The organism is Rhizobium sp. NZLR8 (assembly GCF_019685025.1).
GTDB lineage: Bacteria > Pseudomonadota > Alphaproteobacteria > Rhizobiales > Rhizobiaceae > Rhizobium.
Genome location: NZ_JABDVY010000001.1, coordinates 396,775 through 454,445, shown reverse-complemented (window position 1 = coordinate 454,445; position 57,671 = coordinate 396,775). Strand labels below are relative to the sequence as shown.

Genomic DNA, 57,671 nt, shown 5'->3' with positions numbered 1-57,671 from the left:
GCTGACTTCGTTCAAATCAGACCAATCGAGCGGCATCGAAACCGGAGGCCCCAGTCGTGCCCGCGTCGAATAGGCCGCGACCGCCGTGCTGCCGCGGCCGTTGCGGAGATAATCGATATAGATGTGCCCGCTGCGTTTGGCCTTCGTCGCGGTCGACAGATATTTTTCCGGCGCGTCAGCCGACATGCTTTCTGCAAGTGAATGGGCAAAATCCTTCACCTCGGCCCAGCCGGCCTTCGCCGCGAGCGGCGACACAACATGCAGCCCCTTGCCTCCTGATGTCTTGACGAAGGCAGCCAAACCATGGGCCTCCAGCCGTGCCTTCACGTCAAGCGCTGCCGAAATCACCGCGCTCCAGGCGATATCCTCGCCGGGATCGAGGTCCATGGTGATCATATCCGGCCTTTCCCAATGATCGGTCGTTACGCCCCAGGGGTGAATTTCGAGCACGGCCGATTGCACCAGCGCCACCAGGCCGTTGAAATCGACGATGCGCAGCAGCTTTTCACCGTCCATATCCTGCGGATCGGCGATCTCCTCGATATGTGGATTCATGCCCTTCCAGGCATGTTTCTGGAAAAACCGCTGGTGGCCCTTTATTCCGTCCGGCAAACGCAGCAGCGCCAGGGGCCGATTGACGAGATAAGGCGCCATGAATGGCCAGACCGCCGCATAATAGTCCGCGAGCGCCTGCTTGGTCACACCCTCGTCCGGCCAATAGAGCCGGTCGGGATGGGTCAGGACTACGTCCGATGCCGGCGAATTTCTGGGGCTCATTCCTCGATCTCGCGTGTGAGAAAATCAAGTAGCCTGTTTTCCTCGGCCCGCAAGCCCCGCAGCGGCGCGTTGCTGCTCTCGATCAGCGGATGATCATTGCCGGCGAGCGCGATGATCGCCGGATGGATATAGCTCGAGCGCGAGATCGCCGGCGTGTTGTGCAGTGCCTCTGCCGAGGCCTCCGACATCTGCTTTACCGTCGGCCTGGAACCACAGACAATCGCCTCGCGCGCCGCTCCGAAGGCCGCCAGCGACCCTGCCCAGGTGCGGAAGGTCTTCGCGGAAATCGGGATTCCCGATATCTCGGCCAGATAGGCGTTCAGCCGGCCGGAATCGATCGGCTTCAGCGCAGCGTTTTCATCCTTCCAGACGAAAAGCTGGCGGCCGGGCAGGTCCGCGATCTCCTCCAGGATCTTCTGCAGCCTGGGATGTTTGAGACTGCGCTGGACGCGCTTGCCGCCCTTGGCGCGGAATTTCAGCTCGATCTGCCCGTCGACGATCTTCAAGTGCCGCTTGAGCAGCGTCGTTGCGCCATAGGTGCCGTTTTCCCTGACATAGGCCTGGTTGCCGACGCGCAAGTGCGCCTCGTCGAGCAGCGTCGTCAGGGCCGCCAGCACGCCGTTGACATCCTCGGTGCCGGTGTCGAGATGGCGCAGCACAGTGCGGCGTATCTTCGGCAGCGCCCGGCCGAACTCGATCAGCTGATGGAATTTCCCGGCACTGCGGAAAGACTGCCATTCCTTGTGATAGCGATATTGCTTGCGCCCGCGCGCATCAATGCCCGTCGCCTGCAGATGGCCGTTTTCGTAGAGGCAGATCCAGACATTCTCATAGGCCGGCGGCAGACCAAGCGCGCCGATGCGCGCCCGCTGCAATTCATCGGCAAGCGTCGTGCCGTCGGGCATCACATAGCTGAAGCCCTTGCCCTTCCTTCGTCTGCGGATGCCTGGTTCGGTATCGCTGACATAGACGAGACCAAGTTCGGTGATGGCTTCGGCATTCATCTTCTCTGCGACCTGCTACTTGCTCCTGCGACCGAACTGGAACCAGCGGCGGCGCTGGGCCTTGGTCGCCCCCTCCGGCGGTTGGGTCTGGCCTGTCGGCGCAAAGACGGCGACGCTCTGGGCATAGACGATGACCGGATTGTCTTGCTCGTGCACCTCGAAGGCGTTGGTCTCTGTCCCGGTGTCGAGGATCCGCGACCAGTGTTCCAGCCCGTTCACCTCGGGCAGGTATATTTCGCAATCGCCGCCGGCATTGAAGACTAGGAAAAGGTCGTCCATCACCTCGGTTTCCGGTGCAAGTGCGCTCCTTGAGAGATAGACGCCGAGCACTTGCAACCCGTCGTCGTTCCAGGCGTCGCCATCCATGAAGTTGCCGTCCGGCTTGTACCATGCGATCTCGATGCGCCCGTCCTCGCTGGTCTCGCCGGTCAGGAACCGCTCCTGCCGCAGGACCGGATGCGCCTTGCGGAAGGCGACGGCCTGCCGGCAAAAATCGAGGAAGGGATCGTCGAGCCCATCCCAGCCCGTCCAGCCGATTTCATTGTCCTGGCAATAGGCATTGTTGTTGCCGCCCTGGCTATTGCCGAGCTCGTCGCCGGCGAGAATCATCGGCACGCCTTGGGAGAGCATCAGCGTCGCAATCATGTTGCGCCGGCGCCGCGCCCGCGCGGCATTGATTTCGGCATTGTCGGTTGCGCCTTCGGCGCCCATATTGTCGGAATGATTGTCCGAATGGCCGTCGCGGTTGTCCTCGCCATTCGCCTCATTGTGCTTGTCGTCGAAGGACACAGTATCCGTCAGCGTGAAGCCGTCATGGGCCGACAGGAGATTGATCGAAGAGGTGGCGCCCCGATCGGAATGATTGAACTGCGGCGCCGAGCCGGTGACGCGCGCCGCCACCTCCGACACCATGCCACCATCGCCCTTCCAGAAACGGCGCACGTCGTCGCGAAACTTGTCGTTCCACTCACGGAAGGGATGCGGGAAGCCCCCGACCTGGTAGCCGCCCTCGCCGATATCCCAGGGTTCGGCGATCAGCTTGACGCCTGAGAGAATCGGATCCTGCCGGATCGCGCCGAAGAAGCCACCCTGGCGGTCGAATTCCAGGTCCTGCCGTCCGAGCGTGCTGGCGAGATCGAAGCGGAAGCCGTCGATATGCATGACGCCCACCCAGTAGCGCAGGCTGTCGAGCACCATGCGCATCACCATCGGATGGGCGACATTCAGCGTATTGCCGGTGCCAGTCGTATCGAAAGTATGGCGGGGATCGTCGGGCGAGAGAATGTAGTAGCTGGCATTGTCGAGCCCGCGGAAGGACAATGTCGGTCCTTTCTCGCTGCCCTCGGCGGTGTGGTTGTAGACCACATCCATGATGACCTCGATGCCGGCGGCATGGAACTTCCGCACCATGGTCTTGATCTCGGTGATCTTGTCGCCGGACATGTAGCGCGATTGCGGCGCGAAGAAGCCGAGCGTCTGGTAGCCCCAATAGTTCTTGAGGTTGTTTTCGAGGAGATAACGATCATCGAGGAAATACTGGATCGGCAAAAGCTCGATCGCTGAGATGCCGAGCTTGACGAGATGGTCGATGATCGGATCGCTGCACATGCCGAGAAAGGTGCCGCGCAGTCGGTCCGGCACTTTCGGATGCGTCATCGTCAGGCCGCGCACATGCGCCTCATAGATGATGGTGTCGGGCCAGGGCCTGCGGATCGCCTCTTCACCCGCCCAATCGAAGTCCGGATCCTGCACCACGCCCTTGACCGTGAAGGGCGCGCTGTCGCGATCGTCGAAGGAAAGGTCGTCCTCGCCGATCTGATAGCCGAACAGCGCGTCGTCCCATTGCAAGTCGCCCGTTACCTGCTTGGCATAGGGGTCGAGCAGAAGCTTGTTGGCATTGAAACGATGGCCGGCGTTGGGGTCATAGGGGCCATGGGCGCGATAGCCGTAGACGGTGCCCGGCCCGACCCCGGCGACATACCCGGACCAGATGTCGCCCTCGCGTTTCGGTAGCGGCATCCGGGCGATTTCATTTTTTCCATCGGGGGAGAAGAGGCAGAGCTCTATCTGTTCCGCATGAGCCGAGAAAACGGCGAAATGGGTACCGGAACCCGTATACTCTGCCCCCAGCTCCGGCTTGAGGAAGTCGAGTTCCGAAAATGAAAAGCTCATGATGCCCCGCTCAATGAAAAGACCAAGCGGGAAACGTAATGGCGGTTCTAAAGTTCCCTCATGAATGGGAAAAGGCAACGGTGTTGCCGGCCGGAGGGTGCGCTTACGGCATCAACTGGCCGCCATTCACCTCGATGATCTGGCCGGTGATGTAGCCGGACAGCGTCGGCGAGGCGAGGAAGAGATAGGCGCCGACGCAATTCTCCGATGTGCCGACGAAACCCATCGGGATCGACTTGCGCTGCAGTTCCATCTGCTCGTCATTGGTATAACGCTCGTGGAACGGCGTGGCGATGACTCCAGGCGCCACGGCATTGACGCGGATCCTGTCGGCGACGAATTCCTTGGCGTGGCCGCGGGTGATCGTCGAGACGAAGCCCTTCGATGCCGCATAGAGGATCGCCCCGTTGCCGCCGCCATTGCGGGCGGCGATCGAGGTGGTGTTGATGATGAAGCCACCCTGTTTTTTCAGCCACGGATGGGCTGCCCGCGTTGCCGCCAGCACCGAGCGCGCGTTGAGATCCATCACCGCGGCATAATGCGCGTCGGTATATTCCGAGGTCGGCTTGCGCCCCAGCATGCCGCCGGCATTGTTGATAAGCCCGTCGAGATGGCCGAAGGTTTTTGCCGTCTCCTCGACGACACGTTCGGTCTCGCCTTCCCGCGACACGTCGCCCTGGATCAGATGCACGGTGCCGCCGGCACTCCTGATCTCCTCGGCAAGCGCCTCCGCGGGCTCGCGGCTGGCATTGTAGTGGATGCCGACCTTGGCGCCCTGCGCTGCAAAGGCGCGGGCGAGCGCCGCCCCGATGCCGGTCGAGGCGCCGGTGATCAGCACGGCCTTGCCGGAGAGATCCGGCAGTTTGATCGATGCGAGCGATTGCGCAAGTTCTACCATGGCTAAGACAGTCTCCCGAAAAACCAAGGACATAGGTGATGAAACAGATTGGGGAAGTCTATCAGCCGAAATCGGCGAAGGGCAATGCACGAAAGCGGGAGACTTGTATCGCCCGTAGGCGGGCAAAACGATCTTTCCGGCAGCCGTCGTTGCCGACGGCCGCCGGATTTCTCGTCACGAAGGCACACCGAAAGCCGGTTGCGGTTTTTGGCGGGCGAGTGGCGGGAATGCCAGCGCGATTGCCGCGGCCCCGAGCCCGACCATCGCCGAGCCGATGAACAGCCAGGAATAATTGGCGAACGTGTCGAATATCCAGCCGCCGATAAGGGGGCCGAAGGCCATGCCGAGGCTGGAGAGCATCGTCGCCGCGCCCAGGACGGTGCCGAGGATGCGCGGCCCGAAGTATTCCCGCGCCAGCACCGCATAGAGCGGCATTACACCGCCATAGGCGCTGCCAAAGACGATGGCGAGCGCATAGAATTGGGTCAACTCGCTGACGAAGAGATAGGTTGCGAGGGCTGCCGCCTGCACCAGCAGGCCGGCGACCAGCACCGGCTTCACCCCGATCCGGTCGGCAAGGCTGCCATAGAGCAGCCGGCCGCCGAGGCCCGCCAGGCCCTCGACGCTATAGATGCTGACCGCCGCCATCGGGGCGACGCCGCAGATCGTCGCATAATTCACCATGTGGAAGATCGGCCCGGAATGCGCCGCACAGCAGGCAAAGAAGGTCAGGCCGAGCACGATGAATTGCGGCGACCGGAAGACTTTCGACAGCCGTGGCTGGGCGCCGTCGACGGCGAACGCAGCGCCGGCTTCAGCGGTCTCGGCCGGTGGGCGCTTGACCAGCAGGGCGGCCGGCACGAGCAGCGCCCAGGCAGCAATGCCGATGATCAACATCGCCGGCCGCCACTCATAGGCCGAGATCAGCCAGCGCGCGAAGGGCGAGATGGTCATCGGCGCGACGCCCATGCCAGCGGAAACGAGCGACACCGCCAGCCCACGATTTTCGTCGAACCAGCCGATGGTCGCCGCGATCATCGGGGCGAAGAAGGTGCTGGCAGCCAATCCGACGAGGATGCCGTAGGTCAGCTGGAACTGCAGCAACGTCTCGGCGCGGCTGGCCAGCACAAGCGCCAGGCCGAGCAGCACAGAGCCGATCATCACGACGATACGCGGGCCGAAGCGGTCGCTGGCCGCGCCCCAGAGGAAACCGCCAAAACCCATGACGATGAAATTCAGTGTCATCGCGCTGGCGATCCCGACATGCGACCAGCCGGTGGCGGTGGCGATCGGTTCTTGAAAGATCGCTAGCGAGAACATCGCGCCGATGGCCACGCACGACATCAATGCGCCTAAGGCGACGATGACCCAACGATAGGAAACACCCATGGCTTCATAACCTCCCTGCCGACAGAGTGATCGCGACGCATACGGCTCACCCGCCGCACTCCTCGCGATCTAAAGACGTTCGGGCTGCGGCGATTTCGACAGCGCACTCAGATCTTTTTCGCCGTTACGGTTCTACAGAGTCCGAAACATCACCAATGCGTCGACATAACCCTCGGTCGGATGAAGGAAGACGCCGGGAAGGCGGCCGACGATTTCGAAGCCGAGGGATTGCCACAGCTGGACGGCGCGGCGGTTGCTGCTGACGACGAAATTGAACTGCATGGCGCGAAAGCCTCTGGCGCGCGCGTGCTCAAGGGAATGTTGATGCATCAAGCGCGCGACGCCACGGCCGCTGGCGGCTGCATCGGTCATGTAGCCGCAATTGCAGACATGGCGGCCGCCGCCGGCCTGATTGGCCTTGATGTAATAGGTGCCGAGGATGACCCCGTCCTCTTCGGCGACGAAGGTCTCGCGGTCCGGCCCCATCCAGTAGGCGAGCGCATCGGCTTCGGGGAGATCGCGGTCGAGCGCATAGGTTTCGCCGGCGCGGATCGTCGGAGAAATGATCCTCCAGATGGCGCCTCGATCGTCGTTGTCTGTGGGTCGGATCAGCATACCCGATTTTTACAGAAGGCTGATATGCCGCGCAACTGGCCGAGGGCTGCTGGCGAACCGACGCAAGCGCCTTCTTCGACCGGCCTCAAACCCTTTCGAGCGCGATCGCAATCCCCTGCCCGACGCCGATGCACATCGTCGACAGCGAATATCGCCCGCCGGTCTCCCGAAGCTCCAGCGCCGCCGTGCCGGTGATGCGGGCACCCGACATGCCGAGGGGATGGCCGAGCGCGATCGCGCCGCCATTGCGGTTCACCCGCTGATCGTCATCGGCAATGCCGAGCGTGCGCAGCACCGCCAGCCCCTGGCTGGCGAAGGCTTCGTTGAGTTCAATGACGTCGAACTGTTCCTGGGTCATGCCAAGCCGGGCCATCAGCTTGCGCGAGGCCGGGATCGGGCCGACACCCATTACCCGTGGCGGAACGGCGGCAGCCGCGCCGCCGAGGATGCGGGCGATCGGCGTCAGACCAGATTTTCGCGCCGCCGCTTCGGAAGCGACGATCAGCGCCGCCGCCCCGTCATTGACGCCGGAGGCATTGCCTGCAGTCACCGTGCCGCCTTCCTTTTTGAAAGGGGTGGCAAGTTTCGCCAGCGTCTCGATCGTCGTCGCCCGCGGATGTTCGTCCTTGTCGACGATGACGGGATCGCCCTTGCGCTGCGGGATGGTCACCGCAGTAATCTCCTTCGCCAGCCGGCCGCTTGCCTGGGCGGCGGCGGCCTTCGCCTGGCTGCGCACCGCAAAGGCATCCTGGTCCTCGCGGCTGACCTTGTAATCTTCGGCGACGTTCTCGCCGGTCTCCGGCATCGAATCGACGCCATATTGCTTCTTCATCAGCGGGTTGACGAAGCGCCAGCCGATGGTGGTGTCGTGGATTTCGGCGGCCCGCGAAAAGGCCGTCTCGGCCTTCGGCATGACGAAGGGTGCGCGCGACATGCTCTCGACGCCGCCTGCAATCATCAGCTCGGCCTCGCCGGCGCGGATGGCGCGCGCCGCCGTGATTACCGCATCCATGCCGGAGCCGCAGAGCCGATTGATCGTCGTGCCCGGGACAGCGATCGGCAGGCCGGCCAAGAGGGCCGACATGCGCGCGACATTGCGGTTATCCTCGCCCGCCTGGTTGGCGCAGCCGAAGATCACATCGTCGACGGTTTCCCAATCGACGGCGGTGTTGCGTTCCATCAGCGCCTTCAGCGGGATGGCGCCGAGATCGTCGGCGCGCACCTGGGATAGCGAGCCGGCGAAGCGGCCGATCGGCGTCCTGATATAGTCGCAGATAAAGGCTTCGGTCATGGCTTTTCCTCAGAGTTCCGGGACGACGAGATCGGCAACCGGCCCGTCGATATGGAGCGGCGCGCCGGTTATCGCCTGCAATTCCTCCGGCGACATCGCGGCCAACTTCTCGCGCAGGACGAAGTGTCCGTCGACGATGTCGATGACGGCATGGCTGGTATAGACGCGGGTGATGCAGGCCACACCGGTCAGCGGGAAGGTGCATTTCTCCACCAGTTTCGGCTCGCCCGTCTTGGTGACGTGCTCGGTGATGACGCAGACTTGCTTGGCGCCGTGCACGAGATCCATGGCGCCGCCGACGGCCGGCACGCCTTTGCTGCCCACCCGCCAGTTGGCGAGATCGCCGCTCTGGGCGACCTGGTAGGCGCCGAGGATGGCGACGTCGAGATGGCCGCCACGCACCATGGCGAAACTATCGGCATGATGGAAGAAGGCCGCCCCCGGCTTCAGCGTCACCGCCTTCTTGCCGGCGTTGATCAGGTCCCAATCCTCCTCACCTTCGGCCGGCGGCTCGCCGAAATTCAGGATGCCGTTTTCGGTGTGAAAGATTGCCTGGCGGCCGGGCGGCTGATAGCGGGCAACCATTTCGGGAAAGCCGATGCCGAGGTTGACATAGGCGCCGTCGGCAATATCCTGGGCGGCGCGCCATGCGATCTGCGCATTGGAAAGCTTGATGTCTTCCCGAGTGTTGATGGGACGGGTGTTGACGGTCATACGTAGGCCACTCCGGCTCGAATGAGTTCTTCTTCCTGCTGGGGACTGATAACAGCGACGACGCGGTCGACGAAGATGCCGGGTGTGACCACATGCTCGGGATCGATGCCGCCGGCCGGCACGATCGACGAGACCTGGACGATGGTCTTCGCCGCCGCCATGCACATCAGCGGATTGAAGTTGCGGCCGGCCTTGTTGTAGGTGAGATTGCCCTGGATATCGCCGATCTCAGCCTTGACGATGGCGAAGTCGGCCTTCAGCCAGCGCTCCTGCACGTAATGGCGGCCATCGAATTCGGCGATGACCTTGCCCTCGGCAAGTTCGGTGCCATAGCCCGTCGGCGTATAAAAAGCCGGAATGCCGGCCCCGCCGGCGCGGATACGTTCGGCCAGCGTTCCCTGCGGCACCAGCTCGAGCTCGATTTGACCGGCCAGATATCTGTCGGTGAAGGCGCGTGGGTCCGACGAACGCGGAAAAGAGCAGATCATCTTTCTGACCATGCCTGCGTCGATCATCGCAGCGATACCGATGCGCCCGTTGCCGGCATTGTTGTTGATCACGGTGAGGCCCTTGGCGCCCTTGTCGATCAGGGCATGAATGAGCTCGATCGGCGCGCCCGAACCACCAAAACCACCAATCATGACGGTCGCGCCATCACCGATCTCGGAGACGGCCTCCGCCGTGCTCCTGACTGTCTTGTCCATGCGGGATTTCTCCTTGGCTAGATCAGGTTCTCCAGCGTCAGCCATAAAGCCCGAGGCGACGGACGGCAAGAAATTTGTGCGTTATTTGACTTTTGTTCGTATATCGCACAGAATGGATGGATCGATTGGAGAACTCGCCCGATGCGCGAAACGGATTTTGTCAGCGGCTTTGCCCGCGGCCTGAAAGTCATCGAGGCCTTCGGCGAAACGCGCCAGCGGCTGTCGATCGCCGAGGCCGCCAAGCTGACGGAGCTCGACCGCGCCACCGTGCGCCGTTCGCTGCTGACGCTGGCCGAGCTCGGTTATGCAGATTATGACGGCAAGTTCTTCACCCTGACGCCGAAGATCCTACGGCTTGGCCATGCCTATCTCGCGGCGACGCCGCTGCCGGCGCTGCTGCAGCCGCATCTCGATCATCTCTCGGAAAAGGCCGGCCAGAGCGCCTCGGCCTCGGTGCTCGACGGCACCGAAATCGTCTATATCGCCCGCGCCTCGCAGCGCCGCGTCATGTCGATCAATCTCACCCCCGGCAGCCGCCTGCCGGCCTATTGCGCCTCGATGGGGCGCGTGCTGCTGGCGGCCCTTACCGAGAACGAGGCGCGCGCCATCCTTGCCCGCAGCGAGCTGAAGCAAAACACTGCGAATACCAAGACCGATCCGGACGAGCTGATCGCCGAATTCCGCCGGGTCCGCGCCCAGGGTTATGCCATCATCGATCAGGAGCTGGAGGTCGGCCTCTGCTCGATCGCCGTGCCTGTGGAAAGCGACCGCGGTGAAACGGTTGCGGCGATCAATATCGGGGCGCCGGCCGCCCTTGTCCCGGCGGCGGAGATGAAGGAGCGCTATCTGCCATTGCTGAAGGAAACCCAGGCGACATTGCGGCCGTTGCTGCGCCGGTGACGGCAACACGGAAAGGGACGGCCCCGGCCGGCGCCGGGGCCGCTGCCGATCGGTCAATGCGTCAGGTCGAGCGCGGCTGTGAGATCACCCATCGGCGGCCGGCCGTTATCACCGAGCGCCTTGTCGCGGGCGAGGATGCCCGGCAGCACCGGCAGATCGTAGCGCGCAGTGATCAGGCGGATGATCGAGGTCGTGTCGTACTGGGTATGATCGACGCTGCCGCCCTTGGCGAAGGGCGAGATGATGAAGGCCGGGATGCGGTTGCCCGGCCCCCAGCGATCGGCCTTCGGCGGCGCGACGTGATCCCAGAAGCCGCCATTCTCGTCATAGGTGACGACGACGAGCATATGGCCCCATTGCGGGCTTTTCTCGAGGTGAGAGACGATATCGGCAAGATGCTGGTCGCCGCTCGAGACATCGGCATAACCGCCATGTTCGTTGAGGTTGCCCTGCGGCTTGTAGAAGGAAACCGCCGGCAGTTTGCCGTCGTCGATATCTCCAAGGAAGGCCTCGCCGCCAAGGCCGCCGTCTTTCAGATGTTCGGCGCGTGCCGGCGTGCCGGGCGCGAAATTGGAGAAATAGTTGAAGGGCTGGTGGTGGAACTGGAAGTTCGGCACCGGCGTGGCATTCGTGCCGTCGAGGGCTGCCTGCCAGGCGCCGCCGTACCACGCCCAGCTGATGCCTTTCAGCGACATCAGGTCGCCGATGGTCACCGCATGCTGCGGCGGTAGCGTCGTTGCCGCCGTCGGATCGGCATAGGCTTGGTCGCCATCCTTGGCCGGCGGGTTGGCGCTCGGCTGGTAGGGTGGCTGCATGGTGTTGACGGCGTAGAAATCGGGCGTCAGCGCACCGTCGGAGACGAATTTCGGGGCGCCGTCCAGCGCCGACTTCGGGGCGTTGTCGGCCACCACAAGCGAAGTGCCGTCGGCATCGACCTTGGCGATCACAGGCTTGGCCGGGCTCTTGTCGGCATCCGGATAATAGGGCGCGCAGGCGCAGACCAGCGCGAAATGATTGAGGAACGAACCGCCGAAGGCGCCCTGGAAGAAATTGTCGGCAATGACGTATTTCTTCGCCACCTGCCACATCGGCAGGATGGAGCCGTCATAATGGCCCATGACCAGGCCGCCGGAATCGGCCCAGGCGACGAATTTGTCGTTCTTGCCGCCGTCGATCTGCATCTGCTCCTGGTAGAAACGGTGCCAGAGGTCGCGGGTGACGACCGAAGGCGTCTGCGCAAAGCCCTTGGGATCGTCGATCGCGAAGCTGGCATTGGCCAAATGGGCCGACTGTGCTTCTGTCACGGCCGGCGTCACGCCCTTGGCTGTCAGGCCGCCCCAGGCCGGCGGCAGTTCGGCGAGCGGCTGGCCGTTGCGGTCGAGCTGGCGGGCCTGCTCGGCACTGACATTGGCAAGGCCATCGGCGCCGGGAAAGCTGCCATAGAGATTATCGAAGCTGCGGTTTTCGGCATAGATGACGACGATGTTGTCGATCTTATCGTAACCGGCCGGCGCCGCATGGGCGGCCGTCGCCATGGCAAGCGGCAGCATCGCCGATCCGGCGAGACAGATGGAGTGAAGGAGTTTCAGTCTTTTCACGGGGGTACCTCATGGCTGGCGGCGTTGGCTAGAGGGAGCGGGGGCGCTCGGGGCGACCCGAAGCTATTCCCGCCATCTATCAACTTTGTGACAAGCGCCTGTCACAAGGCGGCGGGGAAACGACCGTCATCAATTTGTTGCAGCGAGGTTCGATCATGAAGGAAACGAATGCCAAGTCATTGGAATCCTTATCATGACGACGAATACCATCTGGCTTGCGCGGTCCGCCTTGGCGGTCGGAATCGTTACTGCAGCGCTCTCTCTGGCCATTCTGCCGCTGCGGCAAAGCAGCGCGGCGGCGGCTTTCCGCGTACATCCCGGCCCGATGTCCCGCGCCGAGGCCTTCGCCCGGGCCGAGACACTGACCGCGCTTGGCCGCAAGATGTTCTCAGACGCCTCGCTGTCGGCCTCCGGCCTGCAGGCCTGTGCCTCCTGCCATGATCCCGCTCACGCCTTCGGCCCGGCATCGGCCAAGCCGGTCGAGATGGGCGGCAAGGAAATGAACCAGCCAGGCCTGCGCGCCGTTCCGGCGCTGCGTTATCTGCAAGCGGTGCCGTCCTTCACCGAGCATTACTACGATTCCGAGGACGAGGGTGACGAGAGCGTCGACAACGGCCCGACCGGCGGCCTGACCTGGGATGGCCGGGTCGATCACGGCGCCGAGCAGGCGAAGATCCCGCTGCTCTCGCCCTTCGAGATGAGCAACAAGGATGCGGCTGAGGTCGCGGCCAAGCTGCGCAAGACAGCCTATGCCGGCGACATCAAGGCGGCGTTCGGCAAGACGGTCTTCGACAATCCCGAGGACACCTTCAGCGCCGCTGCCGAGGCGCTCGCCACCTTCGAGCAGAGCGGCCCGGATTTTTATCCCTATTCCAGCCGCTACGACGCCTTTCTCGCCGGCAAGGCGACGCTGACGACACAGGAATTGCACGGCCGCAAGCTGTTCGAGGATCCGCAAAAGGGCAACTGTTCGAGCTGCCATCTGAGCGAACCCGCCAATGACGGCGAGCCGCCGCAATTTTCCGATTTCGGCTTCCTCGGCCTCGCAGCACCCCGCAACATGGCGATCCCGGCCAATGCCGATCCCGACTATCACGATCTCGGCCTTTGCGGCCCGCAGCGGACCGACCTTGCCGGCCACGGCGAATATTGCGGCCTGTTCCGCACGCCGACGCTGCGCAATGTCGCGCTGAAAAAGAGCTTCTTCCACAACGGCTATTTCCACACGCTGCGCGACGTCGTCTCCTTCTACGCGAGCCGCGACAGCGATCCCGGCCGCTGGTATCCGAAAAATTCAGACGGCACGATCCGTAAGTATGACGACCTGCCGCAAGCCTACTGGGCCAATCTCAACCAGGACCGGCCTTTCGGCAGGAAGCCGGGCGATGCACCTGCCCTCACCGATCCGGAGATCGACGATATCGTTGCCTTCTTGGGGACACTGACGGATGCCGACTTGCAGCCGAAGGCGAGCGGGCACTGACGCAATCGCCGAACAGGCTGAAGATTACCACAATCTCAGGCCGCCTCTTTGCTAGTTCAATCCGGCCGCCAGATCGCATTATCTGATTTCTTCAACTCGTTTCGTATCCCACATGCCCGGATCCTGCGCTGCCGGTATCTCTTCTAACCGCTCCCGCTGATAAGCGAAGCTTTGCTCTCGTTGTGAAAAGCTCGAGCCAAGCATTCTCATCAGAACCCAACCACCAAGTATAATGCAGTGCCCGTTGTATATGCCGTGTCAGGCCGGGAGAGATCATTCGTAGAACAACAAGGGTTTGTGAGAGGCGCATTTTGGCGGATCGGAGATTATCTCGGCTCAACCCCGTTTCACTACGGCGCGTGACAACATTCAAAACTTATCTTAATGAATAGTTAAACTGCAAAAGTGCGGGAGGCTCCATGCACGAGCGCGAAATCAAGAAGGCATTTTACCCGAACTTCAATATGATCAGGCTCGTGGCAGCCTCCACGGTAATCTTCTCGCATGCCTTCCTTATCTCGGAAAAGACCTCGGCGAACGAGCCCTTTGAGCGTTTGCTCGGAGAGGGCAATATCCTTGGCCTATTCGGCGTCTATGTGTTTTTCATCAGCAGCGGCTTCCTCGTCACGCAGAGCGCGCAGTTCGGCAGCGCGGGTGGTTTTCTCTGGAGGCGGGCGCTGAGAATATACCCGGCCTTTATCGTCTGTACGCTGCTCAGCGTCTATGTCTTGGGCGCCTTGTACAGCCCGTTGGGCGTCAGTGGTTACTTGCTCAAGTCGCTTCATATGAAGACGACACTGCATTCGTTGCTCGACCCGAACTTTGGCATGACCCTGCCGCATGTGCAGTTTTATGACCCCGCCATCTCTTGGCTTGCCACCTCGGTCAACGGCTCTCTTTGGACGATCGGGCAGGAAATCTTCTGCTACCTCATCGTCGCCGGATTAATGGTAATCGGGCTTCTGCGAGCCCCGCTGATGGCACTTGCCCTCGCCGTAGGCGTGACCTGGCAGCTTTTCTTCGATCATCCGTGGCCAAAGATACGGTTCCTGACGGATTTTACTTTTATCGCTCCCTACTTCTTCTGCGGTTCGCTTCTGAGGTTCGTGATGGAAAAGCGGCAGCCCAATATAGTCCTGGCATTGATCTTCGTAGCGCTCGGTATGCTCTGCCTCGTCTTCTGGCCCGGCTATCTTTACGGCCGCATGTTGTTCGCCTATCCGCTTATCTACATCGCAACCTCGCCGGTGATACGCCTGCCGACTCTCGAACGCTTGGGCGACGCCTCCTACGGGACCTATCTCTATGGCTGGCCAGTGGAGCAGACGATGAACCATGCCCTCGGCGAGTACAGCACGTGGTGGGCGGTCTTAGCGCTTTCCCTGCCGACAGCGTGGTTGCTCGGCTGGCTTTCATGGCATCTGCTGGAAAAGCATGCGCTGCGGTTAAAACGAATCTCATTCCTCCAGCGACAGCCTGCATCCCCTGAGAAAGGCGACTTCGACCCACGTCGCAGTGACGTCTGGCGCTCTTGATCGTCACAGCCGGACTTTGACGCGTGACTGTTCTCGGATACCAACACCATTCGGCACTGCTCCCCTTGATGTATCACAATTTCCGATATACATCATTTCATCGGAAATAGTGGGGGAATGATGGAACGTTCGTTTTTGACGATTACCGCCGGTGAGAATCATGAGGCGGTTCGGGCGCTTTCGGCGCCGGCGCGGGTGGAGATGTTAAAGCTGCTTTGCGCCAAGGGGCCGCTGAATATCAACGACATCGCCCAGGCGCTTTCTCTCCCGCAATCCACCGTCGCCACCGGCATCCAGATTTTGGAAGAGGCCGGGCTGGTCGAGTCGCGGCTGGCCAAGGCCCGCAAGGGAAACCAGAAGATCTGCTCGGCGGTCTATAGCGAAATCCTGATCAGCTTCGAGGAAAGTGCCGCGCAACGGGCCAACAATATCATCGAAGTCGAGATGCCGGTGGGGTTGTACACCAGCTGCGACGTGCATGCGCCATGCGGTCTTTGCTCCACCGAGAGCGTCATCGGCCCTCTCGATGTGCCCGACTATTTCCTTGATCCGCAGCGCATGCAGGCCGGGCTCGTCTGGTTCGGGCGAGGCTATGTGGAGTATAAATTCCCCAACAATGCCAAGGTGTTGAACAAGGATATCCGCGCCATCGAATTTTCGATGGAACTGTCGTCGGAAGTGCCCGGCACCAATGCGGATTGGCCTTCCGACATCACCCTCTGGGTCAACGGCATGGCGATCGGCACCTGGACCTCGCCCGGCGACTATGGCGACAAACGCGGCGCCTTCACGCCGGCCTGGTGGAAGCTCGAAGGCTCGCAATACGGGATGATGAAGACCTGGCGCATCTCGACGCGCGGAACCTTCATCGACGGTGTCGCCGCGTCGAATGTCACGCTCGGTGACCTGGCGCTCGGCCAGCACTCCTCCATTCGCCTGCGTGTCGGCATCGCCGAGAATGCCGGTCATACCGGCGGCGTCAATATTTTCGGCCGCAGCTTTGGAAATCACGGCCGCGATATCATCATGCGACTGCATGTTTGAAAAAACGATATCACAAATCGTGATTTTGATTTTCACTTCTTTTTCGAATTAGCGATCTCTGAATAATAGGTATATTGTTGTAATATAATGGTTTTCTAGAAAAACTGCATTAGTATGATTAAAACGGCAACTCGGTTGACAGAACGACATTCCTGATATCAAGTTGGAGGCAAGAAAACAAAAATTCTGATACATAAACGGGAGGATCCGTTGAAAACCAATGTCGTTGCCCACCGCGATTTCCGCATCGCGACCATTGACGCAAGGCTCTACAGTTCATTTCTCGAGCATCTCGGCAGAGCGATCTACGGCGGCATTTACGAGCCCGGACATCCGACAGCCGACGAGGACGGCTTCCGCCGCGATGTCCTTGATCTGGTGCGTGATCTCGACACGCCCTACTGCCGTTATCCCGGCGGCAACTTCGTATCGGCCTATAATTGGGAAGACGGCGTCGGCCCCCGTTCGGAGCGCCCGGTTCGCCTCGACCTGGCCTGGCGTACCCGCGAAGCCAATCAGATCGGCGTCAACGAATTCGTCGATTGGTGCAAGAAGGCGAACACCAAGCCGATGCTCGCCGTCAATCTCGGCTCGCGCGGCCTGGATGCCGCCCGCAATTTCCTCGAATATTGCAATCATCCCGGCGGCACCTATTATTCCGATCTGCGCCGCAAGCACGGCTGGGCCGATCCGCACGACGTCAAATTGTGGTGTCTCGGCAATGAGATGGACGGCCCCTGGCAGGTTGGCCACAAGTCGGCCTATGAATATGGCCGATTGGCCGACGAGACGGCGAAAGCCATGCGCGGCTTCGACAAGTCGCTCGAACTGGTGGTCTGCGGCTCGTCCAATTCCGATATGCAGACCTATCCGGATTGGGAGGCTCAAGTTCTCGAGCAGTGCTACGACAGCGCCGACCATATCTCGCTGCACATGTATTTTGCCAACCGCGAGAAGAATACCCTCAACTATCTCGCCCGGGCGACGAAGCTCGACCGCTACATCACCACGATCGGCGGCGTCATCGACTACATCAAGGCGAAAAAACGCTCGAAGAAGACGATCGGCATTTCCTTCGACGAGTGGAATGTCTGGTATCATTCCAACCAGCAGGACAAGGAGATCCTGGCACGCGACGAGTGGCCGGATGCGCCGCATCTCCTGGAAGACATCTATAATTTCGAGGACGTGCTGCAGGTCGGCGGCATCCTGAATACCTTCATCCGCCGTTCCGACCGGGTGCGCATCGCCTGCATCGCCCAGCTCGTCAACGTTATTGCCCCGATCATGACCGATGACGGCGGGGCCGCCTGGCGCCAGACGATCTACTACCCCTTCTACTACGCCTCAAGATATGGCCGTGGATCGGCACTGCAGCTGGTCGTCGATGGCCCGACCTATGACAGCGACGAGGAGAACGACGTCCCCTATCTCGACGTCTCCGCCGTCCATTCCGAGGATGGCAAGACGCTGACCTTCTTTGCCGTCAACCGTCATCCGCAGACGGCACTGGATTTCGACGTGCGCCTGGAAGGTTTTGGGACCGCCAGCGTCATCGAGCAGGTGGAGATGACCCATAGCGATCTGCTAGCCGTCAACACGGCTGCGCGGCAGGATACGGTCGCGCCGGTCAATGTCCAGACTGCGAAGATCGAGGACGGCAGGTTGCGGGCGGCGCTGAAGCCGCTGTCCTACAACGTCATTCGGCTGTCGGTCTGACAGCCGCCGCCGGGTAAGGCCCATTGGCCCCCGGCTAAAGAGATTCGGCTCGACTGCGAGGAGGCAGGCGGGTTGGAGGGATGGTTGGCTAGAGCCTTGGACCTTGAGTGTTTCAAGTCCTGATGCTTTCGCGAACCGACAACCGCGACGTGCCCATGCGTGCCTTTGCGGCCGCCGTATCGTCGCTTTCTAGGGAGGAGTTCATGCAACAGTGGAAGAGGCTCGCATTTGGCGTCGCGCTGGCCGCACTCGGCCTGACAGCGGCGGCCAAGGCCGATGACTATACCTCCTTGCCCCGCAAGGAGACGCTCATCGTCGAAAATCCGGAAGGGACGATCAAGAATCCGGGCTGGTTCAATATCTGGGTCAATGGCGGCGGCGGTGTTTCCACCGGCCTGCAGCAGCTGACCATGGATACGCTCTGGTATATCGACCCCGAACAAGGGCTTGGCGGCTCGACCTGGGACAGTTCGCTGGCCGCCGACAAGCCGCAATATAATGCCGACTTCACCGAGATGACCGTGAAACTGCGCAAGGGGCTCTTCTGGAGCGACGGCGTCGAGTTCACGGCCGACGACGTGGTCTATACCGTCAAGACGCAGATGGATCATCCCGGCATGGTCTGGAGTGCTGCCTTCTCGGTTCAGGTGGCAAGCGTCGAGGCGACTGATCCCCAGACGGTGGTGTTCAAGCTGAAGAAGCCCAATTCGCGCTTCCATGCCCTGTTCACCGTGCGCTGGAACGGCGCCTGGATCATGCCCAAGCATGTGTTCGAGAAAGTCGCCGATCCGATCCGCTACGATTTCGCCAACCCCGTCTCGCTCGGCGCCTACAAGCTCAAGGCTTACGATCCCCAGGGCAAATGGTACACCTGGGAAAAGCGTGAGGACTGGCAGAAAACATCGCTTGCGCGCTTCGGCGAGCCTGCCCCGAAATATGTGACCTACACCGATCCCGGCCCGCCGGATAAACGCACCATCGCTCAGCTCGAGCACAATCTCGATATCATCCACGACAACACCCCTGAGGGCATGTTCACCCTCAAGGAAAAATCCAAGTCGATCGAGACCTGGTTCCCGGGCTTCCCCTTCGCCCATCCGGATCCGACCCTTCCGGCGGTGATTTTCAACACCCAGGACCCGACCTTCAACAATCCTGATGTGCGCTGGGCGCTGGCCCTGCTGATCGACATCAAGGCCGTCGACATGGCGAGCTATCGCGGCGCTGCGACGCTCTCGGCGCTCGGCGTACCGCCGACGGCAATCGCCATGAAAGACTATCAGGCGCCGATGCAGGATTGGCTGAAGGATTTCGAGGTCGACACCGGCAAGCAGAAGATCAAGCCCTATGACCCCAGCATCGGCCAGCAGATCGCCGATCTGCTGCGCAAGCAGCCGAAGTTCAAGGACCAGATCCCGACCGACCCTGAGGCAATCAGCACGGCCTTCGGCTATGGCTGGTGGAAGCCGGATCCGAAGGCTGCCGGCGAACTGCTGGAGAAGGCAGGCTTCAAGAAGGCCGGCGGCAAATGGATGACCCCGGACGGCAAGCCGTTCAGGATCCGGATGACCGTGGAGGGCGATTCGCGCTCCGTCTTCACCCGAGCAGGCACGCTGATCGCGCAGCAATGGGCCGCCTTCGGCATCGACGCCAAAGCCGTGCCGACGACCAGCCTATGGCAGGTGGCACTCCAGCCCGGCGATTTCCAGGTGGCGATTGCCTGGAGCGTCGAGACCTGGGGCGGCGATCCCGACCTGTCGTTCTTCCTCGACAGCTGGCACTCGCAGTTCGTGGCCAAGAAGGGTGACGTTCAGCCGCCGCGCAACTGGCAGCGCTGGAGCAATCCGGAGCTCGACAAGATCATCGAGACCATTCGCGGCATCAGCGCCGACGATCCCAAGGGCATCGAGCTCGGCAAGGATTATCTGAAGCTGGCCGCCCGCGAAATGCCGACGATCCCGCTGATGTCCTATAACGTCTTCACCTCGATGGACACGACCTATTGGACCGGTTATCCGACCATCAAAGACCCCTATACCGACCCGGTGCCGAACTGGGCCAACTCCAGGCTGATGATGGTCAAACTGAAGCCGGCTCAACCGAAATAATCCTCCCAACGCCGGCGCGCAGCCATCGCGCCGGCCCCTTATCGGCGGGCTCTGCCCGCCGATCCTTTCCCGTCGATGCTGTCCCATCGATGAAAGGAAACCAGAGAGGAACCACTGCCCTATGACGTCCTATCTGATCTTTGTACTGAAGCGGTTCGGTCAGTTTCTGCTCGTCGTCTTTCTGGGCGTCAGCATCACATTCTTCGTCACCCACCTGACCCCGATCGATCCGGTCGAAGAAAGCATCGGCGCCATTACCCAGATGGGGCAGTCCGATCCGAATGCGATCGAACTGATGCGCCAGTCACTGCGCGAGCTTTACGGCATGGAGGGCTCGATCTGGCAGCAATATCTGCATTTCTGGCTGCGGCTTGCGACCGGTGATCTCGGCCCCTCGCTGTCGGCTTTTCCCACACCCGTTTCCACCATCATTCTGCGGTCCCTGCCCTGGACGATCGGGCTGATGACGGTCTCCACCCTGATCACCTTCGTGCTCGGCAATGCGATCGGCGCGCTCGCCGGCTATTACCGGAAGAATACGGTGCTGAAGGCCGTCAGCCTCGTCTGCATCGCCCTGCTTCCCATTCCCTATTATATTCTCGCCTTCGTGCTGCTCATCCTGTTCGGCTATCTCTGGCCGGTGCTGCCGATCAATGGCGGCTATGAGATGAACGCCAATCTCAACCTGTCGTTTTCCCTGGTCCTCGATATCCTCGAACATTCGATCCTGCCGGCCATGTCGTTGATCCTTGTCGGAACCGGCAGTTGGCTGATCGGCATGCGCGCGCTGGTATCCAACATCATCACCGATGACTACGTTGTCTTCGCCGAGCTCGGCGGCGTTCCGAAGCGGAAAATTCTCCGCTCCTACATCGCCCGCAATGCCATGGTGCCGCAGTTCACCGGGCTTGCCATGTCGCTCGGTGCGATCTTCAACGGCACCGTCATCACCGAAATCGTCTTCGGCTATCCCGGCATCGGCAACCTTTTGATTTCGGCGGTGCATGCCGGCGACTACAGCCTGGTGCTCGGCCTCAGCGCCTTGTCGATCGTCGGCGTCGCCGCCGCGGTGTTCATCATCGACATTCTGAGCCCGCTGATCGACCCGCGTATCAAGGTGGAATAGAGCATGTTTACCATTATCCGTGACCTCGCCCGCCAGAATATGGAATTCCTCTGCGGCCTGCTGCTCTTTGCCGTCATCGTCGGATTGATCATCCTGTCCTATTTCTCGCCCTACGCCCCGACGGACATCTATCTCCTGCCACCCGACATGCCGCCCGATGGCGATTACTGGCTCGGCACGACATCGCGCGGCCAGGACGTTTTCTGGCAGTTGACGACCGCCCTTCGCAACACCTTGTATTTCGGCATCGGCGTCGCTTTTATTTCACGCATCATCTCGCTGGTCGTCGGCCTCGTCGCCGGTTATGCCGGCGGTGCGGTCGACCGGGTGCTGATGGCGATCAACGACAGCGTCATGGTCATCCCGCAATTTCCGCTGCTGATCCTTTTCTATTTCGTGCTGAAGGACAGCATGACCTGGACCGCGCTGATCGTCATCATGGCCTCGCTCGGCTGGTCCTACGATGCGCGCCTCATCCGCTCGGTGGCGATCGGCCTCAAGACAAGGCCGTTCACCACCCAGAGCGTCTATTCCGGCATGAGCATGCGCAAGATCCTCGCCGAGGAGCACCTGCCCTACGTTCTGCCGATCGTCTTTGCCACCACGATGAACAACATGATCTGGTCGATCGGCATGGAGATCACCCTGTCGGTGCTCGGCTTCACCGATATCGAGACGCCGACCATGGGCATGATGATCTACTGGGCCAATTCGCATTCGGCGCTGATATCAGGCGTATGGTGGTGGGTGGCGGCACCCGTCGCCGCGATCGTCGTTCTCTTCCTGGCGCTCTTCCTGCTGTCGATGTCGATGAACGAATACAATGATCCGCGCAGCCGGCTGAACCGGATGGGAAGTTAGCATGGACCCTTTGGTCGAAATCGAGAATCTGAAAGCCTATTACCGTGCCTTCCTTTATGGCGTCGATCGCGAGGTGCGCGCCGTCGACGATATCAGCCTGACGATCGGCCGCGGCGAGGTCTATGGCGTTGCCGGTGAATCGAGCAGCGGCAAGACCACCCTGATCAAAACCATTGCCGGCGCCATCCGGCCGCCGCTGCGGGTCGTGTCGGGGAGCGTGAAATTCCATTTCGCCGGCGGCACCCAGGATATTTATGCGATGAAGCCGGAGGAGCGCATGGCGCTGCGCTGGAAGCATCTGTCCTATATCATGCAGGGGTCGATGAATGTGCTCAATCCGGTGCGCCGGATCCGCCATTCCTTCACCGATTTCGCCTTTCGCCACATGCCGGTCGGCAAACAGGTTTTCTTCGAGAAGGTCGCTGCCCATCTGCAGCGGCTGAAGCTCGATCCGCATCTGCTCGACGCCTATCCGCACGAGCTCTCCGGCGGCATGCGCCAGCGCATGACCATTGCGCTCGCCACCATCCTGACGCCGGAATTCATCATCGCCGACGAACCGACGACGGCGCTCGACGTGATCGTCCAGCGCGACGTGCTGTCGATGATCCGCGAAATCCAGCGCGAGATGGGTTCGTCCTTCCTGTTCGTCACCCATGATATGGGGGTTCACGCGACGGTCTCCGACCGCATCGGCATCGTCTATGCCGGGCGTCTGGTCGAGGAAGCGCCGACCGCCAAACTCTTCAGCAAGCCGCTGCACCCCTATACGCAGCATCTGGTCGGCAGCCTGCCGCGCATCGGCGATGCGACGACGCGACCCTCGCTGGAGGGCCGTCCGCCAAACCTTGCCATGCCGCCGGAAGGCTGCCGGTTTCACCCGCGCTGTCCGAAACGCATGGATATCTGCTCGCAGAAGGTGCCGCCTTTGGTCACCGTCGAGCCGGGGCGGCGCGTCGCCTGTTTTGCAGTTACGGGAGATCAGCTTTGACCGCTCTGCTCAGCCTCTCGCATGTCACGAAAATCTATCGGCAGGGCGGCATGCTCGGCCGGCGCCTGGTCACCGCAGTCAAGGATGTCAGCTTCGAACTGGGCGAGGAGCCGGAGATCCTGTCGATCGTCGGCGAATCCGGCTCGGGCAAATCGACGATCGCGGCGATGATCCTGGGGCAAACCACACCGACGGAAGGGCAGCTGGAATTCTCCGGCAAAACTGTCACCATCCATAGCCGATCCGAACGCAAGGCCTTCATGAAGGAGGTCCAGCCGGTTCTGCAGAACCCGTTCGAAGCCTTCAACCCGCTGAAGCGGGTCGACCGCTATCTGTTCGAGACGGCCCGCAATCTGTCAGGCCCGGGAAAACGGATAGACCGGAAAGAAGCGGAGCGGATGGCCGATGCGGCGCTTACGCATGTCGGCCTGACGCTCGAAGAGGTGAAAGGCCGGTTCCCCCACGAACTATCCGGCGGCCAGCTTCAGCGCGTCGCCATTGCCCGCGCGCTGATCCCGCAGCCCCGCCTGCTGGTCGCCGACGAGCCGGTCTCGATGGTCGACGCCTCGCTGCGCATGGCGATCGTCAACCTCTTCGGCCGGCTGAAAAGCGAACTCGGGCTGTCGATCATCTACATCACCCATGATCTGGCCACCGCCTATTACATCAGCGACAACATCATCATCATGCGCAAAGGCGAAATCGTCGAGCGGGGCCAGGCCCGCCCCGTGCTGGACAATCCGCAGCATCCCTATTCGCGCGCGCTCAAGGAGGCGGTGCTGGCGGCGGATTTCAGCCCGGCGATGTGAGCGCTGCGCGTAATGAAAATCAGGCCGCAAGCCTCGCGTTCACTGTCCGGGCATGGATGCCGGAGCGCGGGCACCATGGCGCACGGCATGGATGATAATTTCGGCCTCGGTTACTTCGTAAAAGATCAGGTAGGGGTAAGGAACCGCCGTCAAGCGGCGAATGGTCAAGTCTTCGGTGCGCTTGCCGACGAACGGTTGCTCGGGAAGTTTTTCGATCAGCAATTTGATGCGCTGCCGAACACGGCGTGCGCCCTGCGGCGAACGCGGGTCGAGATATCCGGCAATGTCTTTCAGGTCGGCAAGGGCCGGTTTCGTGTAGCGAAGTCTCACAGGCCGTAGCTGGCCCATACGGCGCGAACTTCTTCATCGCTTGCAAATTCGCCCCGCGCAGCGGCGGCTTTCGAGTCCGCAATCGCCGCCCGCTCCCCGGATGCCAAAGGCACAGGCTCTTGCTCGTCGGCAAGGTGCAACAGGACGCGCGCCAACTCATCCTGCATATCTGGAGAAAGGGCGCGGACGCGCTCGACGGCTTGTTCCAAAAGGTCTGTCATACCCCATTATGCCCGGAAATTCCGCCCGGAAAAAGGGAAAAAACACGCTTCGCCAAAAGGCGGCAGCGCGCGCTCCCACCGGTCGCGGCGGCCGATTGTCGAATTGAGATCTCGCAACCCGACCATCAGCATCATGGATGAGATTGTCGAACGGGGCCAGGCCCGCCCCGTGCTGGATAACCCGCAGCATCCCTACTCGCGCGCGCTCAAGGAGGCGGTGCTGGCGGCGGATTTCAGCCCGGCGCTGTAGGCTCATCCCACGGCGCTTTGGTGTAGGCATCCGGTGAAGACCGCGGTCCTCAGCTTAAATGTTTGGCCGTGATGCGGCGACTGCTCTTGCAGCTTTATTGCAACGCTCAGACACCTGTATACGAAAGCCCTATTTGCTTGGTCGCAAACTTTGTAGAGATACCGAGCGATGTCTTCAACAGAAGCACCTTGGCGGCTGTTGTTCTCGCAGGTGGCCAGGGTTCGACCTGTTCCGGGCGTTTTCTACAATTCCATGGCAACCGCTAACGATTAAGCTCGTCGAAAAAAGCAACGATTGGCTCACAATCAGCGCGAAGAAGAGCGAGTCCGTTTATCGCACGGTCGGAAACGGGGACGAAGCTCTGGGCGAAGTAGGACCAGTTGTAAAACTGGTCCCCGCCACCCTTCTTGACCACGAGCACTGCGTGAAACGCGACCTGGTAGTCGGTGGAACCACCGCCGTTTGTAAACGGTGTCTGCATCCTCAAACCCGCCAATTCAGCCCGTTGTGTGACTGCCTTGTACCGCCGGGGATAAGCCTCGGCCACCTGCACGCAATAGGGATGTGAACCGGCGACCGCGAGTGCACGCCACTCCACAATCTTGATGTTGAGGGCAGACCAAAGAAATAGGCCGGCAATCGGTCCAGCAACTGACGACACGACCACCATGTGTAGCAGTTTGACCGTCCTCGGGCTATCGATCCGGCCTGGCGCCAGCGCAAGGATCGGCAGATCGACCAGCCCAGCCAGCAATATAAACAACCAGATGGCGAAACCAAACTGATCCGTCACCGATACCATTAGAGCAACAACCAGACTCATCCCGAAGTGCACAGCGACGGCTCGCTTCATTAAGCGAGAAGCCGGTTGATCCAGAATAAGTGCACCGGCCGAAATGGCAAAAGCCACAAGCGGACCCGAAAACCACAACAGACACATAAGGACAGCGGGGAGGTCCCAACTGTAGTACGCGATCGGGTGGACTGACCATAGAAAAATCCCTGCCATCAAGGAGCACCAGCCGCAGAGCAGGATTAGGCGGAGTACCGGCAATGGTTTCGAAGGTGTCGACACGGAGGATGCGGTCATGTTTCTTTGACCAGATTTTGCATTTGCGATTTAGAACGTCAGAGGGGACGTCGCGGTGCTGGCGGCGGATTTCAGTTTGGCGATGTAGGCTCATCCCACGGCGCTTTGGTCGACATGGTCCGTTTCAGGCAGTCATTGGGCTGCGCTGGCGCGTCGAGGTATTCGGCATAAATTTCGGGGCTGACCGTGAATGTGGTCCGCTCGAGCAGCACTTCCGGACTTTTGTTCGTGGGTGAGGAAGGCATGGGAAACTCCAGTCTGGGCACGACAGAGCGTAACGACGTCATCTTACAAGTATTGTAAAGATATCATCGCTACGCAATCCGTCACGTGCGCAACGGCGCGGCGCTGTCGTCGGTCTGACGATTTCCCTATTGTTTTGTGACTGCCCTTACCCCGCCTTGCTGCAGATCCACCGCGTCGGCAAGAATGTCGGCGGTCTCGTTGAGCAGCACGTCTTTTGCGTTCTTGCGGGCATTTTCGATGGCGATATCGGCGCTCAGGCTGCGCTCGCCTGACTCCAGGCCATCATCGTCACCGGGATCGTCGCCACCGCTTTCCTGCGCACGAGCCTTGAACCGTTCGGCGCGCGCCGTCGCTTCCTTGCGACGTTCGGCTTCATTCAGGGAAACAATCCCCTTCTCGCGCTGCGCCTTCAGGTCGGCAATGTCCTTCAACAGGCGCTGGAAATCCGGATCGCCCTTCACCCGCGCATCATGGCGGCTTTGCAATGTCGGCAGCAGTTTCGCAAGCGCCTCGTCGCGCGAGTATTTCGCAGGCTTGATCTCAGCCCATGGCAGGGCATTGTCATAACTGGTCTCGCCGAAGCTTGTCGGATCGGACAGTCCCGGCAGGCTGATATCCGGCGTCACGCCACGCAGCTGCGTCGTGCCGCCATTGACCCGGAAAAACTGGGCGATCGTCACTTTCAGCTCGCCGAATTCGGGTTTGCTATTGTGAACCACCTGGTCGAGATCGACGACGGTCTGCACCGTGCCCTTGCCGAAGCTCGGTTCGCCGACAATCACGCCTCGACCGTAATCCTGGATTGCCGCGGCAAAAATCTCCGAAGCCGAGGCCGAGCCGCGATTGATCAGCACACCCATCGGGCCTGCCCAGACAGGCTCTGGGAAATCCGAATCCTTGACCTCGATCTTGCCGTTGCCGGCACGCTGCTGAACGACCGGGCCATTGCCGATGAAGAGGCCGGTCAGATCAATCGCCTCATCCAATGAACCACCGCCATTGTTGCGCAGGTCCATCAGAACGCTGTCGACATTCTCTTCTTTCAGCTCGCCGAGAAGCTTGGCGACATCGCGGCTTGCACTTTTATAATCCTTGTCGCCTTTGCCCTTGGCTTCGAAATCCTCATAGAAGACCGGCAGGGTAATGATCCCGATTTTTCGCTCGATATCGCCCACTTTCACCGACAGCACAGTCTTCCGGGCAGCCTGCTTATCGAGACTGATTTTATCGCGCACCAGGTTGACGACGCGATGTGTGGCATCGGCGCCGGCATCGGCCGGCAGAATGTCCAGCCGCACGACGGAGCCTTTTTTGCCGCGGATCATCTGCACGACTTCATCAAGGCGCGTTCCCACAACTTCCTTGATCGCCCCATCCTTGCCCTGGCCAACGCCGGTGATGCGGTCTCCGACGGCGAGCTTGCCGGAAAGCTGCGCCGGCCCGCCGGGCACGAGTTCACGGATCGTCGTGTAATCGTCGCGCTCCTGCAGCACCGCGCCGATCCCGAACAGCGACAGCTTCATCGAGACATTGAAATCGGCGGAAGCGGCCGCGCCGAAATAATCCGTGTGCGGATCGACCGAGTTTGAATAGGCATCCATGAACGACTGGAAAACGTCGTCGCTTTTGAATTTGTAAACGCGCTCGAGCGTGTTGTCATACCGCTTGTCAAGCGTGTCGCGAATAGCCGCATCGGTTTTGCCGCCGAGCTTCAGCCGCAGCCAATCGCTCTTGACGCGCTTGCGCCACAGCTCATCGCTCTCGGCTTGCGACCGCGGCCAGGGCGCCTTTTCGCGCAGCACCGAATAGTCTTCCTTTGTACTGAAATCGAAACCCTGCTTCAGCAGGCCGCGCGCATAGGTCATCCGATCGACAACGCGCTGTTCATAGGCGTTGAAAATCGCAAACGGGATCTTCAAATCCTTCCGTTCGATCGCATCGTCGATCTCGCTGCGGTCAGCCATGAACTTGTCGATGTCGGCCTGCTGGAAGAGCATGCGGTCCGGATCAAGCGACTTGATGAACTGATCCATGACCCTCGCCGACAAGGCGTCGTCGAGCGGAACCGGCTTGTAGCTATAGCGCGAGAGAAATTGTGCGCTCAACTGAGCAGCTTGCGCCTGTCGCTCCAGCGGCGCCAAAACCGGCGGCGATGCGACTTCAGCAGAGGCGGACTGTACGATTGCAAGAAATGCACCGAGAAAAACGAAAGCTATGCGCATGCAGCGTTGATCCAATTCTTCATGCCGAGGGTGGATGTGTGATCTAAGTGAGGCAATTGTGGTTTTTTGGCAAGCAGGAGGCAAATTGGATTAGTCTGCGAGGCCTGAGAAAAATGGCCCGGCACGATCGATCGCGAGAAAGTGCTCCGCGTCAATCCGCTGGACGGGTGATCGATACGTCTTCGAAACTTCCTGCATTTTCTCGGATTCGAAGAACCAGTGGGACCACAGCAAGCGGATCGGGCGGCGGATATATCTCGCTAGTGCAGTCGGATCGAGCCTGGAGGAAGTGAGGGGTTTCGCAAAATTCCCGCCGCCAGCTCTTGGCACGATGCCCATCGCCCGCGCCGATACTGTGTTTAGACGAGAGCCTGTTGGCTGCGCACCGAGCCAGCGGTCAGGTTAATTAACCGTGCATTGTGTCGGAGAACGGTCGCAAGGCTAATATCTCCGTGCGGCCGACAAGACGAAGGGTCAGCAGTCTGCAACGCACCAGAATCGGTATGGTTGCTGCGCCGTACAATATGCAGCACTCCGGGTCTATCGCGGGAAAAGAATGTTCACCCACCTAAGAATGTGCTGCATATCATTGGACCGCGCAGCATGTTAGAAGGGCTGCGACTCCGGAAAGGAGCACGCATGCCGCTGGACATTCTTCCCAATCGTTTCGAAATATGGCCGGCGACAATGCCATCATGGTTATGGGCAACGGCTCCTCCAAGCAGGCCGTCGTCGTGACCAAGGCGGCACTCAAAGATGCTCCGCCTGCCCCCATAGTTTACGGCTCAGTTCCGCTACCCGACCTCGCCACGATCGGAGCGATTGCCAGCTCAAAATTCGACAAAGGCATGATCGCCGTCGATGGCCGGATTTGGGTCACAGCAGAGGATCTTCGAGAGGGGCGACGTGTAATTGGATAGGATCGGCCGCGCGTGGGGAGCGCCATGGCCACGATCGCGCCCGCAACGCGAGAACCCGGTTGCGGGTGCCGTTTCGATAGCGCATGCCTTCGCTGAACGGAACGATCTTGCGTTCGGAAGACCACAATGAAACTTCAGATCAAGCATCGAACGAGCTACCGTTACGCGCGACCCGTCTGGCTGCTTGCACACCGATTGATGCTGTCGCCCCGAACCGCCCAACAGCTGCGGACCTTGTCTTTCGGGATCGACTGCTCTGCCCGGGGATCGATCGACTGGGCGCAGGACGTCTTCGGCAACACAATAGCCACGGTGACGTTTTCTGAACAAACCTCGGAGTTGACGATCTCCAGTGATGCCGTTGTCGAGCAGACCGCCGATCCGTGGCCTGTTTTCAATATCGACATTTCGGCCCACACCTATCCCTTCACCTATTCAAGCGAAGACAAGACCGACCTTGGCGCATTTGCTGTTGCGACATCTTCCCGTGGCGCGGTGTCGGATTGGGCAGGAGCGTTCGTGCGCAGCCGCCCGACCGACACGCTGTCACTCCTCAAGGATTTGAACGCCGGCATTCTCACAAATGTCACCTACCGTATCCGAGATGAAGAAGGCACGCAGTCGCCCGAACAAACACTGGAACTCGCAAGCGGCTCATGCAGGGACATTGCGGCGCTCTTCATCGAGGCGGTGCGCTGCCTGGGCTTCGGTGCCCGTGCTGTCTCCGGCTATCTCTACGACCCTCAGGCCTCGGTCGATGACGGCGGATCAACGCATGCCTGGGCGGAAGTCTATCTTCCCGGAGCAGGCTGGATCGCGTTTGATCCCACCCACCGACGGGTGGGAGCAGCCTGTCTCATTCCCGTGGCGTTTGCTCGCAACAATGGCCAGATCATGCCTGTGACCGGCGGATATGCTGGAACGCCGGAAGATTTCGTGGAAATGGACGTGTCGGTCAAGGTCATCGAGATACGAGAATAGCGTGGGAGATGGGCGCTCGGCTGCCCTATTCCTTTCAAATCATCGACCCGTTTAAGAGATTTCGAAATTGAAACTATTGCGTATCTGAAATACGCGAAAGTTACATCATGTTTATCTTGTCGGCGAAAACATAGATAAAACGCGTGGCCACCGCCAGGCGCAGGCCGGCAAATTGGTCCATCTCGCGCGCGGTATCTAAGTCGGCGCGGCCGTCAGCCGAAGCGGACAATCCGCTATGCAAAACGAAACAACTGTTGATCGCTCCTTAGGCATAGCACGCCCTCTGATCGTGTCTTTGAGAAACTTCCAGCCGGCGGACCAATATCCGGTATCAGTCTGGCTAGCGATGCAAAATCCCCTAGTCGGCACGCATTCTTTTCATTTGCTTTGCCGCCTCAAGAGGCGCACGGTCCGAACTTCAGTAAGCCATGTTCAGGGCGCTGCTGTTTTAGGGTCACCATACCCTAGCCCCGACTGAAAGGAGGACGTTATGTCTTCCAACATTTCCCTTCGGTTCCTGACGGCCATGGATCGCAACATTCGTCGGGAAGTGCGCTTCCGCAGGCACCGCTGCTAGGCTTTCGATTTTGAGCCTGGCGGAGCGTTTGAGTACCGGTTGGGCCGCTCGGAAAAGACAATCATCCCTCTCAGCATCGCGCATCATCAATCTGCTATCCGCGGTTTGCCCCGTGGCAATCTGCAGACCGCGCATTAACGCCCTACGTGACTGACTTCTCACCATGGGCGTGTGAATATGCATAAGCAGATTTTGGTTCAACGTGGACACCCGCGCGCTCGGCATGGCTGTAGGTGAGATGGGCCTACCCTTCGCCGTTCCGTGCTTTAGCAGTTTCACACTGCGTTCCCAAGACCTTGGTCGACACCGCCAGCTTGCTCTCTTCCAACCATCAGGAAAGGCTCCAATGTCCAAGACATCAATGCTCTATTTATGGAAGAGCACATCAGTCTATCTTAGCCGGTTTCGATACATCGAATTCCTGATCAAGTCGGCCCCTGCTTTCAGCCTAGCCTTCATCGCTTACGTCGCACTGATCCACCCTCGCTGAACGACGCGCGACTGCTTCAGGCACCGAGCAAGATCTGCCTAACCGATGTTGGTTCTGTTTCGACGCAGACCTCATCTCAACCAAGGAGTTTTTCTATGCCTTCCGATGAAGCAGCACCGATCCGCCGAACAATTCGCATGTTTCCCGCCGAGAAGACTGCCTTTACCGAGATTGCGTTCACTAAGATTGTGGCCACAGAAAAAGGGGGGCAGGATGAGAAATCAGCGTTGCTCAAAGCCCTAAGGATCAGCCGATTGCAGGTGATACATCTCAGCGACAACGAGCAGGGCCAAGACCCGAGCAAATTCCCCCACTAACCGTTCACAAGTGGCTATCGCCCACAAATCTTCGCGGGTGAAAATCCCCGCCGAAAGACTAACTCACTCTCAAAGGAGATACCCATGATCGAATTTAAATCGTCGGACGGTAACGCCGAAAGATCAGCAGAAATCGACCTGCACCTTAAAAAACTGGATGCCGAAATGGCGTCGCCGAATATCAAGGAGATAAGGCACGCTGAACTCAACGCGCTTTATCGCCAGCTAAGCGCCGAAAGAGTCTTGCTTACCTCGGCAATGGGTTCAAAGCATTGACGATTAACCCGGCGCCAGGCCCGCTTAGGTGAGACCAGCCAAATTCCTGCTTTGGGAAAGTGCCGATAGGCGCTCTCCAACATGGCATGACCGACCCTATTGATCTTGCGGGTAAACCGGAAACGCGCCTTGGCCAGGCGGGGTCGAACTTCGCAGCCTTGGCGATATTGCTGGATCGACCTCGACCGACCAAGTGCCGGACGAGAAGCTTTCGACAGTACGGATGGCGAGCAGAAGGGCGCGGACAGATCGCTGATAAAGTTACGCTTGGGACACGGATCGCGGTTATCGGAGTCTTGCGCATAATGGTGCCTCGCAAGATGGAACTCGCCACCGGCCGCTCCCCCGGCGAAAAACGCCCCATCACCGATGCACGGCCGCGAGCGCAATTCCGTCGGCGACTTCCTGGCAGCGATCGGTCAAATTGGCGGTCGCCACACGCAGGTGGCTACTCGGCAGAACCGAGAATTTCGCTCCCGGATGAACCGCGATGCCCCTCGCCGCGAGCGTGACCAGCGCAAATGGTTCCGAGGACACTGGGATCCAGGCGCAAAGACCACCGCCATGGGCGGCCTCGACGCCGCGCTCGGCGAGCGCATTGATGAGTGACAAGGTGACGACCTGCCCTCTCATACCCGGCAGTGAAGACTTCTCACATTTCCTCGAGCACAAACCTGGCGCCTTTCTGCGTCTCGGTAATGGTGTCAACTCGGCGATCCTGCATAGCGCCAAATATGACTTCGCGGACGAAAGTCCGACGGCAGGTGCTGCCATGTGGGCGCGGTTGACCGAACGCTACCTCGACGAATAGGCTGCCTTTCGAAAGCGCATTGCGCTCGCAAAGCTCTCACTCAAGGCGCGACAAATCGAACGACTAAACTAAGCGCTCCTAGCATTATCTGGGAAACTCATACAACCACGGCAACAAGTTCGAAGCGGAGGTGGAAAAGCTCGCCCAGGCACTCGCGCTCATCGATGACGGCGATCCTAGGCAGGCGGAAGCCGGCGTCCGTGCCCTCGGGGAGCTACTCGGCTTCACCGCGACAAGGCCCGACAATGACGGAGACACCGGACCCGACGTGTTGTGGCGCGATTACGCGAATCCGCGCCAGTTCGGTTTCGAATTGAAGACGGACAAAAATGATCCGGCGACCTATTTCAAGAAAGACATTTCGCAGGGTCATGACCATCTCGAATGGATGGCGCAGACCTATCCCGGCCACACCATCCTCGGCCTCGCCTTTGTCGGTCCGGCGGGCAAGGCGCATGCCCAGGCCAACCCCTCGGCCGACATGAGCCTGTGTCTGCCATCGGCCCTGGCGGCGCTGATCGAGGATCTGCGCAAGCACACGCCGATGGAGCGCCTCATCGCGATTGCAAAGGAGACGGAAAAAGATCGCTGGGACATCGAATCCCTGCTGGCGCGTATCGATCCAAAACCCATGAGCAAATGAAACCACGCTGTCCGCCCGCGCTGGTCCGCGACAGGATGTTGCGCGGGGGAAATCGGCATTGCCTTTGAATTTCTCGGGCATCCCGGAAGTAGCGGTAGATTTTGTTCGCGGTCGGTCATCATAGCAAATGCCAAGGTCACGCGCCCGCGAAACCCAGCCTTCGATGTATGAGGAAACGCCCGATCATCCGCCGACCGCTTCGCCGCCAGTCTTTGGCTGCCGAGCGGATCGGTCTTTCGATCGAAAGCCATTGCCGAGCGATGGCGGCAGAGCTTGAGATCGAACCCGCCGCGCCGCGCCAATCCATCAGAATTCCGACAAAAAGCGTAAGCCTTGTTGAATTCCTGATCGGCCCGGCCGCCGGCCCCGCGCAGCAGAATTGTGGGCAGCGGCACGCCCGACCGGTCGACTTTGCTACCTCTTCCCGCACGGGCGCTTTATGGCTGCGCCACCGCAACGTGAGCGGAAATTATTGCCGATCGACCGAGGGGTTGACTGAGGCCCAAAGCCAGGGCTCAAAGGTGGCATCCACGGTCGCTCGCGGCGGGAAAACATAGGGAATTATAAGGTTTTTCGCTACGCCATTGAAATCATGTGAGAATCTAGCTTCCCCAGCCAAATCTCCCTAAATTCCCTTGATTGCTTGATTTTCCAGTCGTGCCGTCGACCTGACCGTTGGCCGTGAAGCCCTTCCTGGCGACGTCGTGCGGTCCTTGATGTCGGCCCCATGAACCGCATTCCCAGGCGCACCGCGTCGGATACGCGATCAGATCGCCACAGCGCGTCGCCGTCGGTTCCTCAACCGGTCGCTGTACCCGGCGTCCGCAAAAAACCCCGCGGTTGTTGCAACACCGCGGGGCTCTTTGACGCCTGACCAGGGAGAGTAGGTCAGGCAGCCTTGACTTTACTGGATGTGCGGGCCCATTCGGGCAGCCAGTTGCCGTGGGTGGCGAGCAGGTCGTCGACCAGCGACCAGATCTGGTCGAGGTCGAGTTCGGCCGCCGTGTGCGGGTCCATCATCGCGGCGTGGTAGATGTGCTCGCGATTTTCGGTCATCAGCGCCTGCACCGTCAGTTCCTGGACGTTGATATTGGTGCGGATCAGCGCGGTCAGCTGCGGCGGCAGGTCGCCGATGAAGGTCGGCTGGATGCCGGAGGCATCGACCAGGCAGGGCACTTCGGCGGCGCAATTATTCGGCAGCGAAGTGATGCAGCCATTGTTGCGGACATTGCCGTAGATCACCGAGGGTTCGCCGGTCCAGACCGAGTTTATGATCGAGGAAGCATATTCCTTCGACGGCTGAACCTCGATCTTGTCGGCGCTGCGATAGGCCTCCGCCTGGCCCTTCCAGCGCTCGATCTGCTCGATGCAGCGTTTTGGATATTCATCAAGCGGAATGCCGAATTTCTCGATCAGGTCCTCGCGACCCTCCTTGATGAAATAGGGCGTGTATTCGGCAAAATGCTCCGAGCTTTCGGTAACGAAATAGCCAAGACGCGTCAGCATTTCGTAGCGCACCTTGTTCGGGCAGCGCGGGTTCCAGCCGGGCTTCGGCGCCCTGCCCTCGCGATAGGCGCGCAGCAGATCGGGATAGAGGTTGCGGTAGGAACCATCGGCCTGGCGATGCTCGAATTTGAGATAGAAGGCCATGTGGTTGATGCCGGCCGCCCGGTAACGGATTTCCTCGTAGGGAATGTCGAGGTCATGGGCCAGCTCCATCGCCGTGCCCTGCACCGAATGGCAGAGGCCGACCTGGCGAATGGTCGGGTATTTCTCCGATATCGCCCAGGTGTTGATCGCCATCGGGTTGACATATTGCAGCATGATCGCCTCAGGGCAGATGGCGAGCATGTCCTCGCAGATCTTCCAGAGATGCGGCACGGTGCGAAGCCCGCGCATGATGCCGCCGACGCCGAGCGTATCGGCAATCGTCTGGCGCAGCCCGTATTTCTTCGGCACTTCGAAGTCGGTGACGGTGCAGGGTTCATAGCCGCCGATCTGGAAGGCGACGACGACGAAATCGGCGCCGGCAAGCGCCTTGCGTTGGTCGGAATAGGTCTCGGCCTTGGCCTTGACGCCGAGCGTCGAGATCAGCTTGTTGACGACGACGGCGCTTTCTTCCAACCGTTGCGGATTGAGATCCATCAAGGCGATCGTCGCACCCGACAGGGCCGGACGCTGCAACACGTCGCCGACGATGTTCTTCATGAAAACGGTGGAGCCTGCTCCGATGAATGTGATTTTGGGATTTGCTGCCATTATAACCTCCGGCATTCGATAGTCATGCTACCTCGAAAGCGGCTTTGACGAGCCGTTCGGTGTAGGCGGTCTTGGGATGGGATAGTACTTCGTTGACGGGACCCTCTTCGACGATCTTGCCATGCTGCATAACGATGACGCGATGGCAGAGGGCTCTGACGACCTTGAGATCGTGGGAGATGAAGAGGTAGCTCAGGCCGCGCTCGTCCTGCAGCTTGCGCAGCAGTTCGATGATCTGCGCCTGGACGGAAAGGTCGAGTGCGGATGTCGGCTCGTCGAGCAGGATGAACTCCGGCTCGAGCGCGATGGCGCGGGCAATGGCGATACGCTGGCGCTGGCCGCCAGAAAATTCATGCGGGAAACGCGACAGGATATTGCCGGGCATGCCGGCTGAGATCAGTGCCTCGCGCACCCGGTCCTGCCGTTCGGCCCGGGTGGCGCCCAGCCGGTTGACGACGAGGCCTTCCTCGATGATCTGGCCGATCGTCATGCGCGGGTTGAGGGATGAGAACGGGTCCTGGAACACCACCTGCATGCGGGCCCGGAATGGCCGCATCCCGGCCCTGGAAAGCCCGTGGATCGGTTGATGGTCGAAGTGGATCTCGCCGCTGTCGGGCGTGTTCAGCCGCAGGATCGCCTGGCCGAATGTCGTCTTGCCGGAGCCGGATTCGCCGACGAGACCGAGCGTCTCGTGACGGCGCAGCGTCAGGCTCAGGCTGTCGACGGCGACAAGCTCGCGCATCGCCGGCTTGAAGAAGGTGCCGTGGCGCATCATGAAGGAGACGCGCACGCCCTTGGCATCGAGGATGACATCCGATCCCTCCGGCAGCGGATTGGCCTGGCCGCGCGGCTCGGAGGCAAGCAGATGCCTGGTATAGGCGTGCTGCGGATTGACAAACAGGGCTTCGGTGGTGTTGTGCTCGCGCACTTCGCCATGCTGCATCACATAGACGTAATCCGAAAACTGCCGCACCACGGTCAGGTCGTGGGTGATGAGGATGACGGCCATCCCCATTTCCTTCTGCAGGTTGCGGATCAGGTTGAGGATCTGCGCCTGCACGGTAACGTCGAGCGCCGTCGTCGGCTCGTCGGCGATCAAGACATCCGGATCGTTGGCAAGCGCCATGGCGATCATCACGCGCTGGCGCTGGCCGCCGGAAAGCTGATGCGGATATTGCATCAGCCGCGCGGCCGGATCGGGGATCTGCACATGTTCGAGCAGTTCGAGCGCACGTTTTTGCGCGTCCCGTTTGCTGATCCGGCGATGGACGCGGATCGCCTCGACGATCTGGCTGCCGATCGTATAGATCGGGTTCAGCGAGCTCATCGGCTCCTGGAAGATCATCGAGATGCGGTCGCCGCGCAGCTTGCGGCGGGCCCGCTCGGAAAATGTCAGGATATTGCTGCCGTCATAGGCGACCGTCGATTTCTCCGAAACCACGGCGCGCTTCGACAGCAGCCCCATCACCGTTCGCGCCGTCACCGATTTGCCGGAGCCGGATTCGCCGACGATGGCGATCGTCTCGCCGCGATAGAGTTGGAAGGAGACGTCCTTGACGGCTTCGACCATGCCGTCTTCGACCTTGAAATTCACCGCCACATTGCGGGCGTCGATGATCGGTGTGTCCGAGCGGCCGTCATGGTCATGGCGGACGGATGGGGCGAAGGAATTGACCAGTGCAAGAGCCATATCAATCACCTCAATAAGGATCGACTGCATCGCGCAGTCCATCGCCCAGCGCATTGAAGGCGAAGACGGTGACGAGCACGAAGCCGACGGGGGAGAGAATCCAGGGATAGGAGCCGATGACAGAATAGGTCGCGGTATCCTGCAGCATCAGCCCCCAGGAGATCAGCGGCGGCTTGACGGCAAAGCCGAGGAAGCCGAGGAAGGATTCCAGCAGCACCACGCTCGGTATGGCGAGCGTCACCGCGACGATGACGTGGCTCATCACGTTCGGGAAGATGTGCTGCAGGATGATGCGCCGGTCGGTGGCGCCGACGGCCATCGCCGCCCGGACATAATCGATGCGGGCAAGCGCCAGGGTCTTGCCGCGCACCTCGCGCGACATCTGCGCCCAGCCGAGCGCCGACATCACGACGATGACGAAACCAAGGAAGACATTGGTCGGCGCCGTCACCGGGATCAGCGAGGTCAGCGCCAGATAGAGTGGCAATTGCGGAAAGGCGAGCACCAGCTCGACGAAGCGCTGCAGCCAGACATCGAAGGTGCCGCCGAAATAGCCGGAGACCATGCCGACGGTCGTGCCGATGACGGTGACGATGAAGACGACGGTGAGCGCGATGGTCAGCGAGATGCGCGAGCCGATGATGGCGCGCGACAGCACATCGCGGCCGAACTTGTCGGTGCCGAGGAAATGCACCGGCTCGCCATCGGTCGAGCCGAAGAAGTGGCGGTCAGCCGGGATCAGGCCGAAAAGCTGGTATTCGGCGCCCTTGACGAAGAAGCCGAGCAGCCGCGGATTGTCGTAATCGACGCCGACGATCGGCTGGAAGGTGACCGGGTCGAGCGCATCGGAATCGGCCAGGCCATAGACGCGCGGCTGGAAGACGAAATTGCCGTCCTTGTCGTGAAAGCTCATCATCTGCGGCGGCGCAAAGCCGACATCGGTCGCCTTCGGGTCCATCGGCGCGACGAAATCGGCAAAGACCGCCATGAAGAGCAACAGCCCGACGAGGATAAGCCCGGCCATGCCGGTCCAGGAACGCCGCAGCCGGCGCCAGACCAGGGCGATATAGCTCTCATGGCCACGCGATGGCTTGTTGACCGAAGGTTCGGTCGTTGTCGGCGGTGGCGGCGAGGAGTCGAAAGCCAGCATTCTCAGGCTCCTTGAAATTGGCGGACACGCGGGTCGAGCAGCGCCAGCAGCAGGTCGGCAATGATGTTGCCGACGATCAGCGTCGCCGACAGCACCATCATGAAGGTGGCGGTGACATAGACGTCGCCGATCGCCATCGAGCCGACGATCGCCGGGCCGACGGTCGGCAGCGCGAAGATGATGGCGGTTTCGATCTCGCCGGTCAGCATGTAAGGCAGCACGACGCCCTGGTACATTACCAATGGATGAAGCGCATTGGGCACCGCATGGCGCATCACCACCGCCGCGCCGGAAAGCCCCTTGGCCTTGGCCGTCTCGACATATTGGGCGTTCAGCGTGTCGAGCAGATTGCCGCGCATCACCCGCATATTGTAGGCGAGCCCGCCGAAGGTGGCGATCGCCACGACCGGCCAGACATGATGGACGAGATCGACGAATTTCGCCCACGACCAAGGCGCTCCGCCATATTGCGGCGAGAAGAAACTGCCGATTTCGGCAACGTTGAATTGGAAGACCAGCAGATAGACGATGATCAGCGCCATCAGGAACCGCGGCACCGTCATGCCGAGGAAGGAAATCGCCGAAAGCGTGCTGTCGATCCAGCTGTATTGCCGCGTCGCCGCCCAGATGCCGAAGCCGATGCCGAGCACCGAAGCGAGGATGTGGCAGACAAGCGCCAGAAGCAGGGTCCGCGGCAGCCGCTCTGCGACGACGTCGGCGACCGGCTTGTTGTAGAACATGCTGTAGCCGAAATCCCCGCGGGTGACGATGCCGCCGATCCAGTTGACGTATTGGACGACCATCGGTTTATCCAAACCGTGTTCGACCCGGTAGGCCTGGGCCTGCTCTTCGGCCTGGGCATAGGATGCGCCGCCCTGGTTGATCAGCTGGGATCTTATATAATCGGCATAGTCACCGGGCGGGGCCTGGATGATCGCGAAAGTCACCACGCTCAGAATGAACAGGACGGGGATCGCGGAAGCTATGCGCACGAGCAGGAATCGTAACATCGGACGGTCCGCTTTTCCTTGCCGCCAGTCGCTCCTTGTCAGCGCGGCCGGCTTGTTGGTCATATCAGGCCGCGCGCCACGCGCGGCCTGAATCTCGCTTCAGCTGGGAGGGAACTAGTTCTTAACAGGGCCCTTGTCGCCAGGCTTGCCGGGCAGCTGTTCTGGGAACAGCTCGTATTTGCCCTGCTTGTCGGCGGCCACCCACAGGCGTTCGCGGATCACCGAATCTTCAGCCCAGTTGAACATGAAGATCGGCGTGCCCTGCGGCACATTCGAGAACCGCTTGTTGATGATCAGGGCGCCAGGATATTCCGTCAGACCCACGGTGTTGACGTGCTCTGTCGAGATCTTCTGGTACTGTTTCATCAGCGCAACGCGGGCATCATTGTCCGGGCTGGTCGTGAACTTGGCGACGACATCGTTCAGTTCCTTTTCGAACGGCATCAGATCGAGCTGATCGTCCTTGCCGGCGCGATGGTGCCAGCTGGTGCGTGGACCGATCGGCGCAAGCTGCTCGGTATTCTGCACCACCGACGACAGTTCCGTCGTGTTGCGCTGGATCAGCCAGTCGAAGCGGCCGGCATAATGCGCGTCGTCACGCTTCGGTCCGTCGAGCGCATTGATGACGATCTTCAGACCGAGCTTCTCCATCTGAGCGACGACACCTTCGGCAAGGCTCTTGTCGGTCGTGTACTGATTGTTGATCAGCATGACGATTTCGACATCCTTGCCGCCCGCCGTACCGGCCGGGAAGTTCACGATGCCGTTGCCATCGGTATCCTTGAGGCCTGCCTTGGCGAGTTCCGCCTTGGCGCCCTTGAGATCAAAGGGATAGTAGACGGTGGAGTTGCGGTCGTAAAAGCTGGTGCCGGAGGAAAGCCCGCCCGCATAGATCGCGGTGAACGGTCCCTTGACCAGCGAGTCGCCGATCGCCTTGCGATCGAGCGCCATGGTGACGGCCTTGCGGAAATCCTCGTTGCGGTTCAGCTCGCGGATCGCCTGGCCGCGTTCGTCCGGGCTGCCCCAGCCGTTGGCGGAGAAGTTCATGCGCAAGTTATAGCCGATGAGGCGCGGGCCGAAGGCCAGGCGGGCTGGCGCGGTCTTTTCTGCCGCGCGCTTCAGCGACGCGACGAAGTTTTCCGGCTGCTCGAGGTTCGAGATGTCGGCGGATCCGGCCACGGCCTGCACGTCGCGGTCGGCCCAGGTCGAGAGCTTGTAGTGCAGCTCGTTCAGATAGGGCAGCTGATTGCCCTTCTCGTCGACCTTCCAGTAATAGGGGTTGCGGCGCATGACGATGATATCGTCGGAACGATATTCCACCGGCACCCAGGCGCCCATGACCGGTATGTTCATGAACTCCGGCGGGAAGGCGTTCTTGAACTGGTCGTAGGTGTTCTTCGAATATTTCGGATGCTGGGGTTTGAGGATATGCGATGGACCCGGGCAGAAGTTCGGGTAGGACATCGTGTAGAGATATTGCTTCGGGAAGGCTTCCTTGAAGGTCCATTCGACGGTGTAGTCGTCGATCTTCTTCAGTGTCGTGCCGACGCCGAAAGCCTCAGGCGAGGCGCCGCCGCCGAGCGGCGAGACGTTCGGATCGACGACTTCGTCATCCCAGTAGAACATGATGTCGTCGGCGTTGAACGGCGCGCCGTCCGACCATTTGGCGCCTTCGACCAGATGCATGGTCAGCTTGTGGCCGTCTGTGGACCAATCCCAGCTCTTGGCAAGGTTCGGCAACGGCTCGGTGTCCTTGGCTTCCACCTGGAACAGCGGCGCGGTGCGGGTCAGGCACTCGGAGAGACCGATATCGATGCCGCCCCAGCCCTGCGTCTGGCCGGCGCCGTAGTTCCAGCCTTCCGGCCGGCCGCCGATGACGTGGCGCATCGTATCGCCGTAGACACCGATGCCGTCGGGCATATTGCCTGTCTTGAAGACCATCGGCTCCTTCGGGAGGCGATCCTTGACCGGCGGCAGCTTGCCGGCGGCAACGAAATTCTTCGTGACCCAGTCGGGCTCGTGATATTCGGGCAGCGCCTTGAACTCCAGGATGGAGTCGCGCGCCACATATTTGATCTTGCCTTCGGCCGGGAAGTCCGCCGGCGCCGGCGGAACGGTGGCCTCGGAGGCGTATGCATTCAGCGCCAGGACTGAGACGCCAAGCGCTAGTCCGGCCAGAATGCCAAGGTTGCGGAATTTCATTATCGTTTCTCCCTCTTGTTCCGGAGCGCGGGGCACGCGGCTCCTTTTCCTCAAACGGCGTGAAAGCGGGCCGGCGGCCCAAGGATTTCCCTCCCGGAAATCCATGGCGACCCCTCTCTCACGAAAATCAGACGGCCTGTTTCAGCGCCGCCTTTTCCGCGCGCAGCTCCTCGATCGAGCGAACGTTGCGGCGTGCGGCACCCGCCCAGTCGCGGGTCTGCACCTTGGATTTCGACAGCCGCTCCTTGGCGGCCGGCACGGCATCGGCATATTGCGGCAACCAGCGCGCCTGGGCAACGACCATTTCGTCGACCATCTGCCAGACTTCCTCGGGCGTCGACACGGCGCCGACCAGCGGATCGTGCAGCACGGCAAGCTTCAGAAGATCGATGTCGCCGGATATGGCGGCATGCACCGACATGCGCTGGACGTTGATCGAGGCGATGCAGGTGGCCGCACAGGCTTCCGGCAGGGTGACGCCCGAGACCATGTTGATGCCGAAGCGGTCGACGAAGCCCGGCGATTCGATGATCGCATCGGATGGCAGGTTGGTGATGACGCCGTTGTTCTTGACGTTGAAATGGCCGCGATAGACCCGGTTCGTCTCCAGCGCCTCGAGAATGTGGCTGGCATGTTCGTTCGAGCGCTTGGTAGGGTCGAGCGGCTTTCCGGCGGATTCCAGGAATTGCGGGAATTCGGTCTCGAACCAGTTGCGGGTTTCGGTGGAATGGCGGAGATAACCGCCGGTCTCGCCGTGGATCCAGTCGGACATGTCGATCCAGCGGGTGATTTCCTCCGGCCGCTTGCGGTACCAGGGCAGGTATTCCGAAAGGTGGCCGTTGCTCTCGGTGGAATAGACGCCGAAACGCTTCAGCACGTCGATGCGCAGTTTCTCCTGCTGCGAAAAGACCGGATGCGCCTCGAAGGCGGCAACCAGCTCGTCCTTGCCGATCCTGCGGCCGTTGAGGCGCAGGTCGATGAACCAGGTCTGGTGGTTGATGCCGGAGCAGACATAGTCGAGCTCACCAAGCGATTTGGCGCCAAGCACCTCGGCAATCTGTTCGGCGCCATGCTGGACGCCGTGGCAGAGGCCGACGGTATCGACCTTGCCGTATTCGATCGCCGCCCAGGTGTTCATCGCCATCGGATTGGCATAGTTGAGGAATTTCGCGCCGGGCTCGGCGACTTCCCTGATGTCCTTGCAGAAGTCGAGAATAACCGGGATGTTGCGCTGGCCGTAGAGAATGCCGCCGGCGCAGATCGTATCGCCGACACATTGATCGATGCCGTATTTCAGCGGAATTCTGATATCGTCTGCATAGGCCTCGAGCCCGCCGACCCTGACGCAGCTGATGATGTAACGGGCGCCGGACAGCGCCTGGCGCCGGTCGGTCGTCGCCGTCACCTTGGTCGGCAATCCGTTCGCTTCGACGATGCGGTCGAGGATCGCCTTGATCATCTCGAGATTATGCTCGCTGAGATCGGTCAGCGCGAATTCGACGTCGCGAAACTCCGGAACGCACAAAATGTCGGTGAACAGCTTCTTGGTGAAACCGACGCTGCCCGCACCGATGATAGCGATTTTGAAACTCATGATCTTCACCTCGACCCAATCAAATGCTACAGAAAAGACGGCTATGGAGGATCAGCCCGCATGCTGGAACATGGGGTTGAAAAAGCCAAGAAAATGCTTGTTTTCCTCCCGACCGCTCTATCGGCCGTGGTCTCTTCCCTGTTTGTCGAGCGGGATTATGCCCGAATTCAGCAGGGCCACCAGAGAAGGATTATGCTTTCAGGGGTAATTTTGTGCTGCATAATTTGATTGCCAACGGACAGTCGATGAGAACGGTTTCGCTGCCCCGCGGCCGGGAGCGATTGCATGCGATGCCGACCAGCTCCGGCTATGAAGTGCGCGAGAACGAGCCATATGACTGGGATGGCCGCAGGCGCGGCCAAACGCCGTTCACCGTGCTGCAGCACACGATCAGCGGCAGCGGCCGGCTGCGCTACCAGAACCGCAATTATCGTCTTCAGGGTGGCGACACGCTGCTGGTGCTCGTGCCGCACAATCATCGATACTGGCTGGAGAAGGGCGACCGTTGGGAATATTTCTGGATTTCGATGAATGGTGAGGAAACGCTGCGCATCCACCAAATGGTGCTGTCCACCGCCGGGCCGGTGCTGAAGCTGCAGCCCTCGACCATCGATCATCTCGCCGATTGCAGCCTGCGCCTCGTCACCGGCGCGACCTCGCCGGGGGCTGCCTCGGCGATTGCCTACGAAGCGGCGATGGCGCTTTACGACGACGTCTTCGGCTCGCCGGCCTTTGCCGCCGAGCTCAGTCTGATGCAGCCGGTGATCGACCATATCAATGCCAATCTCGAAAAGCCGCTGCCGGTCAGCGACCTCGCCGGCATCGTCGGCCTCAGCCGCGCGCATTTCTCGCGCAGCTTCGCCGGGAGCGAGGGCATGCCGCCGGCCGAATTCGTGCTGCAGCAGCGATTGCAGCGCGCCGTCAAGCTTCTGACCAAGGCGGACTTTCTGCCGGTCAAGGAGGTCGCCATTATGTGCGGCTTCGAGGACCCGAACTACTTCTCCAAGGTCTTCCGCCGGGTCTACGGCACCAACCCGACGGAATTCCGGACCACCGGCATGTATGCCAGCATCGGCAAGCTGCGATAGCGGCCGCCAGCTACCCCGGTTCCGTCAGGCCCGCACCTCGAACACCATGTTGAACGGGGTTTCCGTGGCGCGACGGAAATGCTTGAAACCTGCGTCGAGCGCCACCTTTCGCAGCTTCATTTCTCCCGCCTGTGCGCCGAGCCCGAGCCCCACCTCCTGCGAGAGCGATGCCGGTGTGCAGATCATCGTCGAGGCGCCGTAATAGACGCGACCGACGGGGTTGAGATTGTCCTTCAGATGGTCATGGGCAAAGGGCTCGACGATCAGCCACGTGCCGTTCGGCCCAAGCGTTTCCTTAACATGCTGGCCGGCGCCGACCGGATCGCCCATGTCGTGAAGGCAGTCGAACATGGCGACCATGTCATAACCGCGGCCTGGAAATTCCGCCGCCCGGCTTTGCTCGAACGTCACACGGTCGGCGACCCCGGCATCCTCGGCGGCGGCCTTGGCTTTTTCGATCGACGGGCCGTGATAATCGAAGCCGGTAAAACGGGAGGCCGGATAGGCCTGCGCCATCAGGATGGTCGATGCCCCGTGGCCGCAGCCGACGTCCGCGACACTGGCGCCGGCCTTGAGCTTCTCCTCGACCCCTGCAAGGGCCGGAATCCATTCGGCGACGAGATGGCTGTTATAGCCCGGACGAAAGAACCGCTCGGTCCCCCGGAACAGACAGGTGCTGTGCTCATGCCAGCCGAGACCCTTGCCGGTGCGGAAGGCATCGGCGACCTTCGGCTCGTCCATCCACATCGATTGCACGACTTCGAAGGCGCCGACGAAGAAGGCCGGGCTGTTTTCCTCGGCAAAGACCATCGCCTGCTCCGGCGTCAGGCTGAAACGATCGGTCTTTTCGTCATAGACGATATAGTCCGCTGCCGCCTGGGCGCTGAGCCATTCCCTGAGATAACGCTCCTTCACTCCGGTTTTTGCAGAGAGCTGCTGGACGTTCATCGGCGTCCCGTCGGCCATCGCCTTGAAAATTCCCACCTTGTCGCCAAGCACGACCAAGGCGCCTGACATGGCGGCGCCGACATCGCCGACAAGCCGGCCGACGAGTGCATCGAGTTTCTGCATATCTGGCTCACGCATTGTTTCCTCCCGAGCGCGTGATTAAGGGACTTCAAAATTAGACTTTAATAATATTCCGTCAATCACCTTCCCTTTCACCGGACGCGCGGCCGTATTAGAGGTCGAAAGTTTCCGGGAGATTTCATCGAAAACGACGTGTCTACCGGATATCTCAACTTACGCGAGAAAACGAACTCATGAGGCCCTGCGCGTGTTTCGTCATTGCCTGGTCCGGAATCTCCCCGAGGCAGAAACACACTTTTGATGTAGGGTTATCATTATGTCTCTATCTTCCGCTCAATGCCGCGCCGCCCGCGCCCTCTTGGCCTGGTCGCAGGACGATCTCTCGTCAGCCGCAAACGTCGCCAAGGCGACGATCGCCAATTTCGAGGCCGGCAAACGCTCTCCCTATGACCGAACCCTCCAGGATATGAAGCACGCCCTGGAAGGCGGCGGCGTCGTTTTCATCCCGGAAAACGGTGGAGGAGCCGGCGTTCGACTTGCAAAACGTGCAAATTCGATCGACACCAACGAGACCGAAACGGTTCAATATGAAGAATATCTCGAAAACGACGCACCGCCTGGTGCGGGTGGCTGAATGATGACAAAGAAGCAGAAGCTCGAACACTCGGAACTGGCCGGAGAATTCACCGATGACGGGATCACCGTGCTCGTCGATATCTTCCGAACGGGCAGCAATGAAGACTGGACGATGGAAGTCGTCACGCAGTCGGAAGATCTGATCCGTTGGGACGAACCATTTGCCACCGACCGGGAAGCTTTTGACGAATTCCTGGCCGTCGTCGCGCGGGACGGCCTTCGATCGTTTCTCGAAGATGACGAGCCGTCTGTCCATTAAGGAAAATTCGTGAAAAGCATCAATGATCTCGTCGCCTCGGCAAAAACCGTCAGCGACCGATACCGGGCCGGACGGATGGAGCGCGAGACCGTGCGCGAATGGGTTCTCGGACTTGGCGCCTATCCATCGCCGCACGGAGACCGTGTGCGCGAAGCGGTGGAATGGTTCCGCCTGCACAATCGCGAGCCTGTTTCCGACGACATCGTGCTCGTGGACATCGACCGGCTCAAAGCAATTTCAGCGCCGTGATCCTCTCCGCTGCATCTACATACAGCGCCAAGCTGATGGAGCTCTGCACGACCGGCATGTATGCCGGCATCGGAAAGTTCGATCGCCCCGAAAAGCGCAGGGCGCCGTCTATTGCCGCATCACGGTTTGACATCGATTGAGTGAACGGCAATGTTGCTTTCAGGCTCCTCGCTCTGCCCGGGCAGACGTCGCGACGGTATGGAATTTTCTTAAGGAATATTCGATGACAGCGACCAAAATTCTCCGACCGGTCATTGTTATAGCGGTTCTTGCAGCTCTCGGCATTCTGCTCTGGTTCGCGACCCGCCCGCCGCCGCTGGTCGTCCAGGGGGAGGTCTCCGCCAACCGCGTCGACATCAGCCCGCGTGTCTCCGGCCGCATCGCCAAGCTCAATGTCGACGTCGGCGATAATGTCGAGGCCAGCACGGTGATCGCCGAGCTCGAAAGCCCGGAGCTGACAGCGGCGCTGCACATGGCTCAAGCCGCCCTTGCTGTTTCCAAGGCGGATCTTACCCGCGTCAACAGCACACGCCCTGAGACGATCGATGCTGCGAATGCCGAGCTTGCCGCTGCGACTGCCGATGTCACGCTCTATCAGGAAGAATCTACGCGCCAGGCAAGGCTGATTGCCACAGGAGCCTCGACACAGGCGCAGGTCGACCAAACGGCCCGCAATCTCGAAGCGGCGATCCGCAAGCGGGAATCCGCCGAGGCCAATGTGCGGCTGGCCGTTGCCGGCTCCAGCAAAGAGGAGAAGGCGCTTGCCGCCGCGCAGGTGGAGCAGGCGCGCGCCTCGCTCAATCAGCAGCAGGTCAACGCAGTCAGATTGGAGGCCAGGATGCGCCGGTCCTACGAAGCGCGATCTTCCCTCGCGAGTTGATGTCGATGATAGATAATCTCACCTGGTCCGGGGTACTTGCCGATCCTGTCGTACAGGCCGGAACGCTGGCCGTCGTCGGCGCCATCGTCACCCGAGTAGCGCTTCGCCCCTTCCCAAGCTGGAAGCTGGCGGGCCAGGTGTTCTTCTTCGCGGCGCTGAGCGTCCTGCTGCTCTATCACGACATCGTGCCCTACGAAGTCGGGCCGACGCCGGATTCGACCTTCGAACGGGTCTTCATCGCCCTTGCCAAAGTGGTCTGGTGGATCAATGCCGCCTGGGCGCTGATCGCCTTCGTCCGCGTCTTCCTGATCTTCGAGCGCCAGCCGAGAGAGGGGCGCCTCGTCCAGGATCTGGTGATCGGCCTCATCTATCTCGGCGCCATCCTCTCGGTGGTCGCCTATGTCTTCAGCTTTCCCGTCGGCACGCTGATCGCCACGTCCGGCGTGTTTGCCATCATCCTCGGCCTTGCGTTGCAAAGCACGTTGAGCGACGTCTTTTCCGGCATCGCCCTTAATCTCGGCCGGCCTTATACGATCGGCGACTGGATCGTACTGAACGACGGTGTCGAAGGCCGTGTCCTCGAAACCAATTGGCGCTCCACCCATCTCCTGAACGGCTCGAACGACCTGGTAGTGCTGCCCAACAGCTTCCTCGCCAAAGTCGGGCTGACCAATCTCAGCAGTCCCGACCGCAGCCATGGGGTGTCGCTGACGGTGCGGGTCGTTCCGACGACCGGACCGTCGGTGATCGCCGAGGTCATGCGCACCGTGCTGCTGAGCAGCGGTTCGATCCTGAGCGAACCGAAACCCGGTGTGCAGATCAAATCGCTGAATGCCGATGCGGTGGAGGTGGAGCTTTCCTTCCGCGTCAGGGATATCGGCCAGGCGGGGCCGGCGAAGAACGAGATCTTCGACCTCATCTACCGCCATCTCAAGGCCGCGGGCCTTACTTTGGCGCGGCCGATCGATGCGGCCGGCCCACCCGGCCAGGTGCAGTCAGAGGAGATGGTAAACCCGCACCGGCCGACGCCGCTCAAGCTCCTCGATGCCATCCCGCTGTTTTCCTCGCTGACCGAGGACGAGAAGGAGACGCTCGCAGCCTCGATGACGCGGCGCACCTACAAGAAGGATTCCATCCTGATCGAACAGGGCGATACCGTTGCATCGCTGATGATCGTGCGCAGCGGCGCACTCGTCGCGACACGACAGGAAGGCCGCAAAGAAATCGAACTGGGCCGGCTGGCGCCGGGCGATTATTTCGGAGAAAGCGGACTGCTGATCGGGATCGGCGAGGCGGCGAGCCTGCGCGCGCTCACCTTCGTCGTGGTCTACGAAATCGCTCAAGCGAGCCTGACGCCGCTCCTGCACGATCGGCCCGGCATCGCCGAAGAGCTTGCCGCCACCCTGTCACGCCGCATCGAGACCAGCCAGCACTCCCTGGCGACCGAAGGCGCCACGCTGAACGGCGGCTCGATGAACTCGCTGGTGACGCGAATCCGTCATCTGTTCCAGGTGCCGCCGTAGGCTGTCCGCCAATTGCAAGGGCTCGCCTTATAAGATCGTCGCCAGTCATTGCCTGACCGCTCGATCCGGGCTGACGCAATCACGCCGATACTCGGCGGCGTAGGAGCAATGACGATCGTGAGCCTGAGGCATAATACCCCCGTTGCAGTTTCCACGCGAAGAGGTCTGGGGTTCCGCAGCTTCGGTAAATGTGACACGTTTACGAGGCTGACATGGCTCCTGCATTTCACGCGCGAGGCGTAAGTCAACCGCGGCTAAATTTTAATTCGTCGGATAAGTAGAAGGAACAGCACGTGGCAGCATTTCCGGAAAAGGCAAAGGTCGTCATCATCGGCCTCGGCGGTATCGTCGGCGCCTCGATCGCGCATCATCTCGTCGAGCGCGGATGGGACGATATCGTCGGCATCGACAAGTCGGGCATACCGACCGATATCGGCTCGACAGCCCATGCCTCGGACTTCTGTTACACCACGAGCCACGACTATCTGTCGGTCTGGACCACGCAATATTCGATCGATTTCTACGAGAAGATGGGCCATTACGCCCGCATCGGCGGCCTCGAAGTGGCGCGCACCGGCGACCATGCCTGGATGGAAGAAATCAAGCGCAAGCTATCCTCGGCACGCGCTTTCGGCACCCGCGCCCATTATGTCAGCCCTTCCGAGATCAAGGAGAAGTTCCCGCTGATCGAGGAAGATCAGGTGATGGGCGGTCTTTACGATCCGGATGCCGGCCTCGTCATTCCGCGCTCGCAGACCGTTGCCGGCAAGCTCGTCGATGCCGCCGAAAAGGCCGGCAAGCTGCAGGTGTTCGGCAACACGCCGGCGAAATCGCTGATCGTCGAAGGCGGCCGCATCAAGGGCGTCGTCACCCATCGCGGCACGATCATGGCCGACCACGTCATCGTCTGCGCCGGCCTCTGGGGGCGCCTGATCGCGGAGATGGTCGGCGAAGACCTGCCGGTCATGCCGGTCGACCACCCGCTCACCTTCTTCGGTCCCTATAACGAGTTTGAAGGCACCGGCAAGGAAATCGGCTTCCCGTTGCTGCGCGACCAGGGCAACTCCGCCTATATGCGCGATACCGGCGACCCGGCGACGACCGAGGGCGGTCAGATCGAGTGGGGCTATTACGAAGCCACCAATCCGCGCATGTGCCATCCGCGCGATATTCTCGAAAAACACGAAGCGCGCCTTTCGCCGTCGCAGCGCGATCTCGAGATGGAACAGATCATCGAGCCGCTCGAGCGCGCTATGGAACTGACGCCGATCCTCGGCGAACTCGGCTATAACGAAGGTCACTCCTTCAACGGCCTGCTGCAGGTTTCCGCCGGCGGCGGCGCATCCTGCGGCGAGAGCCAGAAGGTCAGGGGTCTCTGGTATTGCGTTGCCATCTGGGTCAAGGACGGCCCGGGCTATGGCAAGCTCATCGCCGACTGGATGACCGATGGCCGTACTGAAATCGATCACAACAGCATCGACTACGCCCGCTTCTATCCGCATCAGTTGACCGAAGAGTTCATCGAGGGCCGGTGCTTCGAAGCCGCCCAGAAGATCTATTTCCCGGCCGTTCACACCCGCGAACCCTATGCCTCCGCCCGCAACGCCAAGCGCTCGCCCTTCCACGAGCGCGAAAAGGAGCTTGGTGGCTACTTCATGGAACTTGGCGGCTGGGAGCGTGCCCACGGCTACGCCGCCAACGAGCACCTTCTGGAGAAATACGCCGACCGCGTCCCGGTTCGCGAGAACGAATGGGACAGCCGCCATTTCTGGCGCGTGTCGAATGCCGAGCATCTGGCGATGAGCGAGGATTGCGGCATCGTCAACCTCAGCCACTTCCACATGGTCGATATCGAGGGACCCGACCATGTCGAACTGATGGAATGGCTGTGCGCCGCCAAGGTCGGCGGCGATGCAAACATCGGCAAGGGCGTTTACACCCACTTCCTCGACGACGAAGGCATGGTGCGCGCTGACTTCACCGTCTTCCGCATGGCCGACCGCTGCCGTCTCGTCAACGGCGCCGATGCCGGCCCGCGCGACCTGCACTATATGAAGCGTGTCGCCGAAGACCGTGGCCTTGACGTGACCATCACAGACGTCTCGGAAAAATTCGTGACGATCGGCATCTGGGGTCCGAACGCGCGCGACACGCTGAAGAAGGTCGTGGCCGATCCGGCCGGGCTCGATCAGGAAAACTTCGCCTTTGCAGCGATCAAGCCGATCGAAATCGCCGGTAAGCCTGTCACCGCCTTCCGCATCTCCTATGTCGGCGAGCAGGGCTGGGAACTGCACATGAAATACGAAGACGGCCTCGCCGTCTGGGATGCGCTGCGCTCGACCGGTGTGATGGCCTTCGGCGTAGAGACCTATGCCAACTCGCGCCGCATGGAAAAGAGCCTGCGACTGCAGAACGCCGATCTCCTGACCCAGTACAACCTGATCGAAGCCGATCTCGCCCGTCCGAAGGTCAAGGAAGCCGATTTCCGCGGCAAGGCAAAACATTTGGAATACAAGGCGCGCGAACACCAGCCGGCCATGCTCTGCACCCTTGTGATGACCGAGAATACCGACAAATCGGGCGTGAAGCGTTATCCCCTCGGCAACCTGCCGGTCGTCGATCCCGCGACCGGAGAGGTCCTGGTCGATGAGCTCGGCCGCCGGTCCTACACGACCTCGATCGCCTACGGCCCAACGGTCGGAAAGAACATCGCTTTGGCCTATTTGCCCTGGTCGCATTGCCAGGTCGGACGCAAGCTGAGTGTCGAGTATTTTGCCGAGACTTATCCGGTGGAGGTTGTCGGCGTCGGGTACAAGCCGATCTATGACCCGGAAAATCTGAAGCCACGCACCTAAGCGCTTGTGGCGCCGCAAGCACGCGGCGCCACTCTGCCACTCCGTGCTACCGCCTGTCGCCATTTCCGGCTTCAGCGGTATCATCGGGCGCGCGGCTCGGAATGAACCGTTTCGAGATCAGCCAGCAGCCGAGCGCCCAGAGCGCACCGGCGCACCATCCGGCGAGGACATCCGTCGGGTAATGGACGCCGAGATAGATCCGGCTCAGACCGATGATGACGGCCAGGAAGACGCCGGCAAACATGACGAAAATCCGCGTCGAGGGATAACGCTGCGTCCGGGCCAGCAGCGCCCCGAGCGTCAGATAGGTCACCGCCGAGACCATCGCGTGGCCAGAGGGAAAGCTGAGATCGCTGACCTCGGCGAGATGTGGCACGATGTCGGGGCGCGGCCGCGCAACGAGGATCTTCAAGAGTGTGCTCGCCAGCCAGCCGGTCAGCACCGAGGAGAAGACGAAGATCGCGATCGGCCAGCGCCGGTCGAGCAGAAGATAGACTGTGACGAGGATCGTCATCAGCGAGAGAACAGTGACGCCGCCGAGGCTGGTGATGTCGGCGACGGCATGCGTCATCCAGCCAGGCCCGATCGGCACGCCAAGCTCACCCGGCCGCCTCAGCGCCAGCAGGATCGTTTCATCGAAACGGAAGGTCTCGCCTTCGAGAACCTCGCTCGTCAGCCGCTGCAGCACGAACAGTCCCCCGGCCACTGATGCCAGCATGATCAGCGTCAGCGGCTCATATGCGGTGAGCCTCGCCAAAAATCCGCGTCGTTGAACCTCACTCATGCCTGCCGTCGAGCTCCCTTAACTTCATGTCGATCTACGCCACATCGGCAAGGCCAGCCGCAAAATCAAGACCGTGCGGCATTCGGAGACATTTCGGTGGGCGCCACCACCCCTCGCGGAAGGCTCGGTAGCAAAAGCTCAACCTTCTTTTGCTATGGCTGGAGCCGATTGTCCTGGAGATGGTTTCGGCGATGAAAATTCTGACCTCGATGGTTCTGATGGCGGCCGTCCTGCAGCCGGTCGCCGCCTTGGGCGAGACCGAATGGATGGGCGACGCAAGACAATGGTCGGTCGGCTTTGCCGGCGAGCGCCCTGCCTATTGCCGGCTGCTGTGGAACAGCGAGCTCGGCAAGACCGTGGAATTCCGCCAGAGCGCCACCGAGACCTTCTGGCTGGTCACCAAGGACACCTGGGACATTCCGGCCGGCACCACGACCGAGGTGACGCTGACCGATCGTTCGATGACGAAAGTGGTCGCCGCCGAATTCTTCGACAAGACCACGCTTCGCCTCTGGCCACCGGCCAGCAAAGGAAGCGGCGGACTGAAGAAGATCATCAAGAATTCCTTTGCCGGAACTCCTGACGTGCAGCTGACCTTTGCCGGCGACGAAGGCGACTGGACGCTGCCGCTCTCGCGGGTGGATCAGCTCTACCCCACCTTCGCCCAGTGCCTCAAGCGGCTCGGCGCCGGCGAAAAGGCCAAGCAGGATTCGGCAACCAGCAAGCCGTTCTGACAATCTTCCCGGTTCAGCCGATCGGCGGCGGCACCGTCTCGCGGATCAGGTTGCGCACGGCCTCGATATCGCCGTTGAGCGGCCGTTCGTCGCCATAATGGGAGATACGCTGGCGCACGACTTGGTAAACCAGATCCGTGCCCGCCGCCCGCGGCGCCGTCGCAGTCAGGAAATCATGCGCCTGGGCAGCGGCCATCAGCTCGATCGCCAGGATATATTCGGCATTGTCGATGACCGTGAGCAGCTTGCCGGCGGCAGCTGTCGGATGGGCGAGGAAATCCTCCTGCAGGCCGGAGGTGAGGCCGCCGTCCATGGCCGCGGGGGCGGCAAGCCGGCGGTTGTCGTTGCTGAGTGCGGCTGCGGTATATTGCGCGATCATGAAGCCGGAATGGCTGCCGGCGTCACTCGCCAAAAACGGCGGCAGGCCGCTCACCAGCGGATTGACCAGCCGGTCCATGCGCCGTTCGCTGATCGCGCCGATCTGCGCCAGCGCAATAGCGAGGCTATCGGCCGCCTGGCCGAGCGCCGGAGCGACCGCATGCGCCTCGGAAGAGACGATCGGATGTTCCGGCGTACCGGAGACGGCAGGATTGTCCGTCACCGAGGCGAGTTCCTGATCGACGATACGGGCGGAATTGTCGAAGACGTCGCGGGCGGCGCCGTGGGCATGCGGCACCGAACGAAGGCTGAGCGCATCCTGGGTGCGTCGGCCGAAGGCGGCGGCGACAAGGCCGCTGCCGAGAAGCCGGGCCCGCAGCGTCGCGCCCACCTTTTCCATCCCCGCCGATGGGCGCAGCGCCAGCACCGCCTCGTCGAAGGCGGCGATCTGGCAGCCTGCCGCCTCCAGCGTCAGCGCGGCGATGGCATCGGCCCAGTCGAGCAGCCGTTCGGCGCGAGAAAGTGCTGTGGCGGTCAGCCCCGTAGCGCAGGCTGTGCCGTTGACGAGGCTCAGACCCTCCTTGGCACCGAGCACCAGCGGTTTGAGGCCGATCACCGCCAGCGCCTCGCGGCCGCTCATGCGCCGGCCGGCAAGCGTGGCGCTGCCTTCGCCGATCAGAACAAGCGCAATATGGGCATTGTGGACGAGATAGCCGGCGGAACCCTTGGACGGCACGTCGGGGATGCAGTCATGCTCCAGCATGGCTGTAAGATGCTCGACGACCCCGCGCCGTACGCCGGAATGGCCGTGGGCGAAATTGGCAATCTGAGCGGCGATGATGGCGCGCACTTCGCGACCGCCCAGCAACGGCCCGACGCCACACGCATGGCTGAGCACGATGCTGCGCGACAACAGGCTCTGCGAGGCCCGATCGACCACCGTATCGGCCAGCGCCCCGACGCCGGTGTTGACGCCGTAGGCACGCACGCCGGTCTCGACGATGCTGGCGACGATGCGGCTTGCCTGCTCGACACGCGCCCAGGCGGCGGGCGACAGCGCCAGCGCCTCCCCTGCCCCGACACGGGCGACATCGCGCCAGGTCAGCAGGGTCTCGATGGTTTTGGTCATTGACCGCTTCCGAAATGGCCGATGAACTGGCGGAAGGCGGGTGTGGCGCCGCCGGTGAACATGTCCTCCGGCTTGCCGCTGCTTTCGACCAGCCCCTCGCGCATGAAGACGACGCGGTTGGAAACATTGCGGGCGAAGCTCATCTCATGGGTGACCACGAGCATGGTCATGCCCTCCTCGGCAAGCGCGCGCATGACACGCAGCACCTCGCCGACGAGTTCCGGATCAAGGGCAGAGGTCGGCTCGTCGAACAGCATCACCTTCGGCTTCATCGCCAGCGCGCGGGCGATCGCGGCGCGCTGCTGCTGACCGCCGGAGAGATGGGCGGGATAGGCGTGGCGTTTATCGGCGATGCCGACCTTTTCGAGCAGCGCTTCGGCCTCGGCGATGCAGTCGGCACGCGGTCGTTTGAGCACATGGATCGGCCCTTCGATGACGTTCTGCAGGATCGTCATGTGCGACCAGAGATTGAAGGACTGGAACACCATGCCGAGTTCGGAGCGGATGTGGTCCACCTGCTTCTGGCTCGCCGGTTTGCTGCGCCCGTTTTTGTGCACCATCTCGATGTGCTCGCCATCGACCCAGATCTCGCCATCGCTTGCGGTTTCGAGCATGTTGATGCAGCGCAGAAAGGTCGATTTGCCGGAGCCTGAGGCGCCGAGCAGCGAAATCACATCGCCGTCCTCGGCATCGAGGGAAATGCCGCGCAGCACCTCGTGCGTGCCGAAGCTCTTGCGGATATTGCGGACCGAAAGTCGGGTAACGCCTGGCATGATTGCTCCAATCGGTTCAAGTTCGGCCTAGGCCTTCAGCGCCTGCGGGGCCGCGCGGCGGTGTCGGGACAGCGAATATTCGAGCAGGGCCATGCCCTGCAGGATGATGAAGTTCAAAACGAGATAGATGATCGCCGCGCAGAGAAAGACCTCCATCGTCCGGTAGGTCTGCGAGATCAGCCGCTGGGCCACACCGGTGACCTCCCAGACGGTGACGAGGCTTGCGAGCGCCGTCGACTTCATCATCAGCACGATCTCGGTGGAATAGGCCGGCAGCGCATGGCGGAAGGCAATCGGCGCCAGGATGCGGCGCACCAGCAGGGGGCCGGACATGCCGATCGAGCGGGCCGCCTCGATCTCCTTCGGCGAAACGGCGCGGATGCCGCCGCGAAAAATCTCCGCCGTGTAGCCGGCGGTGCAGAGCGCCAGCGACAGCACGGCGCAGACCATCGGCTCGCGCAGGAACGGCCACAGGAAGGAATAGCGGATGACGCCGAACTGGCCGAGGCCGTAAAACACCAGGAACATCTGGATCAGCAGCGGCGAGCCGCGGAAGATGAAGATATAACCCTTGGCGAACCCCGAAAGCAGCGGGTTGCCGCTGACCCGCATCGAGACGATGACGAGCGCCAGCAGGCCGCCAAAGAAGATCGACAGCGAAAACAGGATCAGCGTCGTCGGCACCGCCTTGAGCAGGGTGACCATGGTCGAAGCTAGAAAGGTGAAATCCATCATCGCCTCCTTACGTCTGGCCCATGGCGGCTGCCGGCATGCTGCGGTTGGCGCGGCGTTCCGCACCGTTGAAGATCCGGTCGGAAAGGCTGGTCAGGATCAGATAGAGGCAGCCGCCGGCGATGAAGAACAGGAAATATTGCCGGGTCGAGCCCGCCGCGACCTGGCTGGTGCGCATCAGTTCGGCAAGGCCGGTGACGGAAATCAGTGCGGAATCCTTGAGGCTGAGCTGCCAGACATTGCCGAGGCCGGGAATGGCGAGGCGAAACACCTGCGGCATGATGATACGGCGCAGCCGCATGCCGCGATGCATGCCGATTGCCGAGGCCGCCTCAAGTTCGCCTTTGGAAATGGCGTGGAAAGCGCCGCGAAACACCTCCGCCTGATAGGAGCCGGAGATGATGCCGACGGCAAGCGCGCCAGCGATGAAGGAGGGCAGGCCGAGGAAACCCTCGTAACCCATCGCCTTGCCGATCGAGGTGACGGCCGAGGAGCCGCCGAAATAGATGAGATAGATGATCAGCAGCTCGGGCACGCCGCGAAACACGGTCGTATAGATGTTGCCGAGGGTGACGAGGGCAAGATTGCTGGAGAGTTTCGCCGCCGCGACGATTGCGCCCAGTACCGCGCCGATTGCCAGCGCCGTCGCCGTGACAGCCAGCGTCATCAAGGTAGCGGCAATGAGCAACGCGCCCCATCCGGTCGAGCCGAAGCCGAGCAGTTCCAAGCTTGCCATAGCGTCCGTTCCCCGTCCGTGGCAGTGTTTTGCGGATTGACAATAGCATGCTGTCTCCGGCGATAAAGCCGGAGACAGGCGTTTGCGGCCGCAAGGCCGAAACGCTTATTGCTGCGGGCTGACGTCGACCTTGAACCACTTCATCGAGAGGTTCTTGACGGTGCCGTCGGCGAGCGCGGACTTGATCGCCTCGCTGAACTTGTCGCGTAGGTCGGTGTCAGCCTTGCGGACGCCGAGGCCTTCGCCCTCGCCCCAGATCGAACCGACGATCTCCGGACCGGTGAAGTCGAGTGCGCCATTGGCGCTCTGGAAGGCGTTGGCGAAATAGACGGCGTCGTCAAAGCCGAGGTCGATGCGGCCGTTCTGCAGGTCGAGATCACGGTCGGCGCCGGTCTTGTATTCGCGGATCTCGGCAATGTCGCCGAAATTGTCATAGACGAACTTGGCGTAGACGGTCGCCGCCTGAATGCCGATCGTCTTGCCCTTGAAAGCGGCCTTCAGCGCATCGATCTCCTTCACGCCAGTCTGGCCGGGCGTCATCTTGATCGTGGCGCCGGTGCCGGCAGCCTTGGCCAGCGGGCTGTCCTTGGCGGTGGCGAATGCGGCAGGTGTGGCAGCATAGGGAATGGTGAAGTCGATGACCTGCTTGCGCTCTTCGGTGATCGACAGCGCATCCATGATGACGTCGAACTTACCGGCATTGAGCGCCGGGATCATACCGTCCCAGTCGGAAGCGACCAGCGTGCATTCGATCTTGGCGCGTTCGCAGAGCACTTTGGCAAGCTCCGGCTCGAAGCCCCCGAGCGTGCCGTCGGCATTGGTGAGGTTCCACGGCGCATAGGCGCCTTCAAGCGTGATGGTCGCCTTCG

The 57,671-nt window shown here is 61.1% G+C and carries 50 protein-coding genes and 5 pseudogenes (2 of these 55 only partly in view); 25 read left to right on the top strand and 30 right to left on the bottom strand.

From position 1 onward, the window contains the following. From ligD to HJB89_RS02105, 9 genes are all read right to left on the bottom strand, one after another. Positions 1–777, bottom strand: partial view of a non-homologous end-joining DNA ligase gene (gene ligD, locus HJB89_RS02145; RefSeq protein ID WP_221148815.1) — the 5' portion only. Its footprint begins 102 nt before the window's first position; only the first 777 of its 879 coding nucleotides appear in the window; the start codon lies at positions 775–777; its stop codon lies off the left edge, out of view. Then, positions 774–1,781: a DNA topoisomerase IB gene (locus HJB89_RS02140; protein WP_221115658.1), complete on the bottom strand. Its 1,008-nt coding sequence runs from the start codon at positions 1,779–1,781 to the stop codon at positions 774–776. The genes ligD and HJB89_RS02140 overlap by 4 nt, the downstream gene beginning before the upstream one ends. Positions 1,782–1,796: 15 nt before the next feature. After that, positions 1,797–3,953 carry a glycogen debranching protein GlgX gene (gene glgX, locus HJB89_RS02135; protein WP_221148814.1) on the bottom strand — a complete coding sequence of 719 codons (2,157 nt, stop codon included), beginning with the start codon at positions 3,951–3,953 and terminating at the stop codon, positions 1,797–1,799. 103 nt (positions 3,954–4,056) lie between these two features. Next, positions 4,057–4,851: an SDR family NAD(P)-dependent oxidoreductase gene (locus tag HJB89_RS02130; protein ID WP_221115656.1), complete on the bottom strand. Its 795-nt coding sequence runs from the start codon at positions 4,849–4,851 to the stop codon at positions 4,057–4,059. A 174-nt stretch (positions 4,852–5,025) separates the two neighbouring features. After that, positions 5,026–6,240: an MFS transporter gene (locus tag HJB89_RS02125; protein ID WP_221148813.1), complete on the bottom strand. Its 1,215-nt coding sequence runs from the start codon at positions 6,238–6,240 to the stop codon at positions 5,026–5,028. Positions 6,241–6,372: 132 nt separating this feature from the next. After that, positions 6,373–6,855, bottom strand: a complete 483-nt coding sequence (locus HJB89_RS02120; protein WP_221131867.1) for a GNAT family N-acetyltransferase — start codon at positions 6,853–6,855, stop codon at positions 6,373–6,375. An 85-nt stretch (positions 6,856–6,940) separates the two neighbouring features. Further along, a complete protein-coding gene (pcaF, locus tag HJB89_RS02115) occupies positions 6,941–8,146 on the bottom strand; it encodes a 3-oxoadipyl-CoA thiolase (protein WP_221131866.1) in 1,206 nt (401 codons plus the stop codon). A 9-nt stretch (positions 8,147–8,155) separates the two neighbouring features. Then, complete coding sequence (locus HJB89_RS02110) at positions 8,156–8,860, bottom strand: CoA transferase subunit B (protein ID WP_221115652.1); 705 nt, start codon at positions 8,858–8,860, stop codon at positions 8,156–8,158. Further along, complete coding sequence (locus tag HJB89_RS02105) at positions 8,857–9,564, bottom strand: 3-oxoacid CoA-transferase subunit A (RefSeq protein WP_221115651.1); 708 nt, start codon at positions 9,562–9,564, stop codon at positions 8,857–8,859. Before HJB89_RS02105 ends, HJB89_RS02110 begins: the two co-directional genes overlap by 4 nt. 141 nt (positions 9,565–9,705) lie before the next feature. Between HJB89_RS02105 and HJB89_RS02100 the strand changes: the two genes are divergently transcribed. Next, positions 9,706–10,464: an IclR family transcriptional regulator gene (locus HJB89_RS02100; RefSeq protein ID WP_221115650.1), complete on the top strand. Its 759-nt coding sequence runs from the start codon at positions 9,706–9,708 to the stop codon at positions 10,462–10,464. 53 nt (positions 10,465–10,517) lie between these two features. On the opposite strand, the gene HJB89_RS02095 is transcribed toward HJB89_RS02100, so the two are convergent. Beyond that, entirely contained in the window at positions 10,518–12,062 is a 1,545-nt protein-coding gene (locus HJB89_RS02095) for an acid phosphatase (protein WP_221148812.1), read from the bottom strand. 193 nt (positions 12,063–12,255) lie between these two features. Between HJB89_RS02095 and HJB89_RS02090 the strand changes: the two genes are divergently transcribed. The 9 genes from HJB89_RS02090 to HJB89_RS02050 all read left to right on the top strand — a co-directional run bounded on the left by HJB89_RS02090 (position 12,256) and on the right by HJB89_RS02050 (position 23,738). Further along, on the top strand, positions 12,256–13,545 hold the full coding sequence (locus HJB89_RS02090) for a cytochrome-c peroxidase (protein WP_221148811.1): 1,290 nt from the start codon (positions 12,256–12,258) through the stop codon (positions 13,543–13,545). A 419-nt stretch (positions 13,546–13,964) separates the two neighbouring features. After that, positions 13,965–15,080, top strand: a complete 1,116-nt coding sequence (locus HJB89_RS02085) for an acyltransferase (protein ID WP_207585547.1) — start codon at positions 13,965–13,967, stop codon at positions 15,078–15,080. Positions 15,081–15,200: 120 nt separating this feature from the next. Continuing rightward, a complete protein-coding gene (locus HJB89_RS02080) occupies positions 15,201–16,124 on the top strand; it encodes an ArsR/SmtB family transcription factor (RefSeq protein WP_409201820.1) in 924 nt (307 codons plus the stop codon). A gap of 210 nt (positions 16,125–16,334) precedes the next feature. Then, a complete protein-coding gene (locus HJB89_RS02075) occupies positions 16,335–17,843 on the top strand; it encodes an alpha-N-arabinofuranosidase (RefSeq protein ID WP_221148808.1) in 1,509 nt (502 codons plus the stop codon). 203 nt (positions 17,844–18,046) lie between these two features. Further along, positions 18,047–19,951, top strand: coding sequence for an ABC transporter substrate-binding protein (locus tag HJB89_RS02070; RefSeq protein ID WP_207585544.1), 1,905 nt, complete (start codon positions 18,047–18,049; stop codon positions 19,949–19,951). A gap of 121 nt (positions 19,952–20,072) precedes the next feature. Continuing rightward, the gene (locus HJB89_RS02065; RefSeq protein WP_207585543.1) at positions 20,073–21,077 is read left to right on the top strand and encodes an ABC transporter permease; all 1,005 of its coding nucleotides are present in this window, start codon (positions 20,073–20,075) and stop codon (positions 21,075–21,077) included. A 3-nt stretch (positions 21,078–21,080) separates the two neighbouring features. Next, positions 21,081–21,938 (top strand): ABC transporter permease, encoded by an 858-nt coding sequence (locus HJB89_RS02060; RefSeq protein WP_221148806.1) that lies wholly within the window; start codon positions 21,081–21,083, stop codon positions 21,936–21,938. Between the two features lies 1 nt (position 21,939). Then, positions 21,940–22,929 carry an ABC transporter ATP-binding protein gene (locus HJB89_RS02055; RefSeq protein ID WP_221131858.1) on the top strand — a complete coding sequence of 330 codons (990 nt, stop codon included), beginning with the start codon at positions 21,940–21,942 and terminating at the stop codon, positions 22,927–22,929. Continuing rightward, on the top strand, positions 22,926–23,738 hold the full coding sequence (locus tag HJB89_RS02050; RefSeq protein WP_221131857.1) for an ABC transporter ATP-binding protein: 813 nt from the start codon (positions 22,926–22,928) through the stop codon (positions 23,736–23,738). Before HJB89_RS02055 ends, HJB89_RS02050 begins: the two co-directional genes overlap by 4 nt. Positions 23,739–23,777: 39 nt before the next feature. Here HJB89_RS02050 and HJB89_RS02045 read toward each other — a convergent pair whose 3' ends face one another. Together HJB89_RS02045 and HJB89_RS02040 are read right to left on the bottom strand one after the other, a co-directional pair. Next, positions 23,778–24,068 (bottom strand): type II toxin-antitoxin system RelE/ParE family toxin, encoded by a 291-nt coding sequence (locus tag HJB89_RS02045; RefSeq protein WP_221131856.1) that lies wholly within the window; start codon positions 24,066–24,068, stop codon positions 23,778–23,780. Beyond that, on the bottom strand, positions 24,065–24,289 hold the full coding sequence (locus tag HJB89_RS02040) for a hypothetical protein (RefSeq protein ID WP_221131855.1): 225 nt from the start codon (positions 24,287–24,289) through the stop codon (positions 24,065–24,067). Before HJB89_RS02040 ends, HJB89_RS02045 begins: the two co-directional genes overlap by 4 nt. A gap of 133 nt (positions 24,290–24,422) precedes the next feature. Between HJB89_RS02040 and HJB89_RS02035 the strand changes: the two are divergent. After that, positions 24,423–24,539, top strand: a pseudogene (locus tag HJB89_RS02035) (ABC transporter ATP-binding protein); the annotation flags it as partial. Positions 24,540–24,801: 262 nt separating this feature from the next. Here the strand turns inward: HJB89_RS02035 and HJB89_RS02030 are convergent. The 3 genes and pseudogenes from HJB89_RS02030 to HJB89_RS02020 form a co-directional block, all read right to left on the bottom strand. Continuing rightward, entirely contained in the window at positions 24,802–25,449 is a 648-nt protein-coding gene (locus HJB89_RS02030; protein ID WP_221131854.1) for a hypothetical protein, read from the bottom strand. A gap of 251 nt (positions 25,450–25,700) precedes the next feature. After that, positions 25,701–25,847: pseudogene (locus tag HJB89_RS02025) on the bottom strand (DUF1778 domain-containing protein); the annotation flags it as partial. 153 nt (positions 25,848–26,000) lie between these two features. Next, the gene (locus tag HJB89_RS02020; protein ID WP_221148804.1) at positions 26,001–28,097 is read right to left on the bottom strand and encodes a carboxy terminal-processing peptidase; all 2,097 of its coding nucleotides are present in this window, start codon (positions 28,095–28,097) and stop codon (positions 26,001–26,003) included. Between the two features lie 1,046 nt (positions 28,098–29,143). Between HJB89_RS02020 and HJB89_RS02015 the strand changes: the two genes are divergently transcribed. Further along, the gene (locus HJB89_RS02015) at positions 29,144–29,998 is read left to right on the top strand and encodes a transglutaminase family protein (RefSeq protein WP_221115646.1); all 855 of its coding nucleotides are present in this window, start codon (positions 29,144–29,146) and stop codon (positions 29,996–29,998) included. Between the two features lie 100 nt (positions 29,999–30,098). On the opposite strand, the gene HJB89_RS33060 is transcribed toward HJB89_RS02015, so the two are convergent. Beyond that, positions 30,099–30,227: a hypothetical protein gene (locus HJB89_RS33060; RefSeq protein WP_259671962.1), complete on the bottom strand. Its 129-nt coding sequence runs from the start codon at positions 30,225–30,227 to the stop codon at positions 30,099–30,101. A gap of 694 nt (positions 30,228–30,921) precedes the next feature. Here HJB89_RS33060 and HJB89_RS02010 point away from each other — a divergent pair. From HJB89_RS02010 to HJB89_RS02000, 3 genes are all read left to right on the top strand, one after another. After that, the gene (locus HJB89_RS02010) at positions 30,922–31,065 is read left to right on the top strand and encodes a hypothetical protein (RefSeq protein WP_207585536.1); all 144 of its coding nucleotides are present in this window, start codon (positions 30,922–30,924) and stop codon (positions 31,063–31,065) included. A gap of 95 nt (positions 31,066–31,160) precedes the next feature. After that, positions 31,161–31,382: a hypothetical protein gene (locus tag HJB89_RS02005; RefSeq protein WP_207585535.1), complete on the top strand. Its 222-nt coding sequence runs from the start codon at positions 31,161–31,163 to the stop codon at positions 31,380–31,382. A gap of 84 nt (positions 31,383–31,466) precedes the next feature. Further along, positions 31,467–31,658 carry a hypothetical protein gene (locus tag HJB89_RS02000; RefSeq protein WP_207585534.1) on the top strand — a complete coding sequence of 64 codons (192 nt, stop codon included), beginning with the start codon at positions 31,467–31,469 and terminating at the stop codon, positions 31,656–31,658. Between the two features lie 363 nt (positions 31,659–32,021). On the opposite strand, the pseudogene HJB89_RS01995 reads toward HJB89_RS02000, so the two are convergent. After that, a pseudogene (locus HJB89_RS01995) lies at positions 32,022–32,267 on the bottom strand (GntR family transcriptional regulator); the annotation flags it as partial. On the opposite strand from HJB89_RS01995, the pseudogene HJB89_RS01990 reads away from it, so the two are divergent. Continuing rightward, positions 32,266–32,469, top strand: a pseudogene (locus tag HJB89_RS01990) (amidohydrolase); the annotation flags it as partial. The pseudogenes HJB89_RS01995 and HJB89_RS01990 overlap by 2 nt on opposite strands. Positions 32,470–32,599: 130 nt before the next feature. After that, positions 32,600–33,112, top strand: coding sequence for a hypothetical protein (locus tag HJB89_RS01985; protein WP_221148802.1), 513 nt, complete (start codon positions 32,600–32,602; stop codon positions 33,110–33,112). 888 nt (positions 33,113–34,000) lie between these two features. Here HJB89_RS01985 and HJB89_RS01980 read toward each other — a convergent pair. The 6 genes from HJB89_RS01980 to HJB89_RS01955 form a co-directional block, all read right to left on the bottom strand. Next, positions 34,001–35,371, bottom strand: a complete 1,371-nt coding sequence (locus HJB89_RS01980) for an alpha-glucosidase/alpha-galactosidase (RefSeq protein ID WP_221115644.1) — start codon at positions 35,369–35,371, stop codon at positions 34,001–34,003. 22 nt (positions 35,372–35,393) lie between these two features. Next, complete coding sequence (locus HJB89_RS01975; protein WP_221148800.1) at positions 35,394–37,061, bottom strand: ABC transporter ATP-binding protein; 1,668 nt, start codon at positions 37,059–37,061, stop codon at positions 35,394–35,396. A gap of 10 nt (positions 37,062–37,071) precedes the next feature. Continuing rightward, a complete protein-coding gene (locus HJB89_RS01970) occupies positions 37,072–38,211 on the bottom strand; it encodes an ABC transporter permease (protein WP_221115642.1) in 1,140 nt (379 codons plus the stop codon). Between the two features lie 2 nt (positions 38,212–38,213). Next, complete coding sequence (locus HJB89_RS01965) at positions 38,214–39,221, bottom strand: ABC transporter permease (RefSeq protein WP_207585529.1); 1,008 nt, start codon at positions 39,219–39,221, stop codon at positions 38,214–38,216. A 114-nt stretch (positions 39,222–39,335) separates the two neighbouring features. Next, the gene (locus HJB89_RS01960) at positions 39,336–41,426 is read right to left on the bottom strand and encodes an ABC transporter substrate-binding protein (protein ID WP_221149014.1); all 2,091 of its coding nucleotides are present in this window, start codon (positions 41,424–41,426) and stop codon (positions 39,336–39,338) included. A 124-nt stretch (positions 41,427–41,550) separates the two neighbouring features. Further along, positions 41,551–43,017 carry an alpha-glucosidase/alpha-galactosidase gene (locus HJB89_RS01955; protein ID WP_221148798.1) on the bottom strand — a complete coding sequence of 489 codons (1,467 nt, stop codon included), beginning with the start codon at positions 43,015–43,017 and terminating at the stop codon, positions 41,551–41,553. Between the two features lie 245 nt (positions 43,018–43,262). Between HJB89_RS01955 and HJB89_RS01950 the strand changes: the two genes are divergently transcribed. Continuing rightward, complete coding sequence (locus HJB89_RS01950; protein WP_221148797.1) at positions 43,263–44,105, top strand: AraC family transcriptional regulator; 843 nt, start codon at positions 43,263–43,265, stop codon at positions 44,103–44,105. Between the two features lie 24 nt (positions 44,106–44,129). Here the strand turns inward: HJB89_RS01950 and HJB89_RS01945 are convergent, their stop codons facing one another. Continuing rightward, positions 44,130–45,191 (bottom strand): class I SAM-dependent methyltransferase, encoded by a 1,062-nt coding sequence (locus HJB89_RS01945; protein WP_221148794.1) that lies wholly within the window; start codon positions 45,189–45,191, stop codon positions 44,130–44,132. A gap of 259 nt (positions 45,192–45,450) precedes the next feature. On the opposite strand from HJB89_RS01945, the gene HJB89_RS01940 reads away from it, so the two are divergent. From HJB89_RS01940 to HJB89_RS01910, 6 genes and pseudogenes are all read left to right on the top strand, one after another. After that, positions 45,451–45,768: a helix-turn-helix transcriptional regulator gene (locus HJB89_RS01940; protein WP_207585525.1), complete on the top strand. Its 318-nt coding sequence runs from the start codon at positions 45,451–45,453 to the stop codon at positions 45,766–45,768. Positions 45,769–45,771: 3 nt separating this feature from the next. Next, positions 45,772–46,029, top strand: coding sequence for a hypothetical protein (locus tag HJB89_RS01935; RefSeq protein WP_221149013.1), 258 nt, complete (start codon positions 45,772–45,774; stop codon positions 46,027–46,029). A gap of 9 nt (positions 46,030–46,038) precedes the next feature. Further along, entirely contained in the window at positions 46,039–46,278 is a 240-nt protein-coding gene (locus HJB89_RS01930; protein ID WP_164012659.1) for a hypothetical protein, read from the top strand. A gap of 223 nt (positions 46,279–46,501) precedes the next feature. After that, a pseudogene (locus HJB89_RS01925) lies at positions 46,502–47,107 on the top strand (HlyD family secretion protein); the annotation flags it as partial. Positions 47,108–47,163: 56 nt separating this feature from the next. After that, complete coding sequence (locus HJB89_RS01920; RefSeq protein ID WP_207585522.1) at positions 47,164–48,681, top strand: mechanosensitive ion channel family protein; 1,518 nt, start codon at positions 47,164–47,166, stop codon at positions 48,679–48,681. Positions 48,682–48,974: 293 nt separating this feature from the next. Further along, positions 48,975–51,536 (top strand): FAD-dependent oxidoreductase, encoded by a 2,562-nt coding sequence (locus tag HJB89_RS01910; protein ID WP_207585520.1) that lies wholly within the window; start codon positions 48,975–48,977, stop codon positions 51,534–51,536. A 46-nt stretch (positions 51,537–51,582) separates the two neighbouring features. On the opposite strand, the gene HJB89_RS01905 is transcribed toward HJB89_RS01910, so the two are convergent. After that, positions 51,583–52,320, bottom strand: a complete 738-nt coding sequence (locus HJB89_RS01905) for a phosphatase PAP2 family protein (RefSeq protein WP_207585519.1) — start codon at positions 52,318–52,320, stop codon at positions 51,583–51,585. Between the two features lie 191 nt (positions 52,321–52,511). Between HJB89_RS01905 and HJB89_RS01900 the strand changes: the two genes are divergently transcribed. Continuing rightward, entirely contained in the window at positions 52,512–53,054 is a 543-nt protein-coding gene (locus HJB89_RS01900) for a hypothetical protein (protein WP_207585518.1), read from the top strand. Positions 53,055–53,067: 13 nt separating this feature from the next. On the opposite strand, the gene hutH is transcribed toward HJB89_RS01900, so the two are convergent. The 5 genes from hutH to HJB89_RS01875 form a co-directional block, all read right to left on the bottom strand. Further along, complete coding sequence (gene hutH, locus HJB89_RS01895) at positions 53,068–54,561, bottom strand: histidine ammonia-lyase (protein WP_221148793.1); 1,494 nt, start codon at positions 54,559–54,561, stop codon at positions 53,068–53,070. After that, entirely contained in the window at positions 54,558–55,334 is a 777-nt protein-coding gene (locus HJB89_RS01890) for an ABC transporter ATP-binding protein (protein ID WP_221148791.1), read from the bottom strand. Before HJB89_RS01890 ends, hutH begins: the two co-directional genes overlap by 4 nt. Before the next feature lie 27 nt (positions 55,335–55,361). Continuing rightward, entirely contained in the window at positions 55,362–56,066 is a 705-nt protein-coding gene (locus HJB89_RS01885) for an ABC transporter permease (RefSeq protein ID WP_207585515.1), read from the bottom strand. 10 nt (positions 56,067–56,076) lie between these two features. Then, positions 56,077–56,802 (bottom strand): ABC transporter permease, encoded by a 726-nt coding sequence (locus tag HJB89_RS01880; RefSeq protein WP_207585514.1) that lies wholly within the window; start codon positions 56,800–56,802, stop codon positions 56,077–56,079. A gap of 105 nt (positions 56,803–56,907) precedes the next feature. Then, on the bottom strand, positions 56,908–57,671 hold the 3' portion of the coding sequence (locus tag HJB89_RS01875; RefSeq protein WP_207585513.1) for a transporter substrate-binding domain-containing protein. 79 nt of this gene lie beyond the right edge of the window; 764 of the gene's 843 nt are visible here — the last part of the coding sequence; its start codon lies beyond the right edge, outside the window — the gene reads right to left on this strand; the stop codon is at positions 56,908–56,910.

Coding starts and splice junctions, on each gene's coding strand:
- HJB89_RS01965 (WP_207585529.1), bottom strand. CDS start 39,221: ATGTTACGATTCCTGCTCGTGCGCATAGCTTCCGCGATCCCCGTCCTG.
- HJB89_RS01970 (WP_221115642.1), bottom strand. CDS start 38,211: ATGCTGGCTTTCGACTCCTCGCCGCCACCGCCGACAACGACCGAACCT.
- HJB89_RS01900 (WP_207585518.1), top strand. CDS start 52,512: ATGAAAATTCTGACCTCGATGGTTCTGATGGCGGCCGTCCTGCAGCCG.
- HJB89_RS01890 (WP_221148791.1), bottom strand. CDS start 55,334: ATGCCAGGCGTTACCCGACTTTCGGTCCGCAATATCCGCAAGAGCTTC.
- glgX (WP_221148814.1), bottom strand. CDS start 3,953: ATGAGCTTTTCATTTTCGGAACTCGACTTCCTCAAGCCGGAGCTGGGG.
- HJB89_RS02120 (WP_221131867.1), bottom strand. CDS start 6,855: ATGCTGATCCGACCCACAGACAACGACGATCGAGGCGCCATCTGGAGG.
- HJB89_RS02060 (WP_221148806.1), top strand. CDS start 21,081: ATGTTTACCATTATCCGTGACCTCGCCCGCCAGAATATGGAATTCCTC.
- hutH (WP_221148793.1), bottom strand. CDS start 54,561: ATGACCAAAACCATCGAGACCCTGCTGACCTGGCGCGATGTCGCCCGT.
- HJB89_RS02055 (WP_221131858.1), top strand. CDS start 21,940: ATGGACCCTTTGGTCGAAATCGAGAATCTGAAAGCCTATTACCGTGCC.
- HJB89_RS01905 (WP_207585519.1), bottom strand. CDS start 52,320: ATGAGTGAGGTTCAACGACGCGGATTTTTGGCGAGGCTCACCGCATAT.
- HJB89_RS02070 (WP_207585544.1), top strand. CDS start 18,047: ATGCAACAGTGGAAGAGGCTCGCATTTGGCGTCGCGCTGGCCGCACTC.
- HJB89_RS02105 (WP_221115651.1), bottom strand. CDS start 9,564: ATGGACAAGACAGTCAGGAGCACGGCGGAGGCCGTCTCCGAGATCGGT.
- pcaF (WP_221131866.1), bottom strand. CDS start 8,146: ATGACCGAAGCCTTTATCTGCGACTATATCAGGACGCCGATCGGCCGC.
- HJB89_RS02010 (WP_207585536.1), top strand. CDS start 30,922: ATGTCCAAGACATCAATGCTCTATTTATGGAAGAGCACATCAGTCTAT.
- HJB89_RS01945 (WP_221148794.1), bottom strand. CDS start 45,191: ATGCGTGAGCCAGATATGCAGAAACTCGATGCACTCGTCGGCCGGCTT.
- HJB89_RS01920 (WP_207585522.1), top strand. CDS start 47,164: ATGATAGATAATCTCACCTGGTCCGGGGTACTTGCCGATCCTGTCGTA.
- HJB89_RS02040 (WP_221131855.1), bottom strand. CDS start 24,289: ATGACAGACCTTTTGGAACAAGCCGTCGAGCGCGTCCGCGCCCTTTCT.
- HJB89_RS01950 (WP_221148797.1), top strand. CDS start 43,263: ATGAGAACGGTTTCGCTGCCCCGCGGCCGGGAGCGATTGCATGCGATG.
- HJB89_RS01935 (WP_221149013.1), top strand. CDS start 45,772: ATGACAAAGAAGCAGAAGCTCGAACACTCGGAACTGGCCGGAGAATTC.
- HJB89_RS02090 (WP_221148811.1), top strand. CDS start 12,256: ATGACGACGAATACCATCTGGCTTGCGCGGTCCGCCTTGGCGGTCGGA.
- HJB89_RS02080 (WP_409201820.1), top strand. CDS start 15,201: ATGGAACGTTCGTTTTTGACGATTACCGCCGGTGAGAATCATGAGGCG.
- HJB89_RS02140 (WP_221115658.1), bottom strand. CDS start 1,781: ATGAATGCCGAAGCCATCACCGAACTTGGTCTCGTCTATGTCAGCGAT.
- HJB89_RS01940 (WP_207585525.1), top strand. CDS start 45,451: ATGTCTCTATCTTCCGCTCAATGCCGCGCCGCCCGCGCCCTCTTGGCC.
- HJB89_RS02005 (WP_207585535.1), top strand. CDS start 31,161: ATGCCTTCCGATGAAGCAGCACCGATCCGCCGAACAATTCGCATGTTT.
- HJB89_RS01885 (WP_207585515.1), bottom strand. CDS start 56,066: ATGGATTTCACCTTTCTAGCTTCGACCATGGTCACCCTGCTCAAGGCG.
- HJB89_RS02125 (WP_221148813.1), bottom strand. CDS start 6,240: ATGGGTGTTTCCTATCGTTGGGTCATCGTCGCCTTAGGCGCATTGATG.
- HJB89_RS02015 (WP_221115646.1), top strand. CDS start 29,144: ATGAAACTTCAGATCAAGCATCGAACGAGCTACCGTTACGCGCGACCC.
- HJB89_RS01955 (WP_221148798.1), bottom strand. CDS start 43,017: ATGAGTTTCAAAATCGCTATCATCGGTGCGGGCAGCGTCGGTTTCACC.
- HJB89_RS02100 (WP_221115650.1), top strand. CDS start 9,706: ATGCGCGAAACGGATTTTGTCAGCGGCTTTGCCCGCGGCCTGAAAGTC.
- HJB89_RS02065 (WP_207585543.1), top strand. CDS start 20,073: ATGACGTCCTATCTGATCTTTGTACTGAAGCGGTTCGGTCAGTTTCTG.
- HJB89_RS02000 (WP_207585534.1), top strand. CDS start 31,467: ATGATCGAATTTAAATCGTCGGACGGTAACGCCGAAAGATCAGCAGAA.
- HJB89_RS02085 (WP_207585547.1), top strand. CDS start 13,965: ATGCACGAGCGCGAAATCAAGAAGGCATTTTACCCGAACTTCAATATG.
- HJB89_RS01880 (WP_207585514.1), bottom strand. CDS start 56,802: ATGGCAAGCTTGGAACTGCTCGGCTTCGGCTCGACCGGATGGGGCGCG.
- HJB89_RS02020 (WP_221148804.1), bottom strand. CDS start 28,097: ATGCGCATAGCTTTCGTTTTTCTCGGTGCATTTCTTGCAATCGTACAG.
- HJB89_RS02130 (WP_221115656.1), bottom strand. CDS start 4,851: ATGGTAGAACTTGCGCAATCGCTCGCATCGATCAAACTGCCGGATCTC.
- HJB89_RS01975 (WP_221148800.1), bottom strand. CDS start 37,061: ATGGCTCTTGCACTGGTCAATTCCTTCGCCCCATCCGTCCGCCATGAC.
- HJB89_RS01980 (WP_221115644.1), bottom strand. CDS start 35,371: ATGGCAGCAAATCCCAAAATCACATTCATCGGAGCAGGCTCCACCGTT.
- HJB89_RS02110 (WP_221115652.1), bottom strand. CDS start 8,860: ATGACCGTCAACACCCGTCCCATCAACACTCGGGAAGACATCAAGCTT.